This window comes from Amycolatopsis antarctica (assembly GCF_002262875.1).
Classification (GTDB): Bacteria; Actinomycetota; Actinomycetes; order Mycobacteriales; family Pseudonocardiaceae; genus Amycolatopsis; species Amycolatopsis antarctica.
The window spans coordinates 1-47,985 of the sequence record NZ_NKYE01000024.1 but is presented as its reverse complement, the minus strand read 5'-3'; the positions used below and the strand labels follow the sequence as shown (position 1 = coordinate 47,985).

Below are 47,985 nucleotides of genomic sequence, written 5' to 3'. Positions count from 1 at the left end.
CGACGAGGCATACACAGGCACACAGCTACACCGACACACCCACAAAGATGACCACAAACCACCCAACAAAGATCAACTACCACACCCGCGTCCACCAACAGAGCCGGGTTTCACCACACCCTCTCAGGTGAGGGCGTGCACCAGGATCTCGGTGATCACGGCCGCCTGCTCCCCGGACGGGTCCAGATCCGGGTCGAACACGGTGACCTCCAGCCCGGCGGCCCCCGGCAGGGCGAGCAGGCCGCGCAGCAGGGCGGTGAGCGTGTCCGCGTCCAGCCCGCCGTCGTCCGGACTGTCCACAGCGGACACGACGGACGGATCGAGGACGTCGACGTCGAGGTGGATCCAGAACCCGTCGAGGTCGTCGCGGACGAGCGCCTCGGCCGCGCGCCGGAGCGCGCCGCCGGTGCCGTCGGCCATGATCCGCTCACTGGCCACACCGGGCAGGCCCTCGCCGGCCGTCCGCGCCATCTCGCGTTCCCTGGCACCGAGCAGCAGCACGTCCTCGTCGCGGACGTAGGGGCCCGCGCCGTCGATCCCGGTGAGCGCCGGGTCGCCGCGACCGGTCACCAGCGCGAGATCCTCGCCCGCCGCGGCGTGCACGTGCGGTGCGTTGCCCGGATGGCGGAAATCGTCGTGACCGTCCAGGAAGGCCAGCCCGTACCGGCCCTCGCGGCGCAGCGACAGTGCCGAGCCGAGCAGGATCGAGCAGTCGCCGCCCAGCACGAGCGGGAAGCCGCCGTCGCGGCGCAGCGCGGTGATCCGCCGGGCGAGGGTGCGCGAGTAGCCGGCGATCGCCGTCGCGTTGCGCACCCCGGCACCGGGTCGCCAGGCCGGCAGGTACCGGGGCGGGGTGACCACGCCACCCTCCCGGGCACCCAGCCTGCGCAGCAGGCCGTGGTCGCGCAGGGCACCGGGCGCCTTGTAGCAACCGGGCACGACGCCCTCGGCGGGCGGGCGGAGCCCGAGGTTGGACGGTGCGTCGAGCAGTACGGTCTCCCTGGCCATACGGGCACGCTAGCGTCGTCGCGGCACTCTGGTACACACGTGCCATGACTGAGCAGAACCCGGCGATGACCTACGCCTCCTACCTCGCCCTCGACGAGGTGCTGGAAGCCCAGCGTCCCCGGTCGGAGGAACACGACGAGCTGCTGTTCATCGTGATCCACCAGGTGTACGAGCTGTGGTTCAAGCAGATCCTGCACGAACTGGACTACCTGCAGCGGCGGCTGGGAGAGGGCCACTCGGCCCACTCGCTGCGGGCCCTGCGGCGGATCCTGAAGATTTTCAAGGTCGCCGTCACCCAGATCGACGTGCTGGAGACGATGACGCCGAGCCAGTTCACCAGCTTCCGCACCCGGCTCGACGCCTCCTCGGGCTTCCAGTCCGGCCAGTTCCGCGAGCTGGAGGCGGTGCTCGGGCGGCGGGACCAGCGCGTCTTCCAGCACTACCCGCAGGGCAGCCGGGACCGCACCCGGATCGAGGCGGCGATGTCGCGCCCTTCGCTCTACGACTCGTTCCTCACCTACCTCGGCGTGCACGGCTATGCGGTGCCGGGCGGGCGGGACGTGAGCGCGCCCGCCCAGCCGTCCGCCGAGTTGCAGGAGATCCTGCTCCGGGTCTACGCCGACGACCACGGCCCGGCATCGGTGTGCGAGCACCTGGTCGATCTCGACGAGGGCGTGCAGGAATGGCGGTACCGGCACGTCAAGATGGTCGAACGCACCATCGGGGACAAGTCCGGCACGGGTGGTTCCTCGGGGGCGGCCTACCTGCGCTCCACGCTGTTCGCGCCGATGTTCCCCGACCTGTGGGCCGTGCGCAGCGGTCTCTGACCCCTCCGTCCCGCGCCGGTGGTCCCCCCGGGTGGAACTTCTTGGCGTTTACCGTCGGCGCCCCCTAAGTTCTGCTGTGCGCGGCGACGGAGCCGGGCGCGGAACGACCTTCCGGGCCGCTTCCCTCCGCGAGACCAGAAATCCGACATCGCCGGAACGCGCCACGAACGCGGACCGGAACGGCAAGGGAGTCACCACCGTGACCGAAGGTGTGTTCGGCCGCGAAAGCGGTCATGAGCAGGTCGTGTTCTGCCAGGACGCGAAGAGCGGCCTGAAGGCCGTCATCGGCATCTACTCGACGGCGCTGGGCCCCGCACTCGGCGGCACCCGGTTCTACCCGTACGAATCCGAGGACGCCGCCGTCGCGGACGTACTCAACCTCTCCCGCGGTATGGCCTACAAGAACTCGATCGCGGGCCTCGACCTCGGCGGCGGCAAGGCCGTCATCATCGGCGACCCGAAGGTGGACAAGTCCGAGTCGCTGCTGCGTGCCTTCGGCCGTTTCGTGCAGTCCCTCGCCGGCCGCTACATCACCGCCTGCGACGTCGGCACCTACGTGCGCGACATGGACATCGTCGCCAAGGAGTGCCGCTTCGTCACCGGCCGTTCGCCGGAGGACGGCGGCGCCGGCGACTCCTCCGTGCTCACCGCGTTCGGCGTCTTCCAGGGCCTGCGCGCCTCCGCCGAGCACCGCTGGGGCACCGCGGACCTGCGTGGCCGCCGGGTGGGCGTGACCGGCATCGGCAAGGTCGGCCACATCCTCGTCGGCCATCTCGTCGAGGCGGGCGCCGAGGTCGTGGTCAGCGACGTCTCCGAGGAGGCGGTCGAACGGACGACGGCGGTGTACCCCTCGGTGTCGGTGGTGGCCGACGCCGACGCGCTCGTCCGCTCGGACATCGACATCTTCGCGCCCTGTGCGCTCGGCGGAGCCCTCACCGACGAGGTGGTGGAGGTGTTGCGGGCCAAGGTGGTCTGCGGCGCGGCGAACAACCAGCTCGCCCACCCCGGCGTGGAGAAGCGGCTCCAGGACCGCGACATCCTCTTCGCCCCGGACTACCTGGTGAACTCCGGTGGCGTGGTGCAGGTCAGCGACGAGCTGCACGGCTTCGACTTCGCCAGGGCCAAGCGCAAGGTCACCACGCTCTACGACACCACCAAGCAGGTCTTCGAACTCGCCGACACCGAGGGCGTGCCGCCGGCCACCGCCGCCGACCGCATCGCCGAACGGCGGATGGCCGAGGTCGGCAGGCTGCGTTCCATCCTCACCACGGTGTAGCGCCCGTCGGGACGGTTCACGACGCGGCGGGCGGGTGCGAACACGCACCCGCCCGCCGCGTTCTCGTGATCGGAGGGTGGTCAGCCGCTCTTGCGGCGGAACTCCCGCTTGGTGGCTGCGGGCCCGTTGTGCGCGTTGTGGATCTTCGAACCACGATCCTCGTGGGAGGCGCCCGACTTGGCCTTCGCCTGCTTGCGTTCAAGGGCCTCGCGGAACTGACGCTTGACGTCGTCCTCGCCGGTGCCCGTGGTTGGGGTGGACTCGGTCATCTTCGAACCTCGCTCCGGTCGTCGGCTGCCCTGCGGGGAGCGCTCCTGGTCAGCCTCGCATGGCGGGCACGGTGCCGCTACCGGATTTCCGGGCCATGGGACCGGGGCGTGTCCGGCAGTTCATGGTCGCGGTACCGGCACCGGGACGGTCCCTGGCGGCCTCGGTGGAAGACCCTGGCACCGGCTTGCCGGGTGACCGCCGCGATCACCGATCCCGTCGAACCGGGAATCACCCGGCTCGCCCTGGTCAGCGCGTCACCCCGACCAGGCTCGCGGAGACCGCGTTCAGATCGAAGGTGAGTGCCGTGCGGTGCAGCGGGACACCGCAGTGCTCACACAGCAGCACCGGTTGCAGCCGCTGCCCGCAGGACTCGTGGCGCATCTCCACGCTCGCCGCGCCGTCGGCGAGGGGGCAGCGGTCGCGGGCCCAGTCGATCAGGATCGCCAGCGCGGGGAAGAACGCGGCCCCCTTGGGCAGCAGCCGGTAGGCGCGCGCGTCGGCGCGGGTGCGGGCGGTCTCGGTGCCCAGCACCCCGGCGGCGACGAGGCGGCCGAGCCGGTCGGAGAGCACACTCGGCCCGATGCCCAGCTCCCGCTCGAACTCGGAGAAGTGCTGCGAGCCGAGGAAGGCGTTCAGCATGATCCCGGTGGACCAGCGATCGCCGAGCAGCTCCATGGTGGCCGGGAAGAACATCAGCGGGTCGGCGGCCAGCGGCTCGGCGTCCTTGCGCCGGAAGCGCCTGCCGGACCCGCCCGAGTAGGCGGTGCCCGGCCTGCGGTGGAGCCGGGTACCCGCCAGGTCGGCGGGCCGCAGACAGGCCGCGCAGCCCAGTCCGGTGGCCGTTTCGTTGCCGCAGTCGAGATGGGTCAGCGTGGGCAGAACCTCGTCGCGGCCCTCGACCCAGCTCCGTTCCCAGGACCAGATCGTCACCAGCAGCGGCCACAGGGCGAGCCCGCGCTCGGTCAGCCGGTACTCGTGCCGGGTGCGGCCGCTGCCGCGATACGGCGAGCGGACCAGGATTCCGGCCTCGACGGCGGCCCGGAGCCTGCCGGAGAGCGCGGTGGGGGAGATGCCCAGCCTGGTGCGCAGTTCCTCGTAGCGCCGGACTCGCAGGAAGACGCTCTGCAGGATCAGCAGCGTCCACTGGTCACCGAGCAGTTCGAGTGCCCGGCGCAGCGGATCCTGTGCCGCCTCGCCCGTCTTCGGTCCCGGTGTCGTCACGCTTCCCCCTAGGAATGCCTGCGTCACTCTAGACCGACCGGGTGACGGCGGGCGTGGTCGGCGACGTGGCCGATGACGTGGTCGGTGACCTCGCGTTCCTGCTCGGGTGGTCTCCTGCCTGCGTATTGACGGCTGGATACTGAAATCATAGTGTATTGCCAGCCGCTCCGGCTCCCCGGCGCATCGCAGGACGGAGGATGTGGATGTCCGAGACCTCCGAGCGTCCGGTGCTGGTGGCCGAGCCGCAGTCCGGCGAGCCGGACGAGCCCAATCCCTATCTGCTGGGCCTGTACGCGCCGACCGACACCGAGATCGACGCGGACGCGCTCGAGGTGATCGGCGAGATCCCGCGCGACCTCAACGGCGTCTACCTGCGCAACGGTCCCAACCCGCGGTTCCAGCCACAGGGGCGCTACCACTGGTTCGACGGCGACGGCATGGTGCACGCGGTCCACCTGGAGAACGGCAAGGCCAGGTACCGCAACCGCTGGGTTCGCACGAAGGCGTTCCTGGCCGACTCCGAGGCGGGCCGGTCCCTGTGGACCGGGGTGATGGAGAGCCCGAAGGGAAATCCCTTCGGCAACCACCACGGGCTCGGCCTCAAGGACGCGGCGAACACCGATCTCGTGTTCCACCGCGGCCGCGTGCTGGCCACCTGGTACATGTGCGGCGATCCCTACGCCCTCGACCCGCTGTCGCTGGAAACCCTTGGTGCGGAAGACTTTCTCGGCACGCTGACCGGCGACATGATGGCCCACCCGAAGGTCGACGAGCGCACCGGCGAGATGTTCTGGTTCGACTACGGGCCACGTCCGCCGTACCTGCGCTTCGGCGTCGTGGGGGCGGACGGTGCCGTGGCGAGCGTGACCGACGTGCCGCTGCCCGGCCCCCGCTTGCCGCACGACATGGCGATCACCGAGAAGTACGCCGTGCTGATGGACCTGCCGCTGCTGCCGGATGCCGAGGCCGCCCGCCGGGGCAGGCACAAGATCGTCTTCGACCGGTCGATGCCCGCGCGCTTCGGGGTGCTGCCGCGATACGGCACCGGCGACCAGGTGCGCTGGTTCGAGGCCGATTCCTGCTACATCTACCACGTCGTCAACGCCTGGGACGAAGGCGACGAGGTGGTGATGGACGTCTGCCGGGTGAACCGACCGCAGCCGCGCGCCGACGCGCACACCCCGCTCGCCAAGATGCTGTCCTACCTGCGCCTGGACGCCCAGCTCCACCGGTATCGCTTCAACCTGCGCACCGGGGCCTGCACCGAGTCCGCGCTGGACGACGCCAACACCGAGTTCCCGAGCATCGACGCGCGGATGCTCGGCCGCAAGAGCCGCTACGCCTACAACGTGCACATCTCGCCGGAGTCCACGCTGCTCTTCGACGGCATCGTCCGCTACGACAACCTCACCCAAGCCAAGGCCGAGTGGTCCTTCGGGCCAGGACGCTGGGGCAGTGAGGCGCCGTTCGCGCCCCGCGATTCCGCCGTGGCCGAGGACGACGGGTACCTGGTGACCTTCGTGCAGGACGAGCGCGAGGGCCGTTCCGAACTCGACATCTTCGACGCCGCCGACATCGAGGCCGGCCCGGTGGCCAGGGTGCTGCTACCCGCCCGGGTGCCGCTCGGCTTCCACGCAGCCTGGGTGCGCGCCGACCAACTCGACGGGACACGCCGATGAGATGCCATCCGCCGGAGCGGGCACGCGACTACCTCGACCGCGGCTGGTGGTCAGGGGAGACCGTCGACGGGCTGCTGCGCGCCCGGGTCGCGGAGGCGCCCGGCAGGCAGGCCTTCGCCGACCCGCCGGACACCGCCTCGCTGATCGGCCGGGACCCGGTGCGCTGGACCTGGCGGGAACTCGACGAGCAGGTCGACGCGCTCGCGGCGGACCTGCTGGCCAGGGGAGTACGTGCGGGCGAGGTCGTCGCCGTGCAGCTTCCGAACAGCTCGGCACTGGTGCAGGCGTTCCTGGCGATCGTCAGGATCGGGGCGATCGTGATGCCCTTCCCGGTGGCCTATCGCGAGCACGAACTGATCCCGATGTGCCGGCGGGCGGGCGCGGTCTGCCTGCTCACCACCACCGGACACGGCGAGCACCGGCTCGCCGCGCAGGCGCTGCGAGTCGGCGCCGAAGTTCCGTCCGTCCGGTTCGTGCTGTCCCGGGGGCAGCACGAACCGGACGGCACGGTGCGGTGGCCGGACGAGCCGATCGGCCCGGCTGGCCGGGAGTTGCTCGACGCGCATCTCGCGGCGCACCCCGCCGACGTGAGCGACTGCGTGACGATCTGCTGGACCTCGGGCACCGAGACCGACCCGAAGGCCGTACCGCGCTGCCACGGCGACTGGCTGGTGATGGCGCTGGGCACCTGCCACGCGGCGGCGCTCGGGCCGGAGGACGTGCTCCTCTCACCGTTCCCGATGACCAACATGGCGGGTATCTCCGGCATGTTCCTGCCCTGGCTGATGGTCGGCGGGGTGTTCGTCCCGCATCAGCCCTTCGACCTCGGCATCTTCCTCGGCCAGATCGCCCAGGAGTCGGCCACCTACACCGTCGCCCCACCCGCACTGCTGAACATGCTGCTGCGCAACGAGGAGATACTGTCCACTGTGGACTTGTCCTCGCTGCGCACGATCGGCTGCGGGTCCTCGCCGCTGAACACGCCGATGGTTCGCGGCTGGCACGAGCGGTACGGCATCGACGTGATCAACTTCTTCGGCTCCAACGAGGGGATCGCCCTGCTGTCCGATCCTCGCGACATCCCCGATCCCGGTCAGCGGGCGACCTACTTCCCGAACTTCTCCGGCCCGGCCGTCTGGTCCACCCCGATCGCCGAGCGGGTATCGGTCCGGCTGCACGACCTCAGCACCGGCGAGCGGATCACCGCCCCCGGCATCCCGGGCGAGTTGCGCGTCGCCGGGCCCACGGTGTTCGGCGGCTACCTCGGCGAGGGCACCGGCGCCCCGCTGGACCGGGCCGTGTTCGACGACGACGGGCACTACCGCACCGGCGACGTGTTCGCGATCGACGGCGAGGACGGCCGGTTCCTGCGTTACCTCGACCGCGCGAAGGACCTGATCATCCGCGGCGGTGCGAACATCTCACCCGCCGAACTGGAGGACCTGCTCGCCGCGCACTCCGGGGTGGCCGAGGTCGCGGTGGTCGGAGTCGCCGACGCCGTGCTCGGTGAGCGGGTCTGCGCCGTGGTGGTGCCCGCGGACCCGGCGGACCCGCCCGGCCTGGACACCCTGCTCGGCGCCCTGCGCGAACGGGGGCTCGCCTCGTTCAAGCTGCCCGAACGCCTCGAGCTGGTGGATTCCCTGCCGCGCAACGCCGTCGGCAAGGTGCTCAAACGCGAACTGCGGGACCGCTTCGCGGCACCCGTCCCACTCGGGCGGTAGCACGTGTACGTCCTCGGTGGCGCGCAGACCGACTTCGCCCGCAACCTCGCCAAGGAGGGCGGCGGCCTGCTCGACCTGCTCGCCGAGGTCGTGCCGGACGCGCTGGAGGACGCCCGCGTTCCCGCCGAGCGGATCGAGGTCGCCCACGTCGGCAACCTCGCCGGGGAGCTGTTCGCCGGGCAGGCCCAGCTCGGCGGTCTGCTGGTGACGGCGGTGCCCGGACTGGACGGGGTGCCGAGCACCCGGCACGAAGCCGCCTGCGCCTCCGGCAGCACGGCCGTGCTCGCCGCCTGCGCCGACCTCGCCGCGGGCCGGTACGACCTCGCGCTCGTCGTCGGCGTCGAGGTGATGCGCAATGTCGACGCCCGGACCGCGGCCGAGCACCTCGGCACGGCCGCCTGGGCCGGGCACGAGGCACTGTCCGCGCGGTTCCCCTGGCCCGCGCTGTTCGCCGAGATCGCCGAGGCGTACGACGGCAGGTACGGCCTCGACCACGCGCACCTCGGTGCCTTCGCCGAACTCGCGTTCGCCTCGGCGTCCCGGAATCCACTGGCACAGGCCAGGGACTGGACCTTCCCGGCCGGATCGTTCGGCACCGAGGACGAGCACAACCCGCCGGTGGAGGGCAGCCTGCGCCGGACCGACTGCGGCCGGATCACCGACGGTGCCGCCGCGGTCGTGCTCGCCTCGCCGCGCTTCGCCGCCGAATGGGCCGCCCGTCACGGCAGGACACTCGACGACGTGCCCGCGGTGACCGGCTTCGGTCACCGCACCGCGACCCTGCCGCTGGCCGGCAAACTCGATCGGGCCGAACCGGACGGCTACCTGTTTCCCCAGCTCCGCGGCACCGTCACTGACGCCTACCGGCGTGCGGGCATTCCCGGCCCGGACGCTCTCGACCTGGTGGAGTTGCACGACTGCTTCACCATCACCGCGCTGGTCGCGCTGGAACACCTCGGGCTCGCCCCGCCGGGCGGTGGCGGCCGGGTGATCGAGAGCGGCGACATCGGCCCGGACGGCGTGCTGCCGGTGAACCCCGGCGGCGGGCTGCTCGGGCTCGGCCACCCGGTCGGCGCCACCGGCGTGCGGATGCTGCGCGACGCCGCCCGTCAGGTGTCCGGTACCGCCGGGCCCATCCAGGTCGACGGCGCGCGGACGGCGCTGACCCTCAACGTCGGTGGCTCGTTCACCACCACCGTCGCGCTGGTCGTCGGCACCGGAGGCGCATGACCTGGCTGGATCGGGCTATCTTCGTATACCCGAAGCGTCCTGGGCGCTAGTGTCCGTTCCATGACCCCCTCCGGCTCCGGCCCCGCCCCGCACTCGCGCGGCGCGGCCGGGCTGCCGGCGCTGACCAGGGACCGGATCATCGCCGCGGCCACCCTGCTCACCGCGGAACGCGGACTGGACAACTGGAGCGTCCGTCAGCTCGCCGCCGAGGTGCACGCCTACCCGGCGGTGATCTACCACCACGTCGGCGACCGGGACGCGGTGATCGCGGCGGTGACCGACCGGGTGCTGCGGATGGTCAGCGAGCCGCCTCCCGAACTGGGCTGGCGGGAATGGTTCGAACTGCTGCTGGCCAGGCTGCGGGAGGTACTGCTCGGCTACCCCGGCGTCGCCGGCAGGCTCGCGCTGTTCGGCCCGGCGGACGGTTCGGCCGTGCGGATGATCGACACCGGCGTACGGGTGCTGCGGGGTGCCGGCTTCGGACAGGAGAGCGTGCTCGTCTACAACATGCTGCTCAGCAGCGGCTGCCAGTACGTCGCCATGGAACGCGATCGGCTGCGCGGGCTGGAGCAGCGGGTGCGCGCCGCGGGCTGCGTGCGGCCCGCGGAGGGGCCGGACCCTGGCGCACACGAGCTCCTGCGCGACCCCGAACGGGCGTCCACCCACTACGCCCGGCTCTACGAGTACGCGATCGCCCGCTGCCTCGACGGCGCCGCCTGCAGACTGGCCGAACTCACCGCCTCGTGAGGGGACCGCGGACCGGCCCCCGCACGAGCGGCGTCACGGGGTGGCGGCCGGCTCCGGGCAGCGGATCTTGGGCTGCGGGTTGTACTTCACCGTCCGCGGCTCGCGGCGCACCTCGGCACCGGACTTCGCGTCCCGCAGTACCCGGGTGTCGCTGGTCGTGAAGCCGGGGGAGCCCTCGCTCGGCTTGCAGTTCTCCGCCGGGCCGTCCTTCTCCTGCGGCGGGGTCTGTGCGGTCTGCCCGCCCGGTACGGACTCCACCTCGTAGCGCTTGGTGCCCCACAGCTTGACCGTGATGCTCGACGGTGACCAGATCGTCTGGATGGCCACACCGGTCTCACTGTCGTTGGCGAACTTCAGGTCGATGACGCTGTTGCCGCCGCCGTCCTGGAAGACGGTCGCCTCACGGGCCGCCGGGTAACGGCTGATGTAGTAGCTGTGCTCCTTGTGCCCGGCGTCCTTCATGGCGGCGAAGTACGAGGCGTTGTAGAGCGTGGTGGCGAACTGCGAGATGCCGCCGCCGACCTCGCGGCCGGGTGCGCCGTCGGAGATGACGCCAGCCTCGACGTACCCCTGAGCGGTGCCGCGCGGGCCGGTGAAACCGTTCAGGCTGAACGTGTCGCCGGGTTTCACGATCGCCCCGTCGACCTTCTCCGCCACCACGCGGATGTTGGTGCCGGAGTCGGCGGCGAAGCCCTTGGTGGTGAACTCCCCGATGACTTCCTTGATGCCGAGCTGGTTCGCCGCGTCGGTGGTCACCTTCGCCGGCTTCATCTCGTACTGGGCCACGATCTCGCGTGCGTCGGGACGCTTGAGCACGTCCATCAGCGGGGCCAGGCTGGGGTCCCACTTGACGGCCTTGCCGTCCTCGGAGGGCTGCACGGTCGGGCTGCCGCCGGTGAAGACGATCTCGGCGTCTTTGCCCTCGATCTCGGTCTCCTTGAGCTTGGGGCCCAGCGCCTCGATCACCTTGGCGTTGTCCACCCGGGAGTTGAGGGCCCCGTTCTCGCCCGGCTCGAAGACCAGCGAGCGGCCGATCTCCGCGGGCTCGAACTGGACGTCCTTGCCCTCACCCTTGACCAGCACCGGGGCGGCGACGGCGGGCACGGCGACCTCGTCGAACGCGGCCCGCACGCCCTCGGGCGTGGTCTTCACCGGCGTGATGTTCACCGGCAGGTTCAGCGAGCCGGACGCCCAGTGGTCCAGCACGGTCTGGGTGGCGGCCTCGACGTCGAGCTTCTGGCCCTGCACCGGGTCGACGGGGATCGGGGTGGCCTCCTCGAACCGGATGCCACCCTCGACCGGGTCGCGTTCGAGCTGGCCGCGCAGTTCGCCCATGGCCGTCTTGAGCTGGTTCGGCTCCGCCTCGGTCACCACGCCCACCTCGCGGTGGGTGAAGAACGAGCTGATCCTGGTGAACGGGCTCAGCGGCTGGTCGCCCGCCTGGTCGAGGGTGCCGGACCAGTCGAGGCTCAGGCCAGCGCTGCGCGGGTCGAGGGTCTGCTCGACGGCACCCGCTCGCACCTGCACCGGCTGGGTGAGCCTCGGCTCGATCTCGTCGCGCAGCCGCTGCTCGGCGGCGTCGCGGTCCTCCCCGCCGAGGTCGATGCCGGCGACGGTGACCCCGCGCGGCACGCTGCCCTGGCTGACCAGCAGATCGATGCCGTAGAGCAGCGCGAGAACGCCGACCGCGGCACCGGCGATGATGCCTGCCTTGCGCGCACCGGATCGTTTTCCCTTGCCCTCTGCCTGCTCGCCCCCGCCCGGGGCGGGCGGCTGCTGGGCATCGGCCGGCATCTGGCGGCGTGCGTGGACGACGGGAAGCACGTCGGTCTGCTCCGCGTGCGACTCAGGCCACGGGTGTTCCTGCGTCAAGACGTAACCCTCCCCGTCCGGTGGCGATGGACCGAGTCCGGATCGGACTGAAACCATCTATCGCGCGTCAAGATACGTGCCCCTCGGAGAAGGCCGACGACTCGCCCCAGTGGGTGAACGCCGAGATCACCGGCCGGTCACGGTCCGACATCGACCCGGCTCCCGGCGCAACCCGGGAGGTCGCCGGTTACCGGTAGCTCTTTGCGGAAGAAGTGATCGGCGTAGATCTCCGCGGAGTACGGCTCGGTCTCCAGGTAACCGTGCCGGGCGTAGAACGCCCTGGCCTCCACCAGGTCCGTTCGGGTGTCCAGCCGGACGGCCCGCGCACCGAGATCGCCCGCGGCCCGCTCCGCGGCGGCCAGCAGGGCAGCGCCCATCCCGGTGCGCCTGGCCTCCGGGGCGACGAACATCCGCTTGACCTCCGCCTGCTCGCCGGGAACCAGGCGCACGCCGACGCAGCCCACCGGCCGCCCGTCCAGCCAGGCGACGAGGAACGTCCCGCGCGGGCCGGTCAGGTCGTCGCTCGGATCGGTGGTGAACTGCTCCGCGACCCCCTCCGCGACCTCCTCCGCGGTCGCCGGACGGCGGTGGTAGCGGCCGACGATCTCGGCGAGGTAGCGGCTCAGGATGGCGTGCGCGGTCGGCGAGCCGACGGGCACCGGGCTGATCTCGGTGTGCCCGGCGGCGGATCCGGTGTTCGTCACCGGTTCATCCTGCCGCCGTGGTCCAGCGAATTCTCCGGCGACGGGTCGCCGTGCGGCCCTAGCCGATCACCCGGAAGGTGATGCCCGCCCTGACGAGGCGTTCCACCAGTGGCTCGCCCATGGCGACGGCGGGCGTGAGCTGGCCCGAAGTGGCCGGCAGATCGTCGAAAGCCAGGCACAGCGCGGATTCCCCGAGCATCTTCGCCGTCTCGTCGTATCCCGGATCGCCGCCGGAGACCTCGGTGACGACGCGCTCGCCACCGGCCGTGCCGACCAGCCGCAGGGAGAACCACGACTTCGCGCGCTGCCGCGCGCTCGGTCCGTCGCCGTTCTTGCGCAGCGAGCCGAGCGCCTTGCGGGCGGGCGGGATCTGCGCGGCGGCGAACAGTACCGCCATGCCCGCCCCGGCCGCGACGATCGTCGGCAGGCGCTTGACGTCGGCGTAGTGGCGGTAGGTGAAGTCCGGGCCGTAGACGGGCAGCGCGGCGGCCGAACGGCCGACGATCTGCGGGTCCAGGGTCGGCAGCGGGACGAGCCAGCGGCCGGTGCCGGCGTCCCGGTGCGGGCGTCCGGTGGGTGTGCGCACGGTACGGCCCGCCGGGCGAGGATCCGCCTTCCTGCGCGCGGCGGCGGTCCGCTGCATGCTGCGCAGCCGGGAGAACGCGCCGAGCGCGGACTGGAAGGTACCGCCGGAGAAGGTCGCGCTCGCCCGGATGGCGCCGGTGATGTCGACGGGAACGTCGTCCGGCAGCCGCGCGACGGTGTAGAGGACGCCGAGGTCGTAGGGGATCGAGTCGAAGCCGCAGGCGTGCACGATGCGTGCCCCGGTCTCGACGGCGCGGGCGTGGTGGCGCAGGTACATGTCGTCGACGAACTCGGGCTCACCGCTGAGGTCTACGTAGTCGGTGCCGGTCTCGGCGCAGGCGGCCACCAGCGGCTCCCCGTGCAGCAGGTACGGCCCGACCGTGGTGATCACGACCTGCGTGGAGGCCGCGACGGCGCGCAGGGACGCGGCGTCGCCCACGTCGGCGTGCAGCAGTGGAAGGTCGGACCACCCGGGGTTGGTCTCGGCGAGGCCGGCCCGCAGGGTCTCCAGTTTCGCCCGGTTGCGGCCCGCCAGCGCGATCCGCGCTGTCGCCGGGGCGTGCCGGGCGAGGTAGCGGGCGGTCAGCTCGCCGGTGAAGCCGGTGGCACCGAACAGCACCACGTCGTACTCGCGCCCGCTCGCCTGCCGGTCGGCGGATCCGTCAGCCATGGTGGCCCCTTCCGGTTGTTACTCGTGAGTATCACAGGGTGGGCGGTTCCCGCGACTCCGGGTTTTTTGTCAATCCGCTGAATACCGGGGCAGACAGGTGTGGCAGCCGCCGAATGGGGGTATGCAGGCCGCAGGTGGCGATCGAACGCGGAGGTGATCAGCGTGGCGGATACTTCTCGTCTCCCCACTCCGGTGGCGGAGACCTGGGAATGGCAGCGGAACGGCAACTGCCGGAATCTCGACAGCGCGGTGTTCTTTCATCCGGACGGGGAGCGCGGATTCGCGCGGGCGGACCGCGTCGCGCGGGCGAAGCAGATCTGCCAGAGCTGTCCGGTGATCGTGCAGTGCAGGCACCACGCCCTGACCGCCGAGGAGCCGTTCGGGGTGTGGGGTGGTCTGGACGAGGTCGAGCGCCGAGGGGTGATCCAGCGTCGCGGGAAACTGCCCGCGGCCTGACCATGCCGGCGGGTCAGGTGGGTTCCGGCGTCCGCCGGGCCCTACCAGGCCTCGTCGCCGGCCAAGCCGCGCAGCCGGGCCAGCGCCCGGTGCTGGGTGGTCCGCACGTTGCCCGGCGTCATCCCCACCGCCTCCGCGGTCTCGTTCGCGGACAGCCCCACGATGACGCGCAGCACCAGGATCTCCTGTTGCACCTGGGGAAGATGCGCGAGCAGGCCTTCCAAGCGGGAACGGAGATCGCCGTCCAGCGCGCTGCGTTCCGGGGCGTTCTCGGTCCCCGGACGGACGGCCTCCGGTGGTTCGGGGACGGGATCCGAACGGTCCCGCGAGACTTTGCGGAAGGCGTCCGCGATCTTGTTCGAGGTGATCGCGTGTACCAGGTACAGGAACGATCCGCCCCGGTCCTGGTACGCGGGCAGCGCGGTGAGCACCGCCAGGCAGGCCTCCTGCGCGACGTCGTCCGCCGAGACGTACGAGAGGTCCCGTCCGCCCAGCCGGGCCCGGCAGTACCGGGTGACCGTGGGGCTGATCGCCGCGAGCAGGGTCGCCACCGCCGCCCGGTCGCCGGTGGAGGCCGCCCGCACCAGCGGATCGAGCTGTTCGGTGGTCAGCCGCGTCCCGGCCGGGACGCGGCTGGGCCCCCCGAGACGGGGGACCGCCTCGGGCGGCGACGGCCGGTCCGGCGACGGCAGCGGTGCCGGGCGGGTGGGTGCCGGCTTCACCTGTCGCCGCCGGCCCGTCGAGCCCGTGGCGACCCCGTCCGCGCTCGCCACGCCCGGCCGGTCACCGGGGGCGCCCGTCGGAGTGGACAAGGGGGTCATGGTCACGGCGAACTCCTGTCGACGTGGACGAGTCCGAGGCGGCATGGGCCGGGATCGCGCTGATGAGCATGGTGCCTCCCGGGTGACTCTGTGTGAGTTCCCATCCGAGGGAAAACGCTGCTGATGCGTACATCCGGGTTGCGAAGCACCCGATTGTCCGGAGGCTCTGCGACTCGCAGTAATCGTAACCGCGATATGCCTGGATGTTCCAGTTCTCAACAAGCCTATTCCCCCGTTTGCCGCAACCGAATCGACGAACGGTCGGCGGGATTCAGCCCCGCGGGTCTCCGGCGGCCGAACTTTCCGGCCGGGGGCCCGTCAGCGAGTCCATCGCCGCCCGGACCGTCGGGTGCACCGGCACCAGGTCGGGTAGACCGCTGACCGCCAACGGCCGCAGCACCGCCCGCGCCTGCGCCGCGACGGCCCAGTCCACGCCCCGGCGGCGCAGATCGTGTGCCAGATCGACGAGTGCCGACAGACCGGCCACGCCGAGGAAGGTGACGTCGGACAGGTCGAGCACCAGCGGCCCGGGGTCGGCCGCGCCCGCGCACCAGGCGCGGAAGTCGGCGGCCGAGCGGGCGTCGACGTCGCCCTGCACCCGGCCGAGCATGATCGTCGGCGTCCGGGGGGAACCGCCCGGGTGGAGTTCGGCGTCCAGCCGGAGGTCGCGGGAGACATAAGCGGCCGGACGGCCGGACGGGTCTGACACCGCGGTTCCCGCGGTGCTCGGTCTGGTGTCGGCGGTTCCGGTGGTCTGGGGTCTCACGGGGGAGTCGGACACGTTGGGCACTCCGGTGACTTCGGGGGAGAAATCAGGAGGGAGCGGGCCTCGGCCGACGGCCGGGCGCACCTGGCGCCCGGTCGAGCCGGTTCAGTCGCGGCCGGACGCGGGCGAGACCCGCTCCCGTACCGGCTGTTTGCTCAACCGAATCCCAACGGTACGCAGCGCGCCCGCAGGGGCGGACACCGCCCACCGCCGGACTGCCCTGCGCGCTCGCCGTTTGACCACAGGCCGTCGGTGGTAGGCCTGCTTCGAGCAGATGCGATCACGAGGAGGCACCGATGAGCGATCCGGTCGAGCAGCACGCCGAGCACAGCGCCAGCGAGGACACCGACGAGGACCGGTTGCAGGTCGATCCGCTGGAGGAGGGCGTGGAACCGCCCGAGCACTGGTCCGCGGCGAACCGGTTCGGCATGACCGCCCGCGAGCAGCAGGAGGGCGAGAGCCTCGACCAGAAGCTGCACGAGGAGCAGCCGGAACCCGAGGAACCGGAGATCCGTGACCGCCCGATCGCGGCCACCCCGGCCGAGGAACTGGACGACAGCGTGGATGACGTCGCCGCCGATGTGGAGCCGGTCGCCCCCGAGGAGCGGCTGGACGCGCCGGGTTCGTCGGCGCCCGACCGGCAGTTGTCCGACGAGGCGGGCGGGTCGGTGGCGGACTGGATCCGGACGCCGCCCGGTGAGGCGCGGATCTAGACGTCCGGTTGTGGCGTGGTCGCGGCCGTCGCGCCATGACCTGTCCCGCGGGTCCTAGTTCTCCCGCAGCGCGGCCCACATCCGCCGGGCGGCACCGCGGGCGGCCGCATCCGGCGACCGCGGTGGCGCCCCACCGATCGCGTCCTGCGGCGGCCCCTCGGCGGGAGCACCGCCGACCTCTTCCACGGTGGCCACCGCGAGGTCGCGCAGTTTGACGTTGAAGTGCTGGCTGGCCACCACGAGTGAACGGAAGGCCGTGGTGGCGTCGCATCCGCGCACCGCCATCACCATGCCCTTCGCCTGTTCGATGATCCGCCGGTGCTCGACCATGGTCACGAGCTGGTCCGCCCGCAGCATCTCCTCGGAGCAGTACTCGACGACGGCGGCCGCCATCGCCAGCACCGGTTCGATCTCTTCGACGGCCAGCAGGTCGGCGGGGCAGGGGGGATGGTCGAGGTAGACGGTGAGCACGATCGGGCCCTCGTCGTTCCAGCTCCCGGACACTGCCACCACGGCGATCGTCTCCGGCAGATCCGTTCGCTCGGCCACCGCGGCGGCCAGTGCGGGGAAACGATCGTCGGTGGCGAGGTCGGAGGAGAAGGTGGATTCGTTCTCCAGCGCGGCGCGCAGGGTCGGACCGGTGCCCAGTTTCCACTGGAGCGGATCGATCTCCTCGGCGATCCCGGCCGAGCACACCGGATGTGAGTCCTTCGCGGAGGTCGACAGTCCCGCGCCGAGGCAGCCGTCCACGGAGCCGTGCAGGTAGTGCAGTAGCCGGTCGAGCAGTTCCGGTCCGATGCCGAACCCCGCCGGCACCGCGCCGTTCGCGCCGCGGCCGTTATCCGCGACCTGGGCGCGCGAGCCGGAACCCGCAGGATCGGGCCCCGCTGGATGGGGCACCGCCGCCCGGGGTACCGCCGGATCGGACATCACTGAATCGGACACGCCCTACGCCCTTCCCTTCCGGACCGCACGGCGCGGAACGCCGGGGTGACCTCGGCCGGGCAGCGCCGCCTGCCGCGGGAATCTGCGGGGAGGGGGAGCGTCGTGCCAGGTCGACGGCCGGGGACGAGCATAACCCGAGACCGTGACCGTGGACCGCTTCGCGCCCCGGAGGCGATGGTGACGCCGATCATCCGGCACCCATCCGGCGTAACCGATCCGTGACCCCTACGGTGGGACGCGAGCGCACGACAGCAATGAAGGGATGGTCGAACATGCTCGCCATGACCGACGCCGCTGCCCAGGCGATCAGCGCACTCACGGAGCAGCAGGGCGAGGAGGCCGGCGGGCTGCGGTTCGCCGTGCAGTCCGAACAGGAGGAGGGCGCACAGCTCTCGCTCGCCGTCGCTCCGTCGCCGGAGGAGGGTGACCAGGTCCTCGGCACCGAGGAGGGGGCCCGCGTGTTCCTCGAACCGCAGGCCGCGGACTTCCTCGACGACAAGGTCCTCGACGTCCAGCAGGACGACGAGGGTCAGTTGAACTTCGCGGTGATGCAGCAGCCCGAGGACGGCGCACCACAGGCCGCCGCCGAGTAGGGCCCCTCCGCCCGTCGCGTCCCCCGCCCTTCCGGACGGGGGACGCGCTCGTCCCCGGCTCAGGCCCGTACCGGGCTCAGCGGCGGATCGCCGCCGAGTACGGCGAGCACGTTGCGTGCCGCGAGCACCGCCATCGCGGTCCGGGTCTCCACCGTCGCCGAGCCGAGATGGGGCGTCAGCACGACGTTGTCCATGCCGAGCAGTCGCGGCTCCACGTCCGGTTCGTTCTCGAACACGTCCAGCCCCGCGCCGGCGATCTCGCCGTCCGCCAGGGCCTGGGCGAGCGCCCGTTCGTCGACCACCGGCCCGCGGGTGGTGTTGATCAGGAACGCGCCCGGGCGCATCGCCCGCAGGGCGGCCGCGTCGATCAGGTGTCGGGTCGCCTCGGTGAGCGGGCAGTGCAGCGACACCACGTCGGCGGAACGCAGCAGGTCCGCGAGGGGCAGGTACCGCGCGCCGAGTTCGGCCTCCACCGCCGGGTCGGCGCGCCGACGTCCGGTGTAGGCGATCTCCATACCGAACGCGCGGGCCCGGCGGGCGACGGCCTGGCCGATCTGGCCGAGTCCGACGATGCCGAGAGTCCGATCCCGCAGGCCGCTGCCGAGCATGAAGCCGAGGTCGAACCGCCACGGTGTCCGTGCGCGCAGCAGCCGTTCCCCCTCGCCGATCCGCCGGGTCAGCGCAAGCAGCAGGCCGAACGCGAGGTCGGCGGTCGCGTCGGTGAGCACCCCCGGGGTGTTCGTCACCGTGACGCCGCGTTCGGCCAGGGCCGGGACGTCGACGTTGTCGTAGCCGACGGCGACGGTGGCGACGACGGCGAGGCCGGGGCCCGCCGCGTCGGCGAGCGGACCGTCGATCCGGTCCTGCAGGGTGCTGACGATCGCGTCGGCTCCGGCGACCGCGGCGCGCAACTCGGCCGGTTCCAGCACGGCCTCCCGCCCCGGCTCGGCCACCTCGCCCGCCTGCCGCAGCAGCCGGATGGCCTCGTGGGCGATGGGCCGGGTGACGACGATCCGGGTGCGCTCGCTCATCGCCTCATCCTCGCCTCCGCCGGGCGCGCCGTCGAGCGGTGCACCGAGGCGGGGCGAGCGTCCTGCCCGGCCGAACGGGGGCCGATAGGGTCGGCCCATGGACACCGACGCCGGAGCGGCCGGCGTGGACACCGAAGCCGACACCGGCGCCGAGCCCGGTGCCGGCGGGAACGAGGGCGCGGGAGAGGTACGCGGTGCCCACCACGTGCAGTCGCTCGAACGCGGCCTGGCGGTGATCAGGGCGTTCGACGCGGGACACCGGGAACTCACGCTGAGCGAGGTGGCCCGCGGCACCGGACTCACCCGCGCCGCCGCCCGCCGTTTCCTGCTCACCCTCGCCGATCTCGGCTACGTGCGCACCGACGGCAAGTACTTCGCCCTCACCGCCAGGGTCCTCGAACTCGGCTACTCCTACCTGTCCGGGATGACCCTGCCCGGTCTGGCCCAGCCCCATCTGGAGGCGTTGTCCGCCGAGGTGGGCGAATCCAGTTCGGTCGCCGTGCTCGACGGCAACGACATCGTCTACGTCTCCCGCGCCGGGGTCGCGCGGATCATGACCGTCGCGATCAACGTCGGCACCCGCCTGCCCGCCCACGCGACCTCGATGGGGCACGTCCTGCTCGCCGGGTTGCCGCACGCGGAGCTCACCGGCTACCTGGAGGTCGCGCGGCTCATCCGCCACACACCGCGCACGCTCACCGAACCGGAACGGCTGCGTGCCGAACTCGCGGTGGTACGCGGTCAGGGCTGGGCGCTGGTGGACCAGGAACTGGAGCAGGGCCTGCGTTCGGTGGCCGCGCCGGTGCGCGACCGTGCGGGCAGGGTGATCGCAGCCGTGAACCTGTCCACCCATGCCAGCCGTACCACTGTGGCCGAGGTGCGCCGCGACCTCGTTCCTCCGTTGCTCACCGCCGCAGGGCGGATCGAGGCGGATCTCGCGCTCGCTCCGCCGGGCCGGGTCCGGCGGCAGCGGTGACCGCGGCGGGACTGCTGCTCGCGGCGGGCGCCGGACGCCGGTTCGGGCACCCGAAAGCCCTGGTCGAACTCGCCGGGGAGCCGCTGGTGCGACGTGCCCTGCGCGCGCTGACCGAGGGCGGCTGCGCTCCGGTGCACGTCGTGCTCGGAGCGCGGGCGGAGCAGGTCCGGGCACTGGTGCCCGCCCCGGCGGCCACCGTGCTCGCCGAGGACTGGGCCGAGGGGATGGGCGCCTCGCTGCGCGCCGGGCTCGGTGCGCTGGCCGCGCTGCCGCGAGTGCCCGAGGCCGCGCTCGTCCACCTGGTGGATCTGCCCGGGGTGACCGCGTCCGTGGTCGCGCGGCTCGCCGGCCTGTCCGCGCCCGGCGTCGTCGCCAGGGCCGCCTACGACGGGGTGCCGGGTCATCCCGTTCTGCTGGGGGCGCACTGGTGGCCGGAGGTCGTCGCCGGCGCCTCGGGTGATCGTGGCGCCCGGGGCTGGCTGTCCGGCCGGCCGGATCTGCGGCTGGTGGAATGCGGCGATCTCGGCTCGGGCGGGGACGTGGACACACCCGCGGATCTGCCCGGCCACAGGCACTGCACGCCACCGCCGCCCGTGATGTAGTTGACCGGGAACAGGCCACCGTCGGCGAAGGAGTCACGCAGCGTGGAGACCAGCGCGCACACGACGTCGTCCGGCGGGAACGGCGTGGACGGGCCCGATTCGCCCGCCGCGTTGTCCGAGGTGCTCGAATCCACCGGCTACCTCGCCGGCGAGGGGGTGGCGACCGCGGCTTTCCTCGCTTTGCGCATGGGCCGCCCGCTGTTCTGCGAGGGCGAGCCCGGTACCGGCAAGACCTCGCTGGCGAACGCGCTCGCCGAGGGCCTCGGCCTGCCGATCATCCGCTTGCAGTGCCATGAGGGCATCGATGCCGCGCAGGCGCTCTACGAGTGGGACTTCCCCCGCCAGCTTCTGCACCTGCGGGCGCTGGAGGCCGCGGGCGGGGGTGGCCTGGACGTCGAGGCCGCCGAGCAGTCGTTGTACACCCGGCGGTTCCTGCTGGCCCGTCCGCTGCTGCGGGCGCTGGTCGAGGCGCCCTGCGTTCTGCTGGTGGACGAGATCGACCGCGCGGACGACGAGTTCGAGGCGTTCCTGCTCCAGTTGCTCGACGAGAACGCCGTGACGATCCCGGAGTTCGGTGAGGTGCGCGCCGAGCATCCGCCGCTGGTGGTGCTGACGTCGAACCGGACGCGGGAGGTGCACGACGCGCTCAAGCGCCGCTGCCTGTACCACTGGGTCGAGCATCCGGACCTGGCGCGTGAGGTGGCGATCCTGCGCAGGCGGCTGCCCGGCGTGGGTGAGCGCCTTGCCACCCAGATCGCCGGGGCGATCCGGAAGCTGCGCGAGATGGAACTGCTCAAGCCGCCGGGCGTGGCCGAGTCACTGGACTGGGCACAGGCGCTGCAGGCACTGGGCAAATCCGAGCTGGACGTCGAGTCGGCCGCGATCACACTGGGCGCGGTACTGAAGTACAGCGAGGACCTGGACCGGGTGCGGGCCAAGCTCGACGCGCTGCTCGGCTGACGTCCCGCCGGGCCGGGCATGGCCGGCCGGGTGTGCTCAGGCGGGGGTCTCCTGGGCATCCGCCTGCACGGCGGGCCGGTCGTGTGCGCGACGGCGGCGGCGGAACAGCTCGCGGCGCTCCACCTCGCCCATGCCGCCCCAGATCCCGTATGGCTCCTGCACCGAGAGGGCGTGCTCGCGGCACTGCTTGAGCACGGGGCACGACTCGCAGATCGCCTTCGCCCGCGACTCGCGCATCTCCCGCGCGAAGCCGCGCTCGTTGTCGGTGTGGAAGAACAGGCTGCTGTCGAAACCCCGGCAGGCACCTTCGAGCTGCCAGTCCCATTCGTCCGCCACTACCACCGGCAGCCGGCTCACGTCGCTCATCTGTCCGCCCTTCGGCTGATCGTTCACGTTCACCGGGGAGGTGCCCAGGTTGTCCAAAGCTCAAACACCGACCTGGATAATGGTTTGGAACCCGACCCGATCGGGCATCTGGGAGCCGACGCAGCAGTGACGAACGGAGGACCGACTGTGCCTGACAGCTCTGCCGTGAAGGACTCCGCAGCCGGGGGTGCGGCCCGGGGCGAGCCGAGGGTGATGGAGGTTCGCACCGACGCCACGCCGGAGGTGGTTCCCACCCTGCGCACGCTGGCCGCCGACCTGGCCATGCGGCTCGACTTCGACCTCGACGCCGTCGAGGACCTGCGGATGACGGTCGACGAGGCCTGTTCGCTGCTGCTGCCCGCCGCCGCGGACGGCACGCTCACCTGTGAGTTCCGCTGGGCGTCCGGACGGGTCGAGGTGAACGTGACCGTGCTGGCCGACCAGCCAGGGCTGGCGCAGGAGGACTCGCTGGGCTGGCAGTTGCTGACAGCTCTGGCCACCTCCGCCCGCCGGATGGTCACCCCGCTCGACGACGGATACCTGACCCGAGTGGAACTCGTACGGGAATGCGTGACGGTAGCCCGGTGACGACGGCAGGGGGACCGGGTGAACCGGCCTCCCGGGACGATGCCGACCGGGACGTACGCCAGGAATTCCGCAGGCTGCGCGCACTGGAGCCGGGCGAACCGCGGCACGCCGAACTGCGTGAGCGGCTGGTGCACCGGCACGCCGACCTGGCGCGCAACCTGGCCCGCAGGTTCCGGTACCAGAGCGAGTCGATGGACGACCTGGTGCAGATCGCCACGCTGGGGCTGATCAACGCCGTCGATCGTTTCGATCCCGAGCACGGTGCCGAGTTCGTCGGTTTCGCCGTGCCCACCATCACCGGGGAACTGCGCAGGCACTACCGCGACGCGGGCTGGTCGGTCCGGGTTCCCCGCCGGTTGAAGGAGATGCACGCCCGGCTCGGCGCCGCGCGGGAGGACCTGACGGCGAAGCTGGAGCGGGCGCCCAGGCCCAGCGAGCTCGCCGAACATCTCGGCGTCGGCAAGGAAGAGGTCTACGAGTGCCTGGTCGCCGAACGCGGGCAGCACGGGACCTCGCTGGACGCGATGCTGGAGGACTCGGCGCACACCGGTTTCGGCCGTCCCGACGACAACCTCGAGCAGGCGGAACTGCGGGCCATGCTGATGCCACTGGTGCGCGACCTGCCGGAACGCGACCGCCGGATCATGCTGCTGCGATTCGGTTACGGCATGAGCCAGTCGGACATCGCCAGGCGGGTGGGCGTCTCGCAGATGCAGGTGTCCCGGTTGCTCACCTCGCTCCTGCGTCAGTTGCGTACACAGATCGGGGACGAGGGTGGCGCGCCGGGGTGAACGGCCGTGTCGCATGATCTCCCCAGCGACATCTCGCCCATGACGGTCTCGATCAGCCCCGGGCGAGCGAACACGATGGTACGGAAGAACCGAGAGGAATCCCCATGTTGCGGATCACCACCAGCGGCGCGGCCACAACGGTCCTGGAGGTCACCGGTGAGGTCGATCTGAGCACGGCCGACCAGCTCGCCGAGGCCATCGACGCCGCGGCGAGCGCGGACGAGGTCGAACTGGTCACCGTCGATCTGGCCGGGGTGTCCTTCATGGACTCGGCGGGCCTGCGCGTGCTGGTCTCCGGGATGAAGCAGGCCGACGCGCGGGGAGCGAAGCTGGTCGTGGCCGGTCCGCAGCCGCAGGTGCGGAAGGTTTTCGAGCTCACTGGGCTGGACGAGGTACTCGGCCTGGCGAATCCGGAGGCCAAGGGCACCACCGAGGGTGATTGAGAACCCCCGGCAGTGGGTAGCAGGGTCCCTGTAGGAGTCACGGAGCACGTCGCATGGAGGAGGTGATGGGGATGACCGCACCGGGAGTGAGCGATATCCGCGATGACGCCGACGGCACGCTGTCCCTGGAACTCGCCACGGAGCAACGGGCCCCGTCGGTGGCACGGCACGCGGTGGCAGAGGTACTGCGCGCCCTGGACGTCTCGGAGGATCTGAAGGCCGACATTCTGCTCGTCACCTCCGAACTGGTCACCAACGCCGTCGAGCACGGCGGCGCACCGACGCATCTGCGGGTGGAACGCAAGGGCCGCGAGCTGGCCGTGCGGGTGACCGACGGGGGCGGCGGGACACCTGCCGTGGCCTCACCCGATCCGCTGACCGAACGCAGCCGCGGTCTGTGGCTGGTGGACGCGCTCGCCCAGGAATGGCGCTGCGAGGAGCTCAGCGAGGGCAAGGAGATCGTCGCCCTCTTCCGCTGGTGAGCACGTTCGCGCCACCGGTTCCGTCCGGATTCGCGGGCTGTGCTCCGCGACGACGGCTGAGCCCGCGGTCGGCAGGATGAGTCAGGAGACCGTACGGATGGACACGGTGCGCGCAGCCGATGGCTCAGCGACGGACCCGGGATCGGCCGACCCCGCTTTCAGCACCAGCGCGGACACGGCGCTGGATCTCGCGCTGGACCGCGCCGCCTTCATGCAGGACGTCTCGCTGCAGCTCGCCGGATCGCTGAACGTCCGCCGCACCACGCTCCAGCTCCTGCACATGGCGCTGCCGCGGCTCGGTGACTGGGCGATGATCGCGCTCTTCGACGGACGGGGCGCGCAGCTCACCTCGGCCGATGCCGACGGCCGGATCACCGGCCCACTGGAGATCGGCCTCGTCGACGAGGAGCGGTCCGGCCTCGACCGCATCCGCCGGGTCGGCCAGACCGAGCTGCTGCACGTGGCCCTCGCTCCGGACTCCTCCAGCGCGCTGGGCACGATGATCCCGGACGACGCCATGCGCGAAACGGCGGCCGGACTGCGGCCCGCCGACGTGCTGGGCGTGGGACTGAACGCCCGCGGGGGCACCATCGGCGCACTGGTCGTCGTCCGCGGTGAGCGGCGTGGTTACGACGAGCAGCACATCGACCTGGTCGAGGAATTCGCCCGGCGTGCCGCGGTGACCCTCGACTCCGGCAGGCTCTACGAGGAGCGGGTACACGTCGCCTCGGTGTTGCAGGCGAGCCTGCGTCCGCCCCGGCTGCCCGCGATTCCCGGTGGCCGGGTCGCCGCCCGGTACCGCGCGGCGCAGGAGCACATGGACATCGGCGGCGACTTCTACGACGTGCACGGTTCCGGCGAGGAGTACTCGCTGATCGTGGGCGACGTGTGTGGCAAGGGCGTGGACGCCGCCGTCCTCACCGGGCGAGCCAGGCAGACGGTGCGCACGGCCGCCCATTTCGACAGGTCACCGTCGAGGATCCTCACCGCGCTCAACGAGGTGCTGCACGAGGAGGAGTCCGATCGTTTCGTCACGCTCGCCTGTGCCTCGGTCCGGCCGGATGCCACCACCGGGGGATTGGGCGTGCGGCTGGCCGTCGCGGGCCATCCCGCGCCGTTCGTGCTGCGGGCAGGCGGCACCGTCGAGCAGCCGGAGATCACCGGCACCCTCTCCGGTGTGCTGCCCGGGCTGCGGTACGACGAGATCGGTGTCGAACTGCTGCCCGGCGACCAGATGCTGTTCTTCACCGACGGCATCTACGAGGCCAAGGGGCCCGGCGGATTCTTCGGCATGGAGCGACTCGGGGAGATGCTGGCCCCGTACGCGGGCGCCGCACCGGAGATCCTGTGCGAGGCCGTGGAGCAGCGTGTCGTCGAGCACCTGGCCGGTGCCGCGCACGACGATATGGCGCTGCTGGCGCTGCGAGCGGGAAGCGACGGCTGATGGCCGGAGTCCGGATCGGCGAACGCTCGTTCGCCGGGGAACTGGCCGAGTTCGAGGTCGCACTGGCCGGCCCCGACACCGTCCGGGCGATCACCGTCGTCGAGCGGCTGCTGGCCGACGGGGTGGACCCGGTGCTGATCATGGAGGAGATCGTCTCGGCCGCGCAGCGCCGCATCGGCGAACGCTGGCAGCGCGGCGAGTGGTCGGTGGCACAGGAGCACGCGGCGACCGGGGTGTCCATGGCGGCGACCGAGGCCGTCGGCCGGTTCGCCGCCTCGGTGCCGGTCACCGAGGGCCGGATCGTGCTCGGCTGCGCGGAACGCGAGTGGCACGCACTGCCCGCGATGGTCGTCAGCCACGGCCTGCGCTCGCGGGGCTGGGACGTCACCTATCTGGGGGCCGCGACCCCGCCTGCCCGGTTGTCCACCTATCTGCAGGAGATCGGCCCGGACGCGGCGGCGGTGAGCTGCTCGGTACTGCGCGCCCTGCCCAGCAGCCGCAACTTCGTCGAGGCGAGCACGAGCGCGGGCATCCCCGTGGTCGCCGGCGGCTCGGCATTCGGTGTCGACGACACCAGGGCGATGGCGCTCGGCGCGACGGCGTGGGCGAGCACCGCGTTCGCGGCGATCGAGGTGATCCCGGCACTGCCCTCGGTGGTCCCGCCCGCCCGGCCGCTGCCCGCCGAACCGCTCGCGGAACAGCGGACCTTGGAGCTCAACCACGACTGGCTCGCCACCACGCTGCGCGAGCGCTGGCGGGTCGCGGACTGGCCGCGAAGCGACCTGCGACCGGACCCGGACGATCTGGACACGGTAGTCAGGGACGCCGTCGACCAGGTGCTCTACGCGCTGCAGGGCGCCCTCGTCACCGGGGACCACCGGATCGTCGGCGACACCGCCTGGTGGATCGCCGAGTTGCTGCGCGGACGTGGCCTGCCCGACGGCCCGCTGGCCGGACTCGGCGAGCTGCTGGCCGCCGAGTTGCACGAGTACCCCCTGGCCGCGGCACTGATCCGGGGCCACTGGCGGATTCCGGAGCCGATGGGGTCATGAGAGGTCTGCGCATCGACACCGAGTCCGCGAACGGGCGGACGGTGGTCCGGCTCGCCGGGGAGCTCGACTCGCATTCCGGCGATCGCCTGCGGGCCGAACTGGGCGGACTGCTCGGCGGGGCCAGCCAGGGCAGCCGGGTGGAACTGGATCTGCACCGGCTGGGCTTCATGGACTCCAGCGGGCTGAGCGTGCTCATCGGGGCCCACAAGCAGGCGCTGGCCCGCGGCGCTGAACTGGTGCTCGTCGGCGTTCCGCCCGGGGTGCACCGGATGCTGCGGATCACCGGGCTGCTGCCGGTCCTCCGGATCGAGGGTTCCGCCGGGTCCGCCGAGCAGGAGAAGGGCGAGCAGCACCAGCGCAACCGCTGAGCGCGGCCCGTCGTCTCCCTGTCAGCTCAGCGCCCGGTCCAGGTTGATCGCGGAACTGATCAGCGACAGGTGCGTGAACGCCTGCGGGAAGTTGCCGAGCTGCTCGCCGGTCAGCCCGATCTCCTCGGCGTAGAGGCCGACGTGATTGGCGTAGGTGAACATCTTCTCCAGCGCCAGTCTCGCCTCCTCGACCCGCCCGCAGCGGGCCAGCGCCTCGACGTACCAGAACGAGCAGATGGAGAACGTGCCCTCGGCCCCGTCCAGACCGTCCGGAGCCTGTTCCGGGTCGTACCGGAAGACCAGGCTGTCCACCACCAGGTCCGCCGTGATCGCGTCCACTGTGGACACGAAGCGGGGGTCGTTGGGGGAGATGAACTTGACCATCGGCATCAGCAGCAGTGAGGCGTCCAGCACCGGCGTGGCGTAGTTCTGCACGAACGCTCCGCGCTCGGCGTTCCAGCCACGATCCATGATCTGGTGGTAGATCTCGTCGCGGACGGTCGTCCAGTGCCCGAGATCGGCAGGCAGCCCGCGCTGGCGCGCCATCCGCACCATCCGCTCGATGGCGACCCAGCACATCAGCCGGGAGAAGGTGTGGTGCTGCCTGCCCTCCCGGGTCTCCCAGATGCCCTCGTCCTCGCGGTCCCAGTGCTCCAGCAGCCAGTCGAGCATCGAGCACAGGTTGGTCCAGGTGTCGTGCGAGATCGGCTCGCCGTACTTGTTGTAGAGGTAGACCGAGTCGATGATCTCGCCGTAGATGTCGAGCTGGAGCTGGTCGCTGGCGGCGTTGCCGACCCGCACCGGCCGCGAACCCCGGTACCCCTCCAGGTGGTCGAGTTCGATCTCGGTCAGCTCGGCGTCCCCGTCGATCGAGTACATCACCCGCAACGGCCCCAGATCGCCGTTCGTTCCACTGGCGAACCGGTCGGTGAGCCAGCCGATGAACGCCTCCGCCTCCTGGGTGAATCCCAGGCGCAGCAAGGCATACAGCGAGAACGCGGCGTCCCGGATCCACACGTACCGGTAGTCCCAGTTGCGTTCGCCGCCGACCTGCTCGGGCAGTCCCAGGGTCGGCGAGGCGATCACCGCGCCGGTCGGTTCGTGGGTGAGCAGTTTGAGCGTCAGCGCGGACCGGTGCACCATCTCCCGCCAGCGTCCGGTGTAGGTGGACTTCGCCAGCCAGCGCCGCCAGAACTCCACCGTCGCGTCGAAGAGCCGGTCGGCGTCGAGCAGTTCCTCCGACTCGCTGCCCGCCGCCTCCGGCTCCTCGCCCTCGCCGAGCACCTCCAGCGCGAACAGTTCGGTACGGCCGGCCTCGAGGTCGAAGCTGCTCCGTGCGTCACCATCGGACACCGACAGCTCGACGGTCGCGCTCAGCGCCAGCCGCACCGAGGGGGAGGTGAACCGGACGCCGCCGCCGACCTCCTCGGCGGTGCAGCGCTCGCGGCCGTAGTCCGGCCGGGGCGCGAACCGCACGCCCATCCGGACCGAACCGCGGACGTTGACCACCCGGCGCATCAGCCGCTGCTGGTGATCCGGATCGCGCTCACGCACGATGGGCATGAAGTCCTGCACCTCGACGATGCCGTCGGTGGTGAGGAAGCGGGTGATCAGGATGTTGGAGTCGGGGAAGTAGAACTGGTGCCGCGCGGCGATCTCGCACAGCGGGGCGATCTCCCAGAAGCCGCCCTTGTCCGCGTCCAGCAGCGAGCCGAACACACTGGGCGAGTCGAAGCGAGGACAGCAGAACCAGTCGATCCTCCCGTCCGTTCCGACGAGTGCGGCCGTCCGCAGATCGCCGATCAGGCCGTGCTCGCTGATCGGCAGATACCGTTGCGCCGTCACGACTCGGGGACCCGCCAGCCGCGCGGTCCGGGGAGACCGGCCGCGTCCTCGGGGCCCCAGGACCCCCGGGCGTACGGCTGCGCCCGCGGTGGTTCCCGCAGCACCGGGTCGCACAGCTCCCACAGCCGTTCGACCTCTTCGGCACTGGTGAACAGGGTGCGGTCGTCGCGCAGCACGTCGAGCAGCAGCCGCTCGTAGGCCTCAAGCGGCTCGGCGTCGGCGAAGGCCTCGGAGAAGCGGAGTTCGAGCTGTGCGTGATCGAGTTCCAGCGCGGGCCCCGGCCGTTTCGCCCGCAGATCGATGGTCAGCTTCGGGTCCTCGGTCAGTTCGAAGACGAGTTCGTTGGGTGCACCGTCGAAATGCTCGGCATGGTCGAACATGCGCAGCGGCGGCTCGCTGAAGCCGAGCGTGATGGTGCGCCGGGACTGGCCCATCGACTTGCCGGTGCGCAGCAGGAACGGGACGCCCTTCCAGCGCCAGTTGTCCACCCACACCTCGAGCGCCACGAAGGTCTCCACCTCCGAGTCGTCCGCGACGTCGGTCTCCTGCCGGTAGCCGGAGTACTGACCGAACACCACCCTGGACGGATCGAGCGGGCGGACTGCCTGGAACAGCTTCCGCTTCTCCGTCCGCAGAGACTCCGCGCTCAGCCGCACCGGCGGTTCGAGCGCGAGGAACCCCAGTAGCTGGAACAGGTGCGTGGAGATCATGTCGCGGAAGGTGCCGGTCGACTCCATGAACGCGGCCCGGCCCTCGATGCCGATCTCCTCCGGCACGTCGATCTGCACGTAGGCGATGTGGTGGCGGTTCCACACCGGCTCGAACAGGCCGTTGGCGAACCGCAGGGCCAGGATGTTCTGCACCGACTCCTTGCCGAGGAAGTGGTCGATCCGGAAGAGCTGCTCCTCGCCGAACACCTCGTGCAGCGCCGCGTTCAGGCTGCGGGAGGTGCTCAGATCGCTGCCGAAGGGCTTCTCCAGGATCAGCCGCGCGTTCTCGGCCAGACCGGTCTCGCCGAGCATGCCGACCATCGGTTCCATCGTGCTCGGGGGTACCGACAGGTACAGCAGCTTCTTCGTCCGGTCGCCGAGTTCCTTCTGGGCCGCGCGCACCGCCTCGGCGAGCTCGGTGCCGTCGTCCTTGGACGATGTGCGGAACGAGATCCGGGCGGCGAAACGTTCCCAGCTCTCGTCGTCGAAGTCGTCGACGAACTTGCGCACCGACTCGGCCAGCCGGTCGCGGAACTCCTCGTCGGTGCCGGGGGAGTGCCGCCCGGAACCGATGATGCGGAACTCGCCGGGCAGGATGCCGCTGCGGCTGAGCCGGTACAGGCCAGGGAAGAGCTTGCGCTTGGCCAGGTCACCGGTCGCGCCGAAGATCACGAACACGTGGGGGTCGAGGGCGTCACCGTCGGTGGTTCCGGTCGAGGTGCCCGCCGTCGCGTCGGAGTCATTCATCGTCGTTCATTGTGGTCGGCGTGTCCGCCGGGCGCGCGCTGGGCAGCGGATGCCGGTCCGGCCGGCGCACAATGGGGCCATGGGCGATGCCGGTGTGCACGAGGCCAGGGCCCGCGGCGACGGCCAGGCCGGTGACGATCCGCTGACCGGACTGGCCGGGTTCGCGGTGGTGCTGCGCGAGGCGGGGCTCGCCTGCGACGCGCACCGGGTGCAGGCCTACCTCGCCGCCGCCGAACAGCTCGACCTCGCCGACCCGGCCGCTCTCTACTGGGCGGGCAGGCTGACGCTGTGCGCCGATCCGGACGACCTGCCGCGCTACGACCAGGCGTTCGGGAGCTGGTTCACCGCAGAGCCCCCGCCGAGGTCCCGGTCCGGTGCACGGCAGCCGAAGCAGGCGCGCACGGCCGCGCTGACCACCGCCGAACGTTCCGGTTCCGGTTCCGGCGAGGACGAGCCGGACGAACTCCAGGTCGCCGCGAGTGACCAGGAGACGCTGCGCTCGCGGGATCTCGGTGAGCTGACCAGGGCCGAACGGGCACATCTGCGGGAGATGCTCGCGCGCCTGCGCGTGGACCTCCCGCTGCGCTCCTCGCCGCGGCGGCGCCCGGCCCGGCGCGGTGCCCTGGACCCGGCCCGGACGCTGCGCATGATGCTGGCCGCGGGCGGCGAACCCGTCCGGCTCGCGCGGCGGCACCGGGCGCGGCGGCCGCGGCGGATCGTGCTGCTCGTCGACGTGTCCGGGTCGATGAGCCCGTACGCCGACTCGCTGCTGCGGTTCGCGCACGTGGTGGTGCGCCGGGCACCGGGTGCCGTCGAGGTGTTCACGCTCGGCACCCGGTTGACGCGGGTGTCCCGGCAGCTGCGGCAACGCGATCCCGAGCACGCGATGCTCGCCGCGGCCCGCGCCGTGCCGGACTTCGCGGGCGGCACCCGGCTGGGCGAGACCTTGCGGGTGTTCCTGGACCGCTGGGGACAGCGCGGTGTCGCCCGGCGGGCGGTCGTCGTGGTGTTCTCCGACGGCTGGGAACGCGGCGACGTGAGCCTGCTCGGCGAGCAGCTCGCGCGCACCCGCCGCCTCGCGCACGCGGTACTCTGGGTCAATCCCCACGCCGGCCGCGACGGCTACGCCCCCGTCCAATCCGGAATCGCGGCGGCGCTTCCGCACATCGATCGCCTCCTGGCCGGGCACAGCCTGGCCACCCTCGAACGGCTCTTGCTGGAGATACGCGATGCATGACGTGCTCGACGAAGTTCACCGGCGCTGGGCCGCGGGCGAGACCATCGGTCTCGGCACCGTGGTGGCGACCTTCTCCTCCGCGCCGCGTGCGCCCGGTGCGGCCATGGTGGTCGCCGAGGACGGCACGGTCACCGGCAGCGTCTCCGGCGGCTGCGTGGAGGGCGCCGTCTACGAACTGGCCCAGCAGGTGATGGCCGACGGGGAGCCGGTGCTGCAGCGGTTCGGGGTCAGCGACGACGACGCCTTCGCCGTCGGCCTCACCTGCGGCGGCATCATCGACATCTACACCGAGCGGATCGACCGGGAGTCGATGCCCGAGCTGCCGCTGGTGGTGGCGTCGGTCCACAGTGGAGAGCCGGTCGCCGTCGCCACGGTGGTCGAGCATCCGGACCCGGACCGGGTGGGCAGGCGGCTGATCGTCTGGACCGACCGGCAGTCCGGCGGGCTCGGTTCGGACCGGGCGGACGACGCCGTCGCCGACGACGTGCGCGGCCTGCTCGCCACCGGGCGCACCGAGGTGCTGCACTACGGCCCGGAGGGCCAGCGTCGCGGCGAGGGCATGGCGGTGTTCGTGAACTCCTTCGAACCGCCGCCACGGCTGCTCGTGTTCGGGGCCATCGACTTCGCCTCCGCGATGGCCGGGCTCGGTTCCTATCTCGGTTACCAGGTGACGGTCTGCGACGCGCGTCCGGTTTTTGCCACCACCACACGGTTTCCGCAAGCGGACGAGGTCGTCGTCGACTGGCCGCACCGGTATCTGCGCGCCGAGGCGGACGCCGGCCGGATCGACCGGCGGACCGTGGTGACGGTGCTGACCCACGACCCCAAGTTCGACGTGCCCCTGCTGGAGGTCGCGCTGCGGCTCGATCTCGGTTACGTCGGCGCCATGGGTTCCCGCCGTACCCACGACGATCGGGTGAAACGCTTGCAGGAGGCGGGTCTGAGCGAGGCGGAGCTGTCCCGGCTCGCCTCGCCGATCGGGCTCGACCTCGGCGCGCGGACGCCGGAGGAGACGGCGGTGTCGATCGCCGCCGAGATCATCGCGCTCCGCTGGGGTGGCGGCGGCAGCAGGCTCGCCGAACTCGACGGACGTATCCACGGCTGAGGCGCCGGTTTTTCCGCTCCACTGAAAACGGGCGGCCGCCCGGCCCGCGTTCTCCGCAGAATCGGACCTTCCGTCGCGTTGTGTCCGCACGCGCGGATCGGGTCCCGGTGACGGCTCGGTCGCCGACTTGTCCGATCGTGGCAAAGGGAGCAGTCTTTTGTGTGTTGCCGATCACTGTGCCGTGCACGTGGTCGGTTGCGGTGATTTTTCGAGCACGTGTCGCCACAAGCGGTCCGCTCGCCCCGCGGATCGCGCCACCACTGGAGGCCCCATGCGCATCACCGTCACAGTCGACGGGACCAGTTACACCGATGATGTCGAGCCGCGCACGCTGCTCGTGCACTACCTGCGCGAGCGCCTGGGCAAGGTCGGCACCGTGGTCGGTTGCGACACCAGCAACTGCGGCGCCTGCACCGTGCACCTCGACGGTCAGAGCGTGAAGTCCTGCTCCGTGCTCGCCGTGCAGGCGGACGGAGCCGAGGTCGGCACGATCGAGGGCCTGGCCAGGGACGGCAAGCTGCACCCGGTGCAGCAGGCGTTCCACGACAACCACGCGCTGCAGTGCGGTTTCTGCACGCCGGGAATGATCATGCAGTCGCTCGACCTGCTCGCGGAGAATCCCGATCCGGACGAGCAGGCCGTCCGCGAGGGTATCGAGGGCAACCTCTGCCGCTGTACCGGATACCAGAACATCGTCCGGGCGGTGCGGGACGCGGCGCACCACATGCGCCCGGGAGCGGGCCCGGACGCCGAGCGCATGTCCGACCCCAACGTCGCCGACGCCTCGCGTACGGCCGACATCGCCGGAGGTGGTGAGTGATGACGTCCACGATCGAGCCCGAGGTAGGAAAAGCCCGTCTGCGCAAGGAGGACGCGCGGCTGATCACCGGCCGCACCCGGTGGACCGACAACATGACGCTGCCCGGTCTGCTGCACATGGCCGTGCTGCGCAGCCCGTCCGCGCACGCCAGGATCACCGCCATCGACACCGGGGAGGCCAAGCGCGCCTCCGGTGTCATCGCCGTGCTCACCGGTGCCGACATCGCCGACGAACAGGGCAGCCTGCCGTGCGCGTGGCCGATCACTCCGGACATGAAGAGCCCGGACGCCCCGTCGATCGCGGTCGATCACGTCGCCTTCGCCGGTGAGGCGGTCGCCGTGGTCATCGCGCGCAGCGCGGCCGAGGCGTACGACGCGCTCGAACTGATCGACCTCGACCTGGAGGACCTGCCGGTCGCGCTCGACCTGGAGGAGGCCACCCGGGACAGCGCCACGCTCGCGCATCCGGATCTCGGCACCAACAACAGCGCCACCTGGGTGTTCGACTCCGGCGAGGCGGGCAGCGGAGAGGACGTCGAGAAGGCGATCGCCGAGGCGGAGGTGGTGGTGGAACGCCGGTTCCGCCAGCAGCGCCTGATCCCCGCGTTCATGGAGCCGCGCTCGGTCGTCGTCGACCCGACCGGTGACCAGTTCACCATGTGGTCGTCCACCCAGGTGCCGCACATCCTGCGCCTGATGCTGGCGATGACGCTCGGCGTGCCCGAGCACAAGGTCCGGGTCATCGCACCGGACGTCGGCGGTGGTTTCGGCGGCAAGCTCCAGGTGACCCCGGAGGAGGTCATCACCTTCCTCGCCGCCCGCAGGCTCGGCAAGCCGGTGAAGTGGACGGAGTCGCGCTCGGAGTCGCTGCTGTCCGCCCACCACGGCCGCGACCAGGTGCAGCGGCTGACCATCGCGGCCCGCCGCGACGGCACCGTCACCGGGCTGAAGGTCGACCTGCTGGCCGACATGGGCGCCTACCTGCGCCTGGTCAGTCCGGGTGTGCCGGTGCTGGGCGCGTTCATGTTCAACGCGATCTACAAGATCCCCGCCTATCGGTTCTCCTGCACGAACGTGTTCACCAACAAGACGCCCACCGACGCGTATCGGGGGGCAGGACGTCCCGAGGCCACGTTCGGCATCGAGCGGATCATGGACGAGCTCGCCGTCGAGCTGGACATGGACCCGCTGGCGCTGCGCGAGAAGAACTGGATCTCCCACGAGGAGTTCCCGTACACCACCGTTTCCACGCTCACCTACGACTCCGGCAACTACGAGGCCGCCACCGAGAAGGCGAAGGAACTCTTCGACTACGACGGTCTGCGCCGGGAACAGGCGGAGCGGCGTGAGCGCAGGGACCCGGTGCAGCTCGGCATCGGCGTCTCGACGTTCACCGAGATGTGCGGGCTGGCCCCGTCGCGGGTCCTCGGCTCGCTCGACTACGGCGCGGGCGGCTGGGAACACGCCTCGATCCGGATGCTGCCGACCGGCAAGGTGGAGGTGGTCTCTGGGGCGACCCCGCACGGCCAGGGACACGAGACGGCGTGGAGCCAGATCGTCGCCGACCAGCTCGGTGTCGGCTTCGACGACGTCGAGGTCCTGCACGGCGACACCCAGTCCTCACCGAAGGGGCTGGACACCTACGGTTCGCGCTCGCTCGTCGTGGGCGGCATCGCCGTGGTGAAGGCGGCGGAGAAGGTGGTGGCGAAGGCCCGCACCATCGCCGCGCACATGATGGAGTGCTCACCGGACGATCTGGAGTTCGAGGCGGGCAAGTTCACCGTCAAGGGCACCGACAAGTCGACCGCCATCCAGGACATCGCGCTGGCGGTGTTCGCCGCGCACGACCTGCCGGACGGCATCGAGCCCTCACTGGACTCGCAGGCCTCCTACGACCCGGAGAACTTCTCCTTCCCGCACGGCACCCACCTGTGCGCGATGGAGGTGGACACCGAGACCGGGCAGGTCAGCGTCCGCAAGTACGTCTGCGTGGACGACGTCGGCACGGTGGTGAACCCGGTGATCGTCGAGGGGCAGATCCACGGCGGGCTCGCGCAGGGCATCGCGCAGGCCCTGTTCGAGGAGGCCGTGCACGACGAGTCGGGCACCCTCACCACCGGTACCTTCGCCGACTACCTGCTGCCATCGGCGGCCGACCTGCCTTCGTTCGTCACCGATCGGACGGAGACGCCGTCGACGACGAATCCCTTGGGAGTCAAGGGTGTCGGTGAGGCCGGCACCATCGCCTCGACCCCCGCGGTGGTCAACGCCGTGCTCGACGCGGTGCGCCAGTACGGCGTGTCCGACATCGAGATGCCGTGCACCCCGATGCGGGTGTGGGAGGCGATCAGGACCGGCGCCTCGGCCGCGGGTGGACTCGGTACGGAATCCGGCGGTGGCCTGGGTTCCATGGATTCGCAAGGTTCCGCGACGGCCGGAGGTGCCCAGTGATCCCCGCTGCGTTCGACTACACCGCTCCCTCCACAGTGGACGAGGCGATCCGCGCGCTGGCCGACGCCGGTGAGGACGCGAAGATCATCGCCGGCGGGCAGAGTCTGCTGCCGGTGCTCCGGATGCGGCTGGCCGCGCCGACCTCGCTGATCGACCTCGGCAAGATCGCCGAACTGCGCGGCGTCCGGGAGGACGGCGAGCACCTGGTGATCGGCGCGATGACCACGCACCACGAGGTGCAGCGCGATCCGCTGATCGCCGAGCACGCCGCGCTGCTGGCCAGGGCGACGGACACGGTGGCCGATCCGCAGGTCCGGCACCGGGGCACGCTCGGCGGCGCCGTCGCCCACGCCGACCCGGCGGGCGACCTGCTGGCACCGGTGCTCGCGCTCGACGGCGAGCTGGTCGTGGCGGGGGCGGACGGGCGGCGCACCGTCGCCGCCGCGGAGTTCTTCCAGGATCTGTTCACCACGGCCATGCGGCCGGAGGAGATCCTGGTCGAGATCCGCGTGCCAAAGCACACCGGCTGGCGTGCGCACTACGAGAAGTTCAACCGGGTCGCGCAGGCCTGGTCGATGATCGCGGTGGCCGTCACGGTGCGGACCGAGGGCGAGTCGATCGCCGAGGCCCGCGTGTGCCTGACCAACATGGGGTCCACCCCGCTGCGCTGCACCGCGGTGGAACAGGCACTGGTCGGGCAGCGGGCGTCGGCGGAGCAGATCCGCGCGGCGGCCGAGCACGCGGCCGAGGGCACCAGCCCGCCGGTCGACGGCAACGCCGACGCCGACTACCGCAGGCATCTCGCGCGGGTGCTCACCGGCCGTGCGGTGTCCGCCGCGGTCACCGCCTGACGCGACAGTTCGCCTACCGAAGGGAGATCGGCCCGTGCGGCTCGACCACCAGTTCACTGTCCCGGCCACCGTCGAGGAGGTGTGGAAAGCCGTCATCGATCCCGAGCGCGTCGCCCCGTGCATGCCGGGTGCCACGCTCACCGAGGTCGACGGCGACACCTTCCGGGGGACGGTGAAGGTCAAGCTCGGGCCGATCTCCTTGACGTACAAGGGAAACGGCGAGTTCGTCGAGAAGGACGAGGGGGCCCGCCGGGTGGTGATCAAGGCCTCCGGCAAGGACGCGCGCGGTGGTGGCAGTGCCGCGGCGACCGTCACGCTCACCCTGACCGGTGACGGCGGATCCACCAACGGCGCGGTGGAGACCGACCTGAACGTCACCGGCAAACCCGCGCAGTTCGGCCGCGGTCTCATCTCCGAGGTGAGCGGGAAGATCCTCGACTCCTTCGCCGACTGCCTGTCGACGAAGCTGGGTTCCGGTTCCGCGGAGGGGGAGCCGAGAGCACCCCAGGCCGCCGCCGGAGCCGCGGCGGCCGCCGGGCAACCGCTCGCGGACACCCCGCCACCGAGGCCCGCGCCGCGCCCGGCGCCGGCGCAGGCCTCGCCCGAGGAAGCACCCCGGAACGCCGCCCCTCAGGAGGACGCGCCCCGCAAGGACACGCCCCGGGAAGGCGGGGCCGAGCCGATCGACCTGTTCGACTACGCGGGCGGTTCGGTGACCAAGCGGGTCGCTCCCGTTCTCGGCGTCGTGGCCGCGGTGCTCGCGGTGGTGGCGATCGTCCGGGCGATACGGAAGTAGACACACCCTGTGCCGGTCACCGCCCGCCGTCCAGGCGGGCGGCCCGGCCGTGCAGGTACCGCTGCCGTGGCAGGCTGGTCGTCCGCGCCGCCGCGGCCCGGTACGAGGCGCGCGCCCCGGTAAGGTCACCGCTCATCTCCCGTAGATGGGCACGGACGGCGTGCAGCCGGTGGTCCTCGGCGACCCTGGCGTCCCCGTCCAGGTCGTCCAGCAGCGCCAGACCCGCCGCTGCGCCCTGGGACATGCCGACGGCGACCGCGTGGTTCAGGGCCACCACCGGGTTATCCGAGATCCGCAGCAGCAGGCCGTACAGCGCGGTGATCTGCGGCCAGTCCGTGGCCTCGGCGCGGGGCGCCTCGTCGTGCAGCGCGGCGATCGCCGCCTGGAGCTGGTACGGCCCCGTCCGGCCACGGGGCAGGGTCGCGGTGATCAGTGTGACGCCCTCGGCGATCCGCTCGGCGTCCCAGAGCCCGCGGTCCTGCTCGGCCATCGGGATCAGCGCCCCGTCCGGCCCGGTGCGTGCCGCCTTGCGCGCGTCGGTGAGCAGCATCAGCGCGAGCAGTCCGGCGACCTCACCGTCCCCGGGAAGCAGCCGGTGGACGGTGCGGGTGAGCCGGATCGCCTCGGTGGCCAGTTCGTCGCGGCGCAGGTGCGGGCCGGTGGTGCCGGCGTAGCCCTCGGTGAAGATCAGGTACAGCACGTGCAGCACCGAGGCGAGCCGCCGTGCGCGCTCGGCCGGTCCCGGCATGGCGAACGGGACGCCACTGTCCCGGATGCGCTGCTTCGCTCGGGTGATGCGCCGCGTCATCGTCGCCTCCGGCACCAGGAAGGCGCGGGCGATCTCCGTCGTGGTCAGTCCGCCGACGGCCCGCAGCGTCAGCGCGATCTGCCCCGCCGGGGTGAGGGAAGGGTGGCAGCACAGGAAAAGCAGCACCAGCGTGTCGTCCGCGTCGGCCACCGGCGACCGGCGGTCCTCCGGCAGCTCCCACCGGGCGACGGTGTCCTCCCGGCGGCGGCGTGCCTGCTCCGCGCGCAGCAGATCGGTGAGCCTGCGCGAGGCGACGGTGATCAGCCAGCCGTGCGGGTGCTCCGGTACACCCTCGGCCGGCCACTGCGCCGCCGCGGCCAGCAGTGCCTCCTGTATCGCGTCCTCGGCCGCGTCGAAGTGCCCGTACCGCCGGACCACCGCGCCGAGGACCCGCGGCGCCACCCGGCGCAGCAGGTCCTCGACCTCGGTGCCGGCCACGGCTCAGCCGTCCAGTTCGTCCCGGGACTCGACGAGCGGGCGCACGTCGGCGTACGCGGTGGCGGCGACGTGCGGGGGCGCCGGGCAGGCGCCGAGCCGGGCGGCGATCTCGGTGGCGCGGTCGATACTCACGCAGTCGACGATCCAGTAGCCGGCGAGCACTTCCTGCGTCTCGGCGTACGGGCCGTCGGTGACCACCGGCGTGCCCTCCGGGCCGTTGCCGACCCGCCGGGTGTGCACTGGGGCGTCCAGGCCCCGCGTCTCGACCAGTTCCCCGGATTCCGCCAGTTCGGCGGAGAACGCCTCCATGAACGCGCCCATGGCGGCGAAGTCCTCCGGCGCCCAGGCGGGACCGTCGCCGGGGGCGCCCGCCATGCCGTCGTAGTCGAGCTGCGAGGCGTAGGTCAGGATCATGTACTTCACGGTGTGCTCCTCTCGCCGGCACCCGGTGCGGCGCCGTTCACCCGGTACGTCGGTGCCGCCGGGCCGGACCGGACACGTGCTCGCCACCGGTTCCGACATTGTTACCCGGACCCGCGTTCCCCGCCGCTGTTCGCGCGACGGACCCGCGGGCGCCTAGGCTCGGCCGGATGCGCATTCTCGTACTGGGCGGCACCTCGTTCGTCGGCCGCGCCATCGTCGAGGACGCGCTGGCTTCCGGCGCGGAGGTCACCCTGTTCGGGCGGGGCCGCACCGGTATCGGTCTGTTCCCCGCTGTGCCGAGGCTCCTCGGTGACCGGGACACCGGCGACTACACGGCACTGGCGCACGGCGAATGGGACGCCGTCGTGGACGTCAGCGGGTACGTGCCGCGGCACCTCCGGCAGGCGATCGACGTGCTCGGCGAGCGGGCGGGCCGGTACCTGTTCATCTCCACCAACGCGGTGTACGCGGCTTCCGCCGGGCCGGGGGCGGACGAGGACGCGCCGCGCAGGCCCGCCGAACGGGACACCGAGGAACTGCGCGAGGAAACCTATGGCCCGCTCAAGGTCGCCTGCGAGGACGAGGTCCGCGCCCGGTACGGCGACCGCTGCGTCATCGTGCGGCCGGGAACGGTGGCCGGGCCGCACGATCCACGGGACACGTTCACCTACTGGGTTCGCCGCGCCGCCCGCGGCGGACGGGTCGCGATTCCCGGCGATCCGGACCAGCCGGTGCAGGTGCTCGACTCACGCGACCTCGCCCGGCTCGTCACCCGGCTGCTCGCCGACGGCCACCGAGGCGCCTTCAATGCCGTCGGGCCCGCCGAACCGGTCACCCTCGCCGGGCTGGTCACGATCTGCGCCGAGGTCGCGGGCAGCGAGGTCGAGCTGGTGCCGGTTCCGCCGGGCCCCGAGCCGTTCCCACTGGTCCGCACCGATCGGGACAGCCAGTGCCGCGACGCGGGCCGGGCACGTGCGGCGGGCCTTCCCGCGACGCCGCTGGCGGTGACCGCGGCCGGCGTCCTCGCCTGGGACCGTGCCCGCGGTGAACCACCCCTGCTGTCCGGGCCCACACCCGCGGAAGAGCTGCGCCTGCTCGTCCCGCACTGACCCCGGTGCGATCCTCGCCACCGGTGGTCCCGCGCCGGAAGGTCCCGCGCCCCCCGCGAGTTGTACCCGGCGTGCGAGAAGCAGCCCCTGCCGCCGAGGTCCACCGGGCCGACGTCGTGGTGATCGGCGCCGGGCAGGCCGGGCTGTCCGCGGCGTTCTTCCTCCGCCGTTCCGGCTACCCGAACTGGCGGCGAGGCGCGGAATCCGGTTTCCTCGTGCTCGACCACGCCGCCCGGCCGGGCGGCGCCTGGCAGTACCGCTGGCCGACGCTGAGCCTCGACCGGGTGCACGGGCTGTACGACCTGCCCGGCATGGCGTTCGGCGAACCGGACGGGCGGCGGCCCGCGGCGGAGGTGGTGCCGGAGTACTTCGGACGTTTCGAGCGCACCTTCGACCTGCCGGTGCTGCGGCCCGCCGAGGTGCGTGCCGTCCGGGACGCCGGCCGGGAGCCCGGCGGAGCGGTCACGGCGGGCAGGCTGATCGTCGAGAGCGACGCCGGGAGCTGGGCCGCCCGCGCGGTGGTCAACGCCACCGGCACCTGGGACCGCCCGTTCTGGCCGCGCTACCCGGGCCAGGAGTCCTTCACCGGCAGGCAGTTGCACACCGCCGGCTACCCGGGTCCCGGTGAGTTCCGCGGCCGCCGCGTGGTCGTCGTCGGCGGCGGGACCTCCGCCGTGCAACTTCTCATCGAGATCGCCTCCGTCGCCGCCGAGACCACCTGGGTGACGCGCAGGCCGCCGGTCTTCCGGGAGGGCCCGTTCACGGCGGAGCTGGGCAGGGCCGCGGTCGCCCGGGTGGACGAGGCGGTGCGCGCGGGCAGGCCGCCGGACAGCGTGGTGGGCGTGACCGGCCTGATGCTGACGCCGGAGGTTCGCGAGGCGAGGGACCGCGGAATCCTGGACCGGCTGCCGATGTTCGAGCGGATCACGCCCCGCGGTGTCGCCTGGGCGGACGGCACCGAGCGCCGAGCCGACGTCATCCTCTGGGCGACCGGGTTCCGTGCCGCGATCGACCATCTCGCCCCGCTGCACGTGCGCGAACCGGGTGGCGGGATCGTCATGGACGGCACCCGCGTCGTCGCCGATCCCCGGCTGCATCTGGTCGGTTACGGTCCGTCGGCGAGCACCGTCGGCGCCAACCGCGCGGGCCGCGGCGCGGTCAGGGAGATCCGGGAACTACTCGCCCGCGTCCCGTCCGGCCTGTGATCCCTTCGTGCGCCGCCCGGGTAGACGTGGCCAGGCGCGGCGCGTACTTTGGCGGTTCGACGACAACTGCAGATCGGGCTGAACGAGCCGAAGCGGGAGAGTCCCCGTAGCGACGTGAAGGTACGCCGCAGGCGGGGCACCGAAGGAGCAAACTCCCCACCAATCTCTCAGGTACAGCTACCGCTTCGAGCCAGGCCACTCTGGAAAGCAGGCGCACCCGCGCCTCACCAACGGTGCAAGTCGCGTCCACGCGGCGAAGCTCTCAGGTCCCATGACAGAGGGGGAGTTCCCGAGCACGGCGGCACCGATGCCGTGCGCGACAAGAGGAGCTCCCGCATGAGCAGCGGATCTTCGGCGTCCAGGCACACCTTCGTCTCCCGGCACATCGGCCCCGCGGCCGCCGAACAGGCCAAGATGCTCGCCGAGATCGGTTACGGCAGCGTCGACGCGCTGGCCGACGCCGCCGTCCCCGCCGCCATTCGGTTGAGCAGCGAGCTGGATCTTCCTCCCGCCGCGTCCGAGTCGGAGACCACCGCCGAACTTCGTGCGATCGCCGCGCGCAACCGGCCGATGGTGCAGATGATCGGCCTGGGCTACAGCGACACGGTCACCCCCGCGGTCATCCGGCGCAACGTGCTGGAGAGCCCCGCCTGGTACACCGCGTACACCCCGTACCAGCCGGAGATCTCCCAGGGCCGCCTGGAAGCACTGCTGAACTTCCAGACCATGGTCGCCGACCTCACCGGCCTGACCACGGCGAACGCCTCGATGCTGGACGAGTCGACCGCCGTCGCCGAGGCCGTGCTGCTGATGCGCCGCGCCTCGAAGTCCACGTCGGCCACGGTCGTGCTGGACGCCGAGTGCCTGCCGCAGACGATCGCCGTGGTGCGCACCCGCGCCGAGGCCGTCGGCATCGAGGTCGACGTCCGCGAGCTCGCCGACGGGCTGCCGGATGAGTTCTTCGGTGTCGTCGTGCAGTACCCGGGTGCCTCCGGCATGCTGCGCGACGCCGACTTCTACGCCGGGATCGGTGCGGCCGCGAAGACCGCCGGTGCCCTGTACTGCGCCGCCGCCGACCTGCTCGCACTGACCGTGGTGCAGGCGCCCGGCGAGTTCGGCGCCGATCTGGCCGCCGGCAACACGCAGCGCTTCGGTGTGCCGCTCGGCTACGGCGGCCCGCACGCCGGTTTCCTCGCCGTGCGCGGTGGCCTGGAGCGTTCGCTGCCGGGCAGACTGGTGGGCGTCTCGGTGGACGTCGCGGGTGCGCCCGCCTACCGCCTCGCCCTGCAGACCCGCGAGCAGCACATCCGCCGGGAGAAGGCCACCTCCAACATCTGTACCGCTCAGGTCCTGCTCGCCGTGGTGGCCGGGATGTACGCCGTCTACCACGGCCCGGACGGCCTGCGCGCCATCGCCGAGCGGGTCCACGGCCAGGCCGCCGGTCTCGCCGCGGCGCTGCGCTCCGGGGGCGTGGAGGTGGTGCACGGCCACTTCTTCGACACGGTTCTCGCCCACGTCCCCGGCCGCGCCGCCGAGGTGGTCGCCGCGGCCAGGGCGGACGGGATCAACCTCGGCCCGGACGGCGCCGACCACGTGCGGATCGCCTGCGACGAGAAGACCACCGGGGAGGTGCTGGACCGGGTACTGCGCGCGTTCGGCGTCCCCGGCGGGCAGGCCGCCGATTCGGCGGCGGGTGCGGCGCTGCCTGGCGGGCTGGCCCGCACCACCGGCTACCTCTCGCACGAGGTCTTCGGTACGCACCGCTCGGAGACGGCGATGCTGCGGTACCTGCGCGGACTGTCCGATCAGGACTACGCGCTGGATCGCGGGATGATCCCGCTCGGCTCCTGCACGATGAAGCTCAACGCCACCACCGAGATGGAGCCGATCAGCTGGCCCGAGTTCGCCGGCCTGCACCCGTTCGCCCCGGCCTCCGACGCCGAGGGTTACGGCGAGCTCGTGGACCAGCTCTGCGGCTGGCTGGCCGAGGTCACCGGCTACGACTCGGTGTCCCTGCAACCCAACGCGGGCAGCCAGGGTGAGCTGGCGGGCCTGCTGGCGATCCGCGCCTACCACCGCGGCCGCGGCGACACCGGCCGTGACGTCTGCCTGATCCCGTCGTCGGCGCACGGCACCAACGCCGCTTCCGCGGTACTGGCCGGGATGCGCGTCGTGGTGGTCGCCTGCAACACCGAGGGCAACATCGACACCGCCGACCTCAAGTCCAAAGTGGACGCGCACGCGGACTCCCTCGCGGCGATCATGGTCACCTACCCGTCCACGCACGGCGTCTACGAGCATGGCATCGACGAGCTGGCCGCGCTGGTGCACGACGCGGGCGGTCAGGTCTACGTCGACGGCGCCAACCTCAACGCGCTGCTGGGCCTGGCGAAGCCGGGGCGGTTCGGCGGCGACGTCTCGCACCTGAACCTGCACAAGACGTTCTGCATCCCGCACGGCGGCGGCGGGCCCGGCGTCGGGCCGGTCGCGGTGCGCGCGCATCTCGCGCCGTACCTGCCCGGCCACCCGCAGCGTCCGGACCTCGACGCCGGCATCGGCCCGATCGCGGGCGCGCCGTTCGGCTCCGCGTCGATCCTGCCGATCTCCTGGGCGTACGTGCGGATGATGGGCGCCGAGGGGCTCACCCAGGCCACGAAGGTCGCCGTGCTCGCGGCGAACTACGTCGCCTCCCGGCTCGGCCCGCACTACCCGGTGCTCTACGCGGGCCAGCACGGGCTGGTCGCCCACGAGTGCATCCTGGACCTGCGCGGGCTGACCAAGCGCACCGGCGTCACCGTCGACGATGTGGCGAAGCGGCTCATCGACTATGGCTTCCACGCCCCGACCATGTCGTTCCCGGTCGCGGGCACGCTGATGGTGGAGCCCACGGAGAGCGAGGACCTTGGCGAGATCGACCGGTTCTGCGACGCGATGATCGCCATCCGCCGGGAGATCGACGAGGTCGCGGCCGGGCGCTGGAGCGTCGAGGACAGTCCGCTGCGGGGCGCGCCGCACACCGCGGAGATGCTGGCCGGCGACTGGGACCGGCCCTACGACCGGACGCTGGCGGTCTATCCCTCGGGGGTGTCGCCGCGCGGGAAGTACTGGCCGCCGGTCCGCCGCATCGACGGGGTGCACGGCGACCGCAACCTCGTCTGTTCCTGCCCGCCGCTGTCCGCCTTCGAGAACTGAGGTCATCCGCCGTGAGCACCACCTCCGCACCCACCCTCTCGCCGCTGAACTCGGTGCACACCGAGCTCGGCGCGCTGTTCACCGACTTCGCGGGCTGGAACATGCCGGTGCGTTACTCCAGTGAACTGGCCGAGCACAAGGCCGTCCGGGAGACCGCGGGCCTGTTCGACCTGTCTCACATGGGTGAGATCTTCGTGTCCGGCCCGGAGGCCGGGCTGGCGCTCGACCACGCCTTCGTCGGCAACCTCTCCGCGGTGAAGGTCGGCCGCGCCCGCTACACCATGCTCTGCCACGACACCGGCGGTGTGCTCGACGACCTGGTGGTCTACCGGCTGGCGGAGAACGAGTTCCTGGTGGTCGCCAACGCCTCCAACGTCGCCGTCGTGGCGGCCGAGCTGCGCGACCGCTCGCACGGCTTCGGCGCCGAGGTCGTCGATCGTTCGGCCGAGTACGCGCTGATCGCCGTGCAGGGGCCCGCGTCCGCCGCGATCCTCGGTGCCGTCTGCGAGGCGGATCTCGACGCGCTGAAGTACTACGCCAGCGTCCCGGCGGTGCTGACAGGCCCCGGCGGGCAGCGTCACGAGCTGCTGCTCGCCCGCACCGGATACACCGGCGAGGACGGCTTCGAGCTGTACGTCGCCGCGAACGAGGCACCGGCGGTGTGGGCGATCCTCACCGGCGCGGGTGCCCCGCACGGCCTGCTGCCCGCGGGCCTCGCCTGCCGCGACACCCTGCGGCTGGAGGCGGGAATGCCGTTGTACGGCAACGAACTCAGCGTCGCCTCGACGCCGTTCGAGGCCAACCTCGGCCGGGTGGTCAAGTTCGAGAAGCCGGGCGGTTTCGTCGGCAGGGCGGCGTTGGAGAAGCGCCGCGACGCCATCGAGGCCGACGGTGCGGAGAAGGTGCTCGTCGGCCTGCGCGGAGAGGGCCGCCGTGCCCCGCGCGCCGGGTACCGGGTGCTCGACTCCGAGGGCGAGGCGATCGGCGAGGTCACCAGCGGTGCGTTGTCGCCGACACTGGGCCACCCGATCGCGCTGGCCTATGTGCCGCCCGCGTTCGCCGAACCGGGTACGACGCTGGCCGTGGACATCCGCGGCACTTCGGCCGGAGTCGAGGTCGTCACCACCCCGTTCTACAAGCGCACCTGAGTAGTCCCTCGCACGTGTGGGTGGCCGCGCCGTCCGGTCCCGACTTTGAAAGGCTTACCGGTATGACCGTTCCTGAGAACCTGAGCTACACCAAAGAACACGAGTGGCTGAGCATCGACGGCGATGTCGCCACCATCGGCATCACCAAGTTCGCCGCCGAGGCGCTGGGCGACATCGTCTTCGTCCAGCTTCCCGAGGTGGGTGCCGTGGTGACCGCCGGCGAGGAGTGCGGGGAGATCGAGTCGACCAAGTCCGTGAGCGAGCTCTTCGCCCCGGTCAGCGGCGAGGTCGTCGAGGTCAACGAGTCCACTTCGGATGCGCCGGAGATCGTCAACTCCGATCCCTACGAGCAGGGCTGGCTGTTCAAGGTCCGCACCACCGAGGTGCCGGAACTGCTGGACGCGGGCGCCTACACCGAACTCACCCAGGAGGCGTGACCATGTCCTCGTTCGACGCCAATCTGTCCACTGTGGACCCGGAGGTCGCCGAGGCGGTGGCCGCCGAGCTGCACCGCCAGCAGTCCACCCTGGAGATGATCGCCTCGGAGAACTTCGCCCCGGTGGCGGTGCTCGAGGCTCAGGGTTCGGTACTGACCAACAAGTACGCCGAGGGATACCCGGGCCGCCGCTACTACGGCGGCTGTGAGCACGTCGACGTCGTCGAGCAGCTCGCGATCGACCGGGCGAAGGAACTCTTCGGCGCCGAGCACGCCAACGTCCAGCCGCACTCCGGTGCGCAGGCCAACGCCGCCGCGATGTTCGCGCTGCTCAAGCCCGGCGACACGATCATGGGCCTGGATCTGGCGCACGGCGGGCACCTGACGCACGGCATGCGGATCAACTTCTCCGGCAAGCTGTACAACGTCGTGCCCTACCACGTCGACCCGGAGTCCGGGCAGGTCGACATGGCCGAGGTGGAGCGGCTGGCCGCCGAGCACCGGCCGAAGATGATCGTCGCGGGCTGGTCGGCGTACCCGCGTCAGCTCGACTTCGCCGAGTTCCGCAGGATCGCCGACACCGTGGACGCCACGCTGATGGTGGACATGGCGCATTTCGCCGGACTCGTGGCCGCCGGGCTGCACCCGAGCCCGGTGCCCTATGCCGACGTCGTCACCACCACCACGCACAAGACCCTCGGCGGTCCGCGTGGCGGCATCATTCTGTGCAAGCAGGAACTGGCGAAGAAGATCAACTCGGCCGTCTTCCCCGGCCAGCAGGGCGGCCCGCTGGAGCACGTCATCGCGGCGAAGGCGGTGGCGCTGAAGGTCGCGGCGAGCGAGGAGTTCCGGGAGCGGCAACAGCGGGTGCTCGACGGCGCGAGCACGCTCGCCGCCCGGCTGTCCGAACCGGACTGTGCCGAGGTGGGCGTCCGGGTACTCACCGGCGGCACCGCCGTCCACCTCGTCCTGGTCGACCTGGTCAAGTCCGAACTGGACGGCCAGCAGGCGGAGGACCGGTTGCACTCGGTGGGAATCACCGTGAACCGCAACGCCGTCCCGAACGACCCGCGCCCGCCGATGGTCACCTCCGGTCTGCGGATCGGCACCCCGGCGCTGGCCACCCGCGGTTTCGACGCGGCGGCGTTCACCGAGGTCGCCGACATCATCGCCACCGCACTGGGTTCCGGTTTCGACGAGGGTGTCCGTACCTCGTTGCGGGCCCGCGTCGCCGTGCTGGCCGAGAAGTACCCGCTGTACCCGGAACTCCCGTGACCTGCGGGACGTCCGGCGCTTCCCCCGGGCCGGCGGCGGACGCCGCCGGCCCCGGCGGGCGGAAGTTGTTGCGGCTCGAGGTGCGTAACAGTGAGACGCCGATTGAGAAGAAGCCGTCGTGGATCAAGACGCGTGCGCGGATGGGTCCTGAGTTCACCGAGTTGAAGGGTTTGGTGCGCCGGG

46 protein-coding genes, 1 pseudogene and 1 riboswitch are annotated in these 47,985 nt (G+C 71.6%); of the genes and pseudogenes, 32 read left to right on the top strand and 15 right to left on the bottom strand.

Translation table 11 applies throughout. The features are described from left to right. Positions 1 to 123: 123 nt before the first annotated feature. Positions 124 to 1,008 carry an arginase family protein gene (locus CFN78_RS27120; RefSeq protein WP_094865956.1) on the bottom strand — a complete coding sequence of 295 codons (885 nt, stop codon included), beginning with the start codon at positions 1,006 to 1,008 and terminating at the stop codon, positions 124 to 126. A 44-nt stretch (positions 1,009 to 1,052) separates the two neighbouring features. Between CFN78_RS27120 and CFN78_RS27115 the strand changes: the two genes are divergently transcribed. Further along, on the top strand, positions 1,053 to 1,835 hold the full coding sequence (locus tag CFN78_RS27115) for a tryptophan 2,3-dioxygenase (protein ID WP_094865954.1): 783 nt from the start codon (positions 1,053 to 1,055) through the stop codon (positions 1,833 to 1,835). A 199-nt stretch (positions 1,836 to 2,034) separates the two neighbouring features. Continuing rightward, positions 2,035 to 3,111, top strand: a complete 1,077-nt coding sequence (locus tag CFN78_RS27110) for a Glu/Leu/Phe/Val family dehydrogenase (RefSeq protein WP_094865979.1) — start codon at positions 2,035 to 2,037, stop codon at positions 3,109 to 3,111. An 80-nt stretch (positions 3,112 to 3,191) separates the two neighbouring features. On the opposite strand, the gene CFN78_RS27105 is transcribed toward CFN78_RS27110, so the two are convergent. Further along, the gene (locus CFN78_RS27105) at positions 3,192 to 3,380 is read right to left on the bottom strand and encodes a DUF5302 domain-containing protein (RefSeq protein ID WP_094865952.1); all 189 of its coding nucleotides are present in this window, start codon (positions 3,378 to 3,380) and stop codon (positions 3,192 to 3,194) included. Positions 3,381 to 3,627: 247 nt separating this feature from the next. Then, positions 3,628 to 4,602 (bottom strand): winged helix-turn-helix transcriptional regulator, encoded by a 975-nt coding sequence (locus tag CFN78_RS27100; protein ID WP_094865950.1) that lies wholly within the window; start codon positions 4,600 to 4,602, stop codon positions 3,628 to 3,630. Positions 4,603 to 4,805: 203 nt separating this feature from the next. Between CFN78_RS27100 and CFN78_RS27095 the strand changes: the two genes are divergently transcribed. From CFN78_RS27095 to CFN78_RS27080, 4 genes are read left to right on the top strand one after another with little or no spacing between them, the layout of a single operon-like run. Then, entirely contained in the window at positions 4,806 to 6,281 is a 1,476-nt protein-coding gene (locus tag CFN78_RS27095; protein WP_094865977.1) for a carotenoid oxygenase family protein, read from the top strand. Beyond that, a complete protein-coding gene (locus tag CFN78_RS27090; RefSeq protein ID WP_094865948.1) occupies positions 6,278 to 8,002 on the top strand; it encodes a class I adenylate-forming enzyme family protein in 1,725 nt (574 codons plus the stop codon). The genes CFN78_RS27095 and CFN78_RS27090 overlap by 4 nt, the downstream gene beginning before the upstream one ends. 3 nt (positions 8,003 to 8,005) lie before the next feature. Further along, positions 8,006 to 9,232 carry an acetyl-CoA acetyltransferase gene (locus tag CFN78_RS27085; RefSeq protein WP_094865945.1) on the top strand — a complete coding sequence of 409 codons (1,227 nt, stop codon included), beginning with the start codon at positions 8,006 to 8,008 and terminating at the stop codon, positions 9,230 to 9,232. Positions 9,233 to 9,292: 60 nt separating this feature from the next. After that, entirely contained in the window at positions 9,293 to 9,979 is a 687-nt protein-coding gene (locus CFN78_RS27080; RefSeq protein WP_094865943.1) for a TetR/AcrR family transcriptional regulator, read from the top strand. 33 nt (positions 9,980 to 10,012) lie between these two features. Here the strand turns inward: CFN78_RS27080 and CFN78_RS27075 are convergent, their stop codons facing one another. The 3 genes from CFN78_RS27075 to CFN78_RS27065 form a co-directional block, all read right to left on the bottom strand. Next, on the bottom strand, positions 10,013 to 11,851 hold the full coding sequence (locus CFN78_RS27075) for a VanW family protein (RefSeq protein ID WP_240519724.1): 1,839 nt from the start codon (positions 11,849 to 11,851) through the stop codon (positions 10,013 to 10,015). 137 nt (positions 11,852 to 11,988) lie between these two features. Then, positions 11,989 to 12,555, bottom strand: a complete 567-nt coding sequence (locus CFN78_RS27070; RefSeq protein ID WP_240519723.1) for a GNAT family N-acetyltransferase — start codon at positions 12,553 to 12,555, stop codon at positions 11,989 to 11,991. 58 nt (positions 12,556 to 12,613) lie between these two features. Further along, complete coding sequence (locus tag CFN78_RS27065; protein ID WP_094865939.1) at positions 12,614 to 13,810, bottom strand: saccharopine dehydrogenase family protein; 1,197 nt, start codon at positions 13,808 to 13,810, stop codon at positions 12,614 to 12,616. A gap of 162 nt (positions 13,811 to 13,972) precedes the next feature. Between CFN78_RS27065 and CFN78_RS27060 the strand changes: the two genes are divergently transcribed. Next, complete coding sequence (locus CFN78_RS27060; RefSeq protein WP_094865972.1) at positions 13,973 to 14,266, top strand: WhiB family transcriptional regulator; 294 nt, start codon at positions 13,973 to 13,975, stop codon at positions 14,264 to 14,266. Positions 14,267 to 14,307: 41 nt separating this feature from the next. On the opposite strand, the gene shbA is transcribed toward CFN78_RS27060, so the two are convergent. Next, a complete protein-coding gene (shbA, locus tag CFN78_RS27055) occupies positions 14,308 to 15,093 on the bottom strand; it encodes an RNA polymerase sigma factor ShbA (RefSeq protein ID WP_240519722.1) in 786 nt (261 codons plus the stop codon). A 265-nt stretch (positions 15,094 to 15,358) separates the two neighbouring features. Continuing rightward, a complete protein-coding gene (locus tag CFN78_RS27050) occupies positions 15,359 to 15,796 on the bottom strand; it encodes an STAS domain-containing protein (protein WP_133116496.1) in 438 nt (145 codons plus the stop codon). A 353-nt stretch (positions 15,797 to 16,149) separates the two neighbouring features. Here CFN78_RS27050 and CFN78_RS27045 point away from each other — a divergent pair, with 353 nt between their 5' ends. After that, on the top strand, positions 16,150 to 16,566 hold the full coding sequence (locus CFN78_RS27045; protein ID WP_094865934.1) for a hypothetical protein: 417 nt from the start codon (positions 16,150 to 16,152) through the stop codon (positions 16,564 to 16,566). Positions 16,567 to 16,620: 54 nt separating this feature from the next. Here CFN78_RS27045 and CFN78_RS29995 read toward each other — a convergent pair whose 3' ends face one another. Further along, the gene (locus CFN78_RS29995; RefSeq protein WP_133116495.1) at positions 16,621 to 17,511 is read right to left on the bottom strand and encodes an ANTAR domain-containing protein; all 891 of its coding nucleotides are present in this window, start codon (positions 17,509 to 17,511) and stop codon (positions 16,621 to 16,623) included. Positions 17,512 to 17,783: 272 nt separating this feature from the next. On the opposite strand from CFN78_RS29995, the gene CFN78_RS27035 reads away from it, so the two are divergent. After that, positions 17,784 to 18,104 (top strand): HesB/IscA family protein, encoded by a 321-nt coding sequence (locus CFN78_RS27035; RefSeq protein WP_094865968.1) that lies wholly within the window; start codon positions 17,784 to 17,786, stop codon positions 18,102 to 18,104. A gap of 59 nt (positions 18,105 to 18,163) precedes the next feature. Here the strand turns inward: CFN78_RS27035 and CFN78_RS27030 are convergent, their stop codons facing one another. Continuing rightward, positions 18,164 to 19,135 (bottom strand): 2-hydroxyacid dehydrogenase, encoded by a 972-nt coding sequence (locus CFN78_RS27030; RefSeq protein ID WP_094865929.1) that lies wholly within the window; start codon positions 19,133 to 19,135, stop codon positions 18,164 to 18,166. Between the two features lie 97 nt (positions 19,136 to 19,232). On the opposite strand from CFN78_RS27030, the gene CFN78_RS27025 reads away from it, so the two are divergent. The 3 genes from CFN78_RS27025 to CFN78_RS27015 all read left to right on the top strand — a co-directional run bounded on the left by CFN78_RS27025 (position 19,233) and on the right by CFN78_RS27015 (position 21,673). Continuing rightward, positions 19,233 to 20,111 (top strand): IclR family transcriptional regulator domain-containing protein, encoded by an 879-nt coding sequence (locus CFN78_RS27025; RefSeq protein WP_094865927.1) that lies wholly within the window; start codon positions 19,233 to 19,235, stop codon positions 20,109 to 20,111. Next, positions 20,108 to 20,713, top strand: a complete 606-nt coding sequence (locus tag CFN78_RS27020) for a nucleotidyltransferase family protein (RefSeq protein ID WP_094865925.1) — start codon at positions 20,108 to 20,110, stop codon at positions 20,711 to 20,713. The genes CFN78_RS27025 and CFN78_RS27020 overlap by 4 nt, the downstream gene beginning before the upstream one ends. An 84-nt stretch (positions 20,714 to 20,797) precedes the next feature. Further along, positions 20,798 to 21,673: an AAA family ATPase gene (locus tag CFN78_RS27015; RefSeq protein WP_420807935.1), complete on the top strand. Its 876-nt coding sequence runs from the start codon at positions 20,798 to 20,800 to the stop codon at positions 21,671 to 21,673. Positions 21,674 to 21,709: 36 nt separating this feature from the next. Here the strand turns inward: CFN78_RS27015 and CFN78_RS27010 are convergent, their stop codons facing one another. Then, complete coding sequence (locus CFN78_RS27010) at positions 21,710 to 22,039, bottom strand: WhiB family transcriptional regulator (protein ID WP_094865965.1); 330 nt, start codon at positions 22,037 to 22,039, stop codon at positions 21,710 to 21,712. A 213-nt stretch (positions 22,040 to 22,252) separates the two neighbouring features. Between CFN78_RS27010 and CFN78_RS27005 the strand changes: the two genes are divergently transcribed. The 7 genes from CFN78_RS27005 to CFN78_RS26975 all read left to right on the top strand — a co-directional run bounded on the left by CFN78_RS27005 (position 22,253) and on the right by CFN78_RS26975 (position 27,207). Then, positions 22,253 to 22,627, top strand: coding sequence for an ATP-binding protein (locus CFN78_RS27005; protein WP_094865963.1), 375 nt, complete (start codon positions 22,253 to 22,255; stop codon positions 22,625 to 22,627). Further along, complete coding sequence (locus CFN78_RS27000; protein WP_420807934.1) at positions 22,624 to 23,418, top strand: SigB/SigF/SigG family RNA polymerase sigma factor; 795 nt, start codon at positions 22,624 to 22,626, stop codon at positions 23,416 to 23,418. The genes CFN78_RS27005 and CFN78_RS27000 overlap by 4 nt, the downstream gene beginning before the upstream one ends. Before the next feature lie 104 nt (positions 23,419 to 23,522). Continuing rightward, positions 23,523 to 23,861 carry an STAS domain-containing protein gene (locus tag CFN78_RS26995; protein WP_094865917.1) on the top strand — a complete coding sequence of 113 codons (339 nt, stop codon included), beginning with the start codon at positions 23,523 to 23,525 and terminating at the stop codon, positions 23,859 to 23,861. Positions 23,862 to 23,914: 53 nt separating this feature from the next. After that, the gene (locus CFN78_RS26990; RefSeq protein ID WP_094865914.1) at positions 23,915 to 24,343 is read left to right on the top strand and encodes an ATP-binding protein; all 429 of its coding nucleotides are present in this window, start codon (positions 23,915 to 23,917) and stop codon (positions 24,341 to 24,343) included. A gap of 76 nt (positions 24,344 to 24,419) precedes the next feature. Beyond that, a complete protein-coding gene (locus CFN78_RS26985) occupies positions 24,420 to 25,787 on the top strand; it encodes a PP2C family protein-serine/threonine phosphatase (protein WP_240519721.1) in 1,368 nt (455 codons plus the stop codon). Next, positions 25,787 to 26,839 carry a cobalamin B12-binding domain-containing protein gene (locus CFN78_RS26980; RefSeq protein WP_094865912.1) on the top strand — a complete coding sequence of 351 codons (1,053 nt, stop codon included), beginning with the start codon at positions 25,787 to 25,789 and terminating at the stop codon, positions 26,837 to 26,839. Before CFN78_RS26985 ends, CFN78_RS26980 begins: the two co-directional genes overlap by 1 nt. Continuing rightward, complete coding sequence (locus CFN78_RS26975) at positions 26,836 to 27,207, top strand: STAS domain-containing protein (protein WP_094865909.1); 372 nt, start codon at positions 26,836 to 26,838, stop codon at positions 27,205 to 27,207. The genes CFN78_RS26980 and CFN78_RS26975 overlap by 4 nt, the downstream gene beginning before the upstream one ends. Positions 27,208 to 27,228: 21 nt before the next feature. Here the strand turns inward: CFN78_RS26975 and CFN78_RS26970 are convergent, their stop codons facing one another. Together CFN78_RS26970 and zwf are read right to left on the bottom strand one after the other, a co-directional pair. Beyond that, on the bottom strand, positions 27,229 to 29,052 hold the full coding sequence (locus CFN78_RS26970) for a glycoside hydrolase family 15 protein (RefSeq protein WP_094865906.1): 1,824 nt from the start codon (positions 29,050 to 29,052) through the stop codon (positions 27,229 to 27,231). Then, positions 29,049 to 30,509 carry a glucose-6-phosphate dehydrogenase gene (gene zwf, locus CFN78_RS26965; protein WP_094865904.1) on the bottom strand — a complete coding sequence of 487 codons (1,461 nt, stop codon included), beginning with the start codon at positions 30,507 to 30,509 and terminating at the stop codon, positions 29,049 to 29,051. Before zwf ends, CFN78_RS26970 begins: the two co-directional genes overlap by 4 nt. A 79-nt stretch (positions 30,510 to 30,588) precedes the next feature. On the opposite strand from zwf, the gene CFN78_RS26960 reads away from it, so the two are divergent. The 6 genes from CFN78_RS26960 (at position 30,589) to CFN78_RS26935 (ending at position 37,768) form a co-directional block, all read left to right on the top strand. After that, a complete protein-coding gene (locus tag CFN78_RS26960; RefSeq protein ID WP_094865901.1) occupies positions 30,589 to 31,746 on the top strand; it encodes a vWA domain-containing protein in 1,158 nt (385 codons plus the stop codon). After that, the gene (locus tag CFN78_RS26955; RefSeq protein WP_094865899.1) at positions 31,739 to 32,851 is read left to right on the top strand and encodes an XdhC family protein; all 1,113 of its coding nucleotides are present in this window, start codon (positions 31,739 to 31,741) and stop codon (positions 32,849 to 32,851) included. The genes CFN78_RS26960 and CFN78_RS26955 overlap by 8 nt, the downstream gene beginning before the upstream one ends. 271 nt (positions 32,852 to 33,122) lie before the next feature. Beyond that, on the top strand, positions 33,123 to 33,671 hold the full coding sequence (locus tag CFN78_RS26950; RefSeq protein ID WP_094865896.1) for a (2Fe-2S)-binding protein: 549 nt from the start codon (positions 33,123 to 33,125) through the stop codon (positions 33,669 to 33,671). Continuing rightward, positions 33,671 to 36,121, top strand: a complete 2,451-nt coding sequence (locus tag CFN78_RS26945) for a xanthine dehydrogenase family protein molybdopterin-binding subunit (protein ID WP_094865894.1) — start codon at positions 33,671 to 33,673, stop codon at positions 36,119 to 36,121. Before CFN78_RS26950 ends, CFN78_RS26945 begins: the two co-directional genes overlap by 1 nt. Then, entirely contained in the window at positions 36,118 to 36,972 is an 855-nt protein-coding gene (locus CFN78_RS26940; RefSeq protein WP_094865891.1) for an FAD binding domain-containing protein, read from the top strand. The genes CFN78_RS26945 and CFN78_RS26940 overlap by 4 nt, the downstream gene beginning before the upstream one ends. A gap of 34 nt (positions 36,973 to 37,006) precedes the next feature. Continuing rightward, positions 37,007 to 37,768 (top strand): SRPBCC family protein, encoded by a 762-nt coding sequence (locus CFN78_RS26935; protein ID WP_094865889.1) that lies wholly within the window; start codon positions 37,007 to 37,009, stop codon positions 37,766 to 37,768. Positions 37,769 to 37,784: 16 nt separating this feature from the next. Here the strand turns inward: CFN78_RS26935 and CFN78_RS26930 are convergent, their stop codons facing one another. Together CFN78_RS26930 and CFN78_RS26925 are read right to left on the bottom strand one after the other, a co-directional pair. Next, positions 37,785 to 39,014, bottom strand: a complete 1,230-nt coding sequence (locus CFN78_RS26930; protein ID WP_094865886.1) for an RNA polymerase sigma factor — start codon at positions 39,012 to 39,014, stop codon at positions 37,785 to 37,787. A 3-nt stretch (positions 39,015 to 39,017) separates the two neighbouring features. Next, on the bottom strand, positions 39,018 to 39,428 hold the full coding sequence (locus tag CFN78_RS26925) for a YciI family protein (protein ID WP_094865959.1): 411 nt from the start codon (positions 39,426 to 39,428) through the stop codon (positions 39,018 to 39,020). A 176-nt stretch (positions 39,429 to 39,604) separates the two neighbouring features. Between CFN78_RS26925 and CFN78_RS26920 the strand changes: the two genes are divergently transcribed. The 7 genes and pseudogenes from CFN78_RS26920 to CFN78_RS26890 form a co-directional block, all read left to right on the top strand. After that, positions 39,605 to 40,546, top strand: a complete 942-nt coding sequence (locus tag CFN78_RS26920) for an NAD-dependent epimerase/dehydratase family protein (protein WP_094865884.1) — start codon at positions 39,605 to 39,607, stop codon at positions 40,544 to 40,546. A gap of 71 nt (positions 40,547 to 40,617) precedes the next feature. Further along, complete coding sequence (locus CFN78_RS26915; protein WP_094865881.1) at positions 40,618 to 41,751, top strand: FAD-dependent oxidoreductase; 1,134 nt, start codon at positions 40,618 to 40,620, stop codon at positions 41,749 to 41,751. Between the two features lie 83 nt (positions 41,752 to 41,834). After that, positions 41,835 to 41,944, top strand: a riboswitch (glycine riboswitch). Positions 41,945 to 42,087: 143 nt separating this feature from the next. Further along, positions 42,088 to 44,943 carry an aminomethyl-transferring glycine dehydrogenase gene (gcvP, locus tag CFN78_RS26910; protein ID WP_094865879.1) on the top strand — a complete coding sequence of 952 codons (2,856 nt, stop codon included), beginning with the start codon at positions 42,088 to 42,090 and terminating at the stop codon, positions 44,941 to 44,943. Between the two features lie 11 nt (positions 44,944 to 44,954). Then, positions 44,955 to 46,091, top strand: coding sequence for a glycine cleavage system aminomethyltransferase GcvT (gene gcvT, locus CFN78_RS26905; protein ID WP_094865878.1), 1,137 nt, complete (start codon positions 44,955 to 44,957; stop codon positions 46,089 to 46,091). A 62-nt stretch (positions 46,092 to 46,153) separates the two neighbouring features. Next, the gene (gene gcvH / locus CFN78_RS26900) at positions 46,154 to 46,528 is read left to right on the top strand and encodes a glycine cleavage system protein GcvH (protein WP_094865875.1); all 375 of its coding nucleotides are present in this window, start codon (positions 46,154 to 46,156) and stop codon (positions 46,526 to 46,528) included. Between the two features lie 2 nt (positions 46,529 to 46,530). Beyond that, entirely contained in the window at positions 46,531 to 47,802 is a 1,272-nt protein-coding gene (locus tag CFN78_RS26895; RefSeq protein WP_094865873.1) for a serine hydroxymethyltransferase, read from the top strand. Then, positions 47,799 to 47,985, top strand: a pseudogene (locus CFN78_RS26890) (hypothetical protein); the annotation flags it as partial. The gene CFN78_RS26895 and the pseudogene CFN78_RS26890, both read left to right, overlap by 4 nt.

Excerpts from the sequence above, each read along its gene's own strand:
- CFN78_RS27120 (WP_094865956.1), bottom strand. The coding sequence starts at position 1,008 with ATGGCCAGGGAGACCGTACTGCTCGACGCACCGTCCAACCTCGGGCTC.
- CFN78_RS27115 (WP_094865954.1), top strand. The coding sequence starts at position 1,053 with ATGACTGAGCAGAACCCGGCGATGACCTACGCCTCCTACCTCGCCCTC.
- CFN78_RS27105 (WP_094865952.1), bottom strand. The coding sequence starts at position 3,380 with ATGACCGAGTCCACCCCAACCACGGGCACCGGCGAGGACGACGTCAAG.
- CFN78_RS27095 (WP_094865977.1), top strand. The coding sequence starts at position 4,806 with ATGTCCGAGACCTCCGAGCGTCCGGTGCTGGTGGCCGAGCCGCAGTCC.
- CFN78_RS27090 (WP_094865948.1), top strand. The coding sequence starts at position 6,278 with ATGAGATGCCATCCGCCGGAGCGGGCACGCGACTACCTCGACCGCGGC.
- CFN78_RS27080 (WP_094865943.1), top strand. The coding sequence starts at position 9,293 with ATGACCCCCTCCGGCTCCGGCCCCGCCCCGCACTCGCGCGGCGCGGCC.
- CFN78_RS27065 (WP_094865939.1), bottom strand. The coding sequence starts at position 13,810 with ATGGCTGACGGATCCGCCGACCGGCAGGCGAGCGGGCGCGAGTACGAC.
- CFN78_RS27045 (WP_094865934.1), top strand. The coding sequence starts at position 16,150 with ATGAGCGATCCGGTCGAGCAGCACGCCGAGCACAGCGCCAGCGAGGAC.
- CFN78_RS27035 (WP_094865968.1), top strand. The coding sequence starts at position 17,784 with ATGCTCGCCATGACCGACGCCGCTGCCCAGGCGATCAGCGCACTCACG.
- CFN78_RS27030 (WP_094865929.1), bottom strand. The coding sequence starts at position 19,135 with ATGAGCGAGCGCACCCGGATCGTCGTCACCCGGCCCATCGCCCACGAG.
- CFN78_RS27025 (WP_094865927.1), top strand. The coding sequence starts at position 19,233 with ATGGACACCGACGCCGGAGCGGCCGGCGTGGACACCGAAGCCGACACC.
- CFN78_RS27010 (WP_094865965.1), bottom strand. The coding sequence starts at position 22,039 with ATGAGCGACGTGAGCCGGCTGCCGGTGGTAGTGGCGGACGAATGGGAC.
- CFN78_RS27005 (WP_094865963.1), top strand. The coding sequence starts at position 22,253 with ATGGAGGTTCGCACCGACGCCACGCCGGAGGTGGTTCCCACCCTGCGC.
- CFN78_RS26995 (WP_094865917.1), top strand. The coding sequence starts at position 23,523 with ATGTTGCGGATCACCACCAGCGGCGCGGCCACAACGGTCCTGGAGGTC.
- CFN78_RS26990 (WP_094865914.1), top strand. The coding sequence starts at position 23,915 with ATGGAGGAGGTGATGGGGATGACCGCACCGGGAGTGAGCGATATCCGC.
- CFN78_RS26985 (WP_240519721.1), top strand. The coding sequence starts at position 24,420 with ATGAGTCAGGAGACCGTACGGATGGACACGGTGCGCGCAGCCGATGGC.
- CFN78_RS26980 (WP_094865912.1), top strand. The coding sequence starts at position 25,787 with ATGGCCGGAGTCCGGATCGGCGAACGCTCGTTCGCCGGGGAACTGGCC.
- CFN78_RS26975 (WP_094865909.1), top strand. The coding sequence starts at position 26,836 with ATGAGAGGTCTGCGCATCGACACCGAGTCCGCGAACGGGCGGACGGTG.
- zwf (WP_094865904.1), bottom strand. The coding sequence starts at position 30,509 with ATGAATGACTCCGACGCGACGGCGGGCACCTCGACCGGAACCACCGAC.
- CFN78_RS26960 (WP_094865901.1), top strand. The coding sequence starts at position 30,589 with ATGGGCGATGCCGGTGTGCACGAGGCCAGGGCCCGCGGCGACGGCCAG.
- CFN78_RS26955 (WP_094865899.1), top strand. The coding sequence starts at position 31,739 with ATGCATGACGTGCTCGACGAAGTTCACCGGCGCTGGGCCGCGGGCGAG.
- CFN78_RS26950 (WP_094865896.1), top strand. The coding sequence starts at position 33,123 with ATGCGCATCACCGTCACAGTCGACGGGACCAGTTACACCGATGATGTC.
- CFN78_RS26945 (WP_094865894.1), top strand. The coding sequence starts at position 33,671 with ATGACGTCCACGATCGAGCCCGAGGTAGGAAAAGCCCGTCTGCGCAAG.
- CFN78_RS26925 (WP_094865959.1), bottom strand. The coding sequence starts at position 39,428 with ATGATCCTGACCTACGCCTCGCAGCTCGACTACGACGGCATGGCGGGC.
- CFN78_RS26920 (WP_094865884.1), top strand. The coding sequence starts at position 39,605 with ATGCGCATTCTCGTACTGGGCGGCACCTCGTTCGTCGGCCGCGCCATC.
- gcvP (WP_094865879.1), top strand. The coding sequence starts at position 42,088 with ATGAGCAGCGGATCTTCGGCGTCCAGGCACACCTTCGTCTCCCGGCAC.
- gcvH (WP_094865875.1), top strand. The coding sequence starts at position 46,154 with ATGACCGTTCCTGAGAACCTGAGCTACACCAAAGAACACGAGTGGCTG.
- CFN78_RS26895 (WP_094865873.1), top strand. The coding sequence starts at position 46,531 with ATGTCCTCGTTCGACGCCAATCTGTCCACTGTGGACCCGGAGGTCGCC.